Annotated in this window: 49 protein-coding genes (1 of these 49 running past the window's edge); 11 read left to right on the forward strand and 38 right to left on the reverse strand. The window is 71.6% G+C overall.

Features of this window, described 5'->3' with window-relative positions:
- The 20 genes from OXG55_10050 to OXG55_10145 form a co-directional block, all read right to left on the reverse strand.
- Positions 1 to 481, reverse strand: a 481-nt coding sequence (locus tag OXG55_10050; GenBank protein MCY4103584.1) for a dethiobiotin synthase, incomplete at its 3' end; no start/stop codon positions are given.
- Positions 478 to 1,626 (reverse strand): 8-amino-7-oxononanoate synthase, encoded by a 1,149-nt coding sequence (locus OXG55_10055; protein ID MCY4103585.1) that lies wholly within the window; start codon positions 1,624 to 1,626, stop codon positions 478 to 480. The genes OXG55_10050 and OXG55_10055, both read right to left, overlap by 4 nt.
- Positions 1,623 to 2,957, reverse strand: coding sequence for an adenosylmethionine--8-amino-7-oxononanoate transaminase (locus OXG55_10060; protein MCY4103586.1), 1,335 nt, complete (start codon positions 2,955 to 2,957; stop codon positions 1,623 to 1,625). The genes OXG55_10055 and OXG55_10060 overlap by 4 nt, the downstream gene beginning before the upstream one ends.
- Positions 2,957 to 3,169: a hypothetical protein gene (locus tag OXG55_10065; GenBank protein MCY4103587.1), complete on the reverse strand. Its 213-nt coding sequence runs from the start codon at positions 3,167 to 3,169 to the stop codon at positions 2,957 to 2,959. Before OXG55_10065 ends, OXG55_10060 begins: the two co-directional genes overlap by 1 nt.
- A 5-nt stretch (positions 3,170 to 3,174) precedes the next feature.
- Entirely contained in the window at positions 3,175 to 4,206 is a 1,032-nt protein-coding gene (gene bioB / locus OXG55_10070; GenBank protein MCY4103588.1) for a biotin synthase BioB, read from the reverse strand.
- The gene (locus OXG55_10075) at positions 4,203 to 5,171 is read right to left on the reverse strand and encodes a biotin-dependent carboxyltransferase family protein (protein ID MCY4103589.1); all 969 of its coding nucleotides are present in this window, start codon (positions 5,169 to 5,171) and stop codon (positions 4,203 to 4,205) included. Before OXG55_10075 ends, bioB begins: the two co-directional genes overlap by 4 nt.
- Positions 5,161 to 6,048, reverse strand: a complete 888-nt coding sequence (locus OXG55_10080; GenBank protein MCY4103590.1) for an allophanate hydrolase subunit 1 — start codon at positions 6,046 to 6,048, stop codon at positions 5,161 to 5,163. The genes OXG55_10075 and OXG55_10080 overlap by 11 nt, the downstream gene beginning before the upstream one ends.
- 67 nt (positions 6,049 to 6,115) lie before the next feature.
- Positions 6,116 to 6,376: an acetyl-CoA carboxylase gene (locus tag OXG55_10085; protein ID MCY4103591.1), complete on the reverse strand. Its 261-nt coding sequence runs from the start codon at positions 6,374 to 6,376 to the stop codon at positions 6,116 to 6,118.
- The gene (gene pxpA / locus OXG55_10090; protein MCY4103592.1) at positions 6,373 to 7,095 is read right to left on the reverse strand and encodes a 5-oxoprolinase subunit PxpA; all 723 of its coding nucleotides are present in this window, start codon (positions 7,093 to 7,095) and stop codon (positions 6,373 to 6,375) included. Before pxpA ends, OXG55_10085 begins: the two co-directional genes overlap by 4 nt.
- A gap of 58 nt (positions 7,096 to 7,153) precedes the next feature.
- Positions 7,154 to 7,957 carry a DUF1932 domain-containing protein gene (locus OXG55_10095; protein MCY4103593.1) on the reverse strand — a complete coding sequence of 268 codons (804 nt, stop codon included), beginning with the start codon at positions 7,955 to 7,957 and terminating at the stop codon, positions 7,154 to 7,156.
- A 16-nt stretch (positions 7,958 to 7,973) separates the two neighbouring features.
- A complete protein-coding gene (locus OXG55_10100) occupies positions 7,974 to 8,678 on the reverse strand; it encodes a 4-carboxy-4-hydroxy-2-oxoadipate aldolase/oxaloacetate decarboxylase (GenBank protein MCY4103594.1) in 705 nt (234 codons plus the stop codon).
- Positions 8,675 to 9,352: a dienelactone hydrolase family protein gene (locus OXG55_10105; GenBank protein MCY4103595.1), complete on the reverse strand. Its 678-nt coding sequence runs from the start codon at positions 9,350 to 9,352 to the stop codon at positions 8,675 to 8,677. Before OXG55_10105 ends, OXG55_10100 begins: the two co-directional genes overlap by 4 nt.
- Positions 9,353 to 9,410: 58 nt before the next feature.
- Positions 9,411 to 10,871, reverse strand: coding sequence for an adenosylhomocysteinase (ahcY, locus tag OXG55_10110; protein ID MCY4103596.1), 1,461 nt, complete (start codon positions 10,869 to 10,871; stop codon positions 9,411 to 9,413).
- Positions 10,868 to 11,932 carry a bifunctional phosphoglucose/phosphomannose isomerase gene (locus OXG55_10115; protein MCY4103597.1) on the reverse strand — a complete coding sequence of 355 codons (1,065 nt, stop codon included), beginning with the start codon at positions 11,930 to 11,932 and terminating at the stop codon, positions 10,868 to 10,870. The genes ahcY and OXG55_10115 overlap by 4 nt, the downstream gene beginning before the upstream one ends.
- On the reverse strand, positions 11,929 to 12,165 hold the full coding sequence (locus tag OXG55_10120; protein ID MCY4103598.1) for a Trm112 family protein: 237 nt from the start codon (positions 12,163 to 12,165) through the stop codon (positions 11,929 to 11,931). The genes OXG55_10115 and OXG55_10120 overlap by 4 nt, the downstream gene beginning before the upstream one ends.
- A 54-nt stretch (positions 12,166 to 12,219) precedes the next feature.
- Complete coding sequence (locus tag OXG55_10125; GenBank protein MCY4103599.1) at positions 12,220 to 14,538, reverse strand: N-6 DNA methylase; 2,319 nt, start codon at positions 14,536 to 14,538, stop codon at positions 12,220 to 12,222.
- Between the two features lie 43 nt (positions 14,539 to 14,581).
- A complete protein-coding gene (gene manB / locus OXG55_10130; protein MCY4103600.1) occupies positions 14,582 to 15,985 on the reverse strand; it encodes a phosphomannomutase/phosphoglucomutase in 1,404 nt (467 codons plus the stop codon).
- Complete coding sequence (locus OXG55_10135) at positions 15,978 to 16,718, reverse strand: glycosyltransferase family 2 protein (protein MCY4103601.1); 741 nt, start codon at positions 16,716 to 16,718, stop codon at positions 15,978 to 15,980. The genes manB and OXG55_10135 overlap by 8 nt, the downstream gene beginning before the upstream one ends.
- Positions 16,719 to 16,753: 35 nt before the next feature.
- Positions 16,754 to 19,543 (reverse strand): hypothetical protein, encoded by a 2,790-nt coding sequence (locus tag OXG55_10140; GenBank protein ID MCY4103602.1) that lies wholly within the window; start codon positions 19,541 to 19,543, stop codon positions 16,754 to 16,756.
- A gap of 3 nt (positions 19,544 to 19,546) precedes the next feature.
- Positions 19,547 to 20,311: a type II CAAX endopeptidase family protein gene (locus OXG55_10145; GenBank protein ID MCY4103603.1), complete on the reverse strand. Its 765-nt coding sequence runs from the start codon at positions 20,309 to 20,311 to the stop codon at positions 19,547 to 19,549.
- 159 nt (positions 20,312 to 20,470) lie between these two features.
- On the opposite strand from OXG55_10145, the gene ftsH reads away from it, so the two are divergent.
- The 3 genes from ftsH (at position 20,471) to OXG55_10160 (ending at position 24,283) form a co-directional block, all read left to right on the forward strand.
- On the forward strand, positions 20,471 to 22,408 hold the full coding sequence (gene ftsH / locus OXG55_10150) for an ATP-dependent zinc metalloprotease FtsH (protein MCY4103604.1): 1,938 nt from the start codon (positions 20,471 to 20,473) through the stop codon (positions 22,406 to 22,408).
- A 27-nt stretch (positions 22,409 to 22,435) separates the two neighbouring features.
- Positions 22,436 to 22,870: a hypothetical protein gene (locus OXG55_10155; GenBank protein MCY4103605.1), complete on the forward strand. Its 435-nt coding sequence runs from the start codon at positions 22,436 to 22,438 to the stop codon at positions 22,868 to 22,870.
- A 171-nt stretch (positions 22,871 to 23,041) separates the two neighbouring features.
- Positions 23,042 to 24,283 (forward strand): site-specific DNA-methyltransferase, encoded by a 1,242-nt coding sequence (locus tag OXG55_10160; protein MCY4103606.1) that lies wholly within the window; start codon positions 23,042 to 23,044, stop codon positions 24,281 to 24,283.
- Here OXG55_10160 and OXG55_10165 read toward each other — a convergent pair.
- The 5 genes from OXG55_10165 to OXG55_10185 form a co-directional block, all read right to left on the reverse strand.
- Positions 24,248 to 25,108 carry a hypothetical protein gene (locus OXG55_10165; GenBank protein ID MCY4103607.1) on the reverse strand — a complete coding sequence of 287 codons (861 nt, stop codon included), beginning with the start codon at positions 25,106 to 25,108 and terminating at the stop codon, positions 24,248 to 24,250. The genes OXG55_10160 and OXG55_10165 overlap by 36 nt on opposite strands.
- Positions 25,109 to 25,470: 362 nt before the next feature.
- Entirely contained in the window at positions 25,471 to 26,424 is a 954-nt protein-coding gene (locus OXG55_10170) for an AAA family ATPase (protein ID MCY4103608.1), read from the reverse strand.
- A 133-nt stretch (positions 26,425 to 26,557) separates the two neighbouring features.
- A complete protein-coding gene (locus tag OXG55_10175) occupies positions 26,558 to 28,582 on the reverse strand; it encodes an FAD-dependent oxidoreductase (protein ID MCY4103609.1) in 2,025 nt (674 codons plus the stop codon).
- Positions 28,583 to 28,707: 125 nt separating this feature from the next.
- Complete coding sequence (locus OXG55_10180; GenBank protein MCY4103610.1) at positions 28,708 to 30,258, reverse strand: DUF5719 family protein; 1,551 nt, start codon at positions 30,256 to 30,258, stop codon at positions 28,708 to 28,710.
- Between the two features lies 1 nt (position 30,259).
- On the reverse strand, positions 30,260 to 33,526 hold the full coding sequence (locus OXG55_10185) for a glycosyltransferase family 2 protein (GenBank protein MCY4103611.1): 3,267 nt from the start codon (positions 33,524 to 33,526) through the stop codon (positions 30,260 to 30,262).
- Positions 33,527 to 33,567: 41 nt separating this feature from the next.
- On the opposite strand from OXG55_10185, the gene cofD reads away from it, so the two are divergent.
- Positions 33,568 to 34,548 (forward strand): 2-phospho-L-lactate transferase, encoded by a 981-nt coding sequence (cofD, locus tag OXG55_10190; GenBank protein MCY4103612.1) that lies wholly within the window; start codon positions 33,568 to 33,570, stop codon positions 34,546 to 34,548.
- 8 nt (positions 34,549 to 34,556) lie between these two features.
- Positions 34,557 to 35,267, forward strand: coding sequence for a coenzyme F420-0:L-glutamate ligase (gene cofE, locus OXG55_10195; GenBank protein MCY4103613.1), 711 nt, complete (start codon positions 34,557 to 34,559; stop codon positions 35,265 to 35,267).
- A gap of 20 nt (positions 35,268 to 35,287) precedes the next feature.
- Here cofE and OXG55_10200 read toward each other — a convergent pair whose 3' ends face one another.
- A complete protein-coding gene (locus OXG55_10200; GenBank protein ID MCY4103614.1) occupies positions 35,288 to 36,322 on the reverse strand; it encodes an NDP-sugar synthase in 1,035 nt (344 codons plus the stop codon).
- 78 nt (positions 36,323 to 36,400) lie between these two features.
- Positions 36,401 to 37,132: a hypothetical protein gene (locus OXG55_10205; GenBank protein MCY4103615.1), complete on the reverse strand. Its 732-nt coding sequence runs from the start codon at positions 37,130 to 37,132 to the stop codon at positions 36,401 to 36,403.
- A 110-nt stretch (positions 37,133 to 37,242) separates the two neighbouring features.
- On the opposite strand from OXG55_10205, the gene OXG55_10210 reads away from it, so the two are divergent.
- Positions 37,243 to 38,073 (forward strand): aminotransferase class IV, encoded by an 831-nt coding sequence (locus OXG55_10210; GenBank protein ID MCY4103616.1) that lies wholly within the window; start codon positions 37,243 to 37,245, stop codon positions 38,071 to 38,073.
- 38 nt (positions 38,074 to 38,111) lie between these two features.
- Here OXG55_10210 and OXG55_10215 read toward each other — a convergent pair whose 3' ends face one another.
- From OXG55_10215 to OXG55_10225, 3 genes are read right to left on the reverse strand one after another with little or no spacing between them, the layout of a single operon-like run.
- On the reverse strand, positions 38,112 to 39,437 hold the full coding sequence (locus OXG55_10215) for a peptidoglycan DD-metalloendopeptidase family protein (protein MCY4103617.1): 1,326 nt from the start codon (positions 39,435 to 39,437) through the stop codon (positions 38,112 to 38,114).
- 1 nt (position 39,438) lies between these two features.
- The gene (locus OXG55_10220) at positions 39,439 to 40,452 is read right to left on the reverse strand and encodes a hemolysin family protein (protein ID MCY4103618.1); all 1,014 of its coding nucleotides are present in this window, start codon (positions 40,450 to 40,452) and stop codon (positions 39,439 to 39,441) included.
- Positions 40,449 to 41,834 (reverse strand): hemolysin family protein, encoded by a 1,386-nt coding sequence (locus tag OXG55_10225; GenBank protein MCY4103619.1) that lies wholly within the window; start codon positions 41,832 to 41,834, stop codon positions 40,449 to 40,451. The genes OXG55_10220 and OXG55_10225 overlap by 4 nt, the downstream gene beginning before the upstream one ends.
- On the opposite strand from OXG55_10225, the gene OXG55_10230 reads away from it, so the two are divergent.
- From OXG55_10230 to OXG55_10240, 3 genes are read left to right on the forward strand one after another with little or no spacing between them, the layout of a single operon-like run.
- The gene (locus tag OXG55_10230; protein ID MCY4103620.1) at positions 41,722 to 43,704 is read left to right on the forward strand and encodes an ABC transporter ATP-binding protein; all 1,983 of its coding nucleotides are present in this window, start codon (positions 41,722 to 41,724) and stop codon (positions 43,702 to 43,704) included. The two genes, OXG55_10225 and OXG55_10230, sit on opposite strands and share 113 nt — an antisense overlap.
- A gap of 5 nt (positions 43,705 to 43,709) precedes the next feature.
- The gene (locus OXG55_10235) at positions 43,710 to 45,674 is read left to right on the forward strand and encodes an ABC transporter ATP-binding protein (protein MCY4103621.1); all 1,965 of its coding nucleotides are present in this window, start codon (positions 43,710 to 43,712) and stop codon (positions 45,672 to 45,674) included.
- 56 nt (positions 45,675 to 45,730) lie between these two features.
- A complete protein-coding gene (locus OXG55_10240) occupies positions 45,731 to 46,528 on the forward strand; it encodes an ATP-binding cassette domain-containing protein (GenBank protein ID MCY4103622.1) in 798 nt (265 codons plus the stop codon).
- Between the two features lie 134 nt (positions 46,529 to 46,662).
- On the opposite strand, the gene OXG55_10245 is transcribed toward OXG55_10240, so the two are convergent.
- From OXG55_10245 to OXG55_10275, 7 genes are all read right to left on the reverse strand, one after another.
- A complete protein-coding gene (locus OXG55_10245) occupies positions 46,663 to 48,501 on the reverse strand; it encodes a hypothetical protein (protein MCY4103623.1) in 1,839 nt (612 codons plus the stop codon).
- A 343-nt stretch (positions 48,502 to 48,844) separates the two neighbouring features.
- Positions 48,845 to 50,029 carry a phosphotransferase gene (locus OXG55_10250; GenBank protein MCY4103624.1) on the reverse strand — a complete coding sequence of 395 codons (1,185 nt, stop codon included), beginning with the start codon at positions 50,027 to 50,029 and terminating at the stop codon, positions 48,845 to 48,847.
- A gap of 20 nt (positions 50,030 to 50,049) precedes the next feature.
- Positions 50,050 to 50,646, reverse strand: coding sequence for a YceI family protein (locus OXG55_10255; GenBank protein ID MCY4103625.1), 597 nt, complete (start codon positions 50,644 to 50,646; stop codon positions 50,050 to 50,052).
- Positions 50,647 to 50,709: 63 nt separating this feature from the next.
- On the reverse strand, positions 50,710 to 51,711 hold the full coding sequence (locus tag OXG55_10260; protein ID MCY4103626.1) for a Gfo/Idh/MocA family oxidoreductase: 1,002 nt from the start codon (positions 51,709 to 51,711) through the stop codon (positions 50,710 to 50,712).
- Positions 51,708 to 52,949, reverse strand: coding sequence for a Xaa-Pro peptidase family protein (locus OXG55_10265; GenBank protein MCY4103627.1), 1,242 nt, complete (start codon positions 52,947 to 52,949; stop codon positions 51,708 to 51,710). The genes OXG55_10260 and OXG55_10265 overlap by 4 nt, the downstream gene beginning before the upstream one ends.
- 54 nt (positions 52,950 to 53,003) lie before the next feature.
- The gene (locus OXG55_10270) at positions 53,004 to 53,882 is read right to left on the reverse strand and encodes a phytanoyl-CoA dioxygenase family protein (GenBank protein ID MCY4103628.1); all 879 of its coding nucleotides are present in this window, start codon (positions 53,880 to 53,882) and stop codon (positions 53,004 to 53,006) included.
- Positions 53,883 to 53,981: 99 nt separating this feature from the next.
- Complete coding sequence (locus OXG55_10275; protein MCY4103629.1) at positions 53,982 to 54,602, reverse strand: thiamine diphosphokinase; 621 nt, start codon at positions 54,600 to 54,602, stop codon at positions 53,982 to 53,984.
- Between the two features lie 144 nt (positions 54,603 to 54,746).
- On the opposite strand from OXG55_10275, the gene OXG55_10280 reads away from it, so the two are divergent.
- Positions 54,747 to 55,757, forward strand: a complete 1,011-nt coding sequence (locus OXG55_10280; GenBank protein MCY4103630.1) for an alcohol dehydrogenase catalytic domain-containing protein — start codon at positions 54,747 to 54,749, stop codon at positions 55,755 to 55,757.
- A gap of 36 nt (positions 55,758 to 55,793) precedes the next feature.
- Positions 55,794 to 56,576, forward strand: a complete 783-nt coding sequence (locus OXG55_10285) for an alpha/beta fold hydrolase (GenBank protein ID MCY4103631.1) — start codon at positions 55,794 to 55,796, stop codon at positions 56,574 to 56,576.
- Positions 56,577 to 56,589: 13 nt separating this feature from the next.
- Here the strand turns inward: OXG55_10285 and OXG55_10290 are convergent, their stop codons facing one another.
- Positions 56,590 to 57,671 carry the 3' portion of a putative DNA binding domain-containing protein gene (locus tag OXG55_10290; protein ID MCY4103632.1) on the reverse strand. Its footprint extends 661 nt past the window's final position, so only the last 1,082 of its 1,743 coding nucleotides appear in the window; its start codon lies beyond the right edge, outside the window; its stop codon occupies positions 56,590 to 56,592.

Raw genomic sequence — 57,671 nt, forward strand, 5'->3', positions numbered from 1 at the left:
CCAGCCGCACATCGTTGATGGCACCGAGCCCGGCGCCGGCAACGAGCAGGACGCCGTCGGGCTGCAGGGCGCGCAACAGGTCGCGGCAGTCGCCGTCGGTAGCGAGCGGCGACCGAACGCCGCCCACCGTTTCCACGAAGCCGAGGTCCGGCGCCGGCGACGGCCAGCGGAGCTCGACCAGCAGGTCGGCCAGCGTCGGCGGCGCCGCACCGGCGAGGGTCGCCGCCAGCGGTGGGGCCATCGGCACGGGATACCAGCGGTGCACCGGGCAGACCGCCTGCGGGGCCTCGCCGGCGGCGGCGGCCAGCACTTCGGCGTCGGTGGCGCCGAGTTCGTCGGCGTCGAAGGACTGCACGGGCTTGCGGGCGCTCACCGAGAGTCCCCGCCCGCGGAGCGTTTCGACGACCCCGGCGGTGACCCAGGTCTTGCCGATCTCGGTGGCCGTGCCCGCGACGGCGATGAGCGTGGCGGGTCGGGTCACGGTCCCAGTCCGAGCGCCGCCAGCGCCTCCAGAAGCCGCCCGACCATGTCGTCGGTGTGGGCGGCCGACACGGCCACCCGGAGCCGCGAGGTGCCCGGCGGCACGGTCGGCGGGCGGATGGCGGGAATGAGCAGGTTCCGCTGCATCAGGGCCTCGGCGGCTCGCAGCGCTTCCGCCTCGCCGCCCACGAGGATCGGCACGATCGGGGAGCCATGTCCGGGCCGCAGGCGGTCGACGTGGCCCCGCAGGCGCGCCACGAGCGCGTCCCCCTCGGGGCCACGGACGATGCGGATGGCCTCGAGCGCGGCGGCGGAGTCGGCCGGCGCCGGCCCGGTGGTGAAGATGAACGGGCGCGCCCGGTTGAGGAGCAGATCGATGAACGGACCCGGGCCGCACACCGCCCCGCCGACGGTGCCCAGCGCCTTGGACAGGGTGACGACCCGCAGCACCCGCAGACCGTCGAAGCCGGTGAGCGGGGCCAGTGACGGGCCGAGGACCGCGTGGGCCTCGTCGATCACCAGCAGCGCCCCGCGGCGGGCGCAGCACTCCCCCAGCGCGGCCACGTCGGCTTCGTCGCCGTCCATCGAGAAGACCGCGTCGACGACGACCATCCTCCTCGGCAACGAGGTCTCGCTCAGCAGGCGGTCGACGTGGTCGATGTCGTTGTGCCGGGCGACCGCGATCGGCGAGCGGCTGAGGCGGCAGCCGTCGATGATCGAGGCGTGGTTCAGCTCGTCGCTCACGATCAGGCAGTCCGGGGCTCCCAGGCTGGCGAGGACGCCCAGATTGGCGGCGTAGCCCGTCGGGAAGACCAGCGCCCGCTCGGTCTGCTTCCAGTCGCAGAGCTCGGCCTCGAGTTCTGCGTGCACGGGGCGCGAGCCGACGACGAGCCGGCTGGCTGTGGCGCCGGCTCCCCAGCGGTCGAGCGCGGCGTGGGCCGCGGCGATCACGGCGGGATGGAACGACAGCCCGAGGTAATCGTTGGAGGCGAAGGAGACCACATCCCGGTCTCCGAGGCGCCCCACCGGCCCGCGGGCGTCGAAGGTGCGGACCTCTCGCCAGCGGTCGGCGGCGCACAGCGCGGCGATCTGCTCGCTCGCCCAGGCGTCGAAGCCCCCGCTGCCGGGGGCATCCGGCCCGGTCACGGCAGTGCCTCGGCGGCGGCCACCATGGCGCCGGTGATGCGTCGCAGCTCCTCGTCGCTGCTGATGTAGGGCGGCATCGCGTAGAGCAGCCGCCCGAAGGGCCGCAGCCACACGCCCCGGTCCACCAGCAGTTCCTGGGTTGCGGCCACCGGCACCGGATCCGTGGTCTCGATCACCCCGATGGCCCCCAGAACCCGAACCTCGGCGACCCCGGCCAGGGCGGCGGCCGGTTCAAGTCCCGCCCGCAGCGACTGCTCGATCGCGGCGATCTCGGCCTCCCAGGGCCGCGACAGCAGCAGGCGGATCGAGGCCGTCGCGGTGGCCGCCGCCAGCGGGTTGCCCATGAAGGTGGGGCCGTGCGTCAGTGCACCGGACTCCGCCGCGCTGACCCCGGCGGCCACCTCTGCGGTGCAGAGTGTCGCCGCCATGGACAGGTAGCCCCCGGTGAGTGCCTTGCCGACACACATGATGTCGGGGCTGATGGCGGCGTGGTCGCAGCCGAACAGCCTGCCGGTCCGCCCGAAGCCGGTGGCGATCTCATCGGCGATGAGCAGGACGTGATGCTCGTCGCAGAGCCTGCGCACCTCCGCCAGGTAGTCAGGCGAGTAGAACCGCATCCCGCCGGCGCCCTGCACGACCGGCTCGAGAATGACCGCGGCGATCTCGGACCGGTGGCGGGCCAGCAGATCGGCGAACCCGGCGATGTGCTCGGGACGCAACGGTTCCCCGTAGCGGGGCCCCGGCGCCGGGGCGAAGAGCTGGTCGGGCAGGATGCCGGCGAACATGCTGTGCATGCCGGTCACCGGGTCGCAGACCGACATGGCCGCCAGGGTGTCGCCGTGGTAGCCCGAGGCGACGGTCAGCAGCCGGGTGCGCTCGGGCTCTCCGGTGCCGCGGGCGTACTGCAGCGCCATCTTGATAGCGACCTCTACCGACACCGAGCCGGAGTCGGCGAGGAAGACGTGCTCGAGCCCCGGCGGGACGATCTCGACGAGCAGCTCGGCCAGCTCCACCGCTGCGGGGTGCGTGATGCCGCCGAACATGACGTGTGCGACCGTCTCCAGTTGCGTGCGGACCGCCCGGTCCAGAACGGGATGGCCGTGGCCGTGGATCGCCGCCCACCACGACGACATGCCGTCGATCACCCGGCGCCCGTCGGCCAGCGTGAGGGTGGTCCCCGCAGCGGCCACCACGGGGACCGGCGGGATCGCCGCGGGCATCGGGGCGTAGGGATGCCAGAGGTGCCGGCGATCCCGCTCGACGAGGTCGCGGTAGTCCCACCTCTGGCCGCTGCGGCGCGCCCGCCCGGCACCCGGCCCGCCGCCGGCCATCAGCCCCCCTCGGGCAGCCGCACCGTCTCCCGGACCTCGGCGGAACCGGTGCCCCTCTGGCAGCGGCGGCAGCGGGCCTCCCAGCCGGTCGGATGCACGGTCAACCGGAAGCGTTGCCCGCACTGCGCGCAGTAGCGGGGCGCCTCGAACGGGGGCCGCCGGCAACCGCCGCAGTCGCGGGTGCCGCACCACGGGCAGTACGCCCCGCTCATGGCGCTCAGATCACGCCGGTGAGGGCGCCGATGGGCATCTGCAGGTCCTCCAGCATCCGGAGGTCCTCGTCGGGGTGCCGCCCCAGCGTGGTGAGGTAGTTGCCCACGATCAGGGCGTTGATGCCGGCGGTCATGCCCATGGCCTGGAACTCCCGCAGCGTGATCTCCCGGCCGCCGGCGTAGCGGAGGATCACGCCCGGCAGCGCCAGGCGGAACAGCGCGATCCAGCGCAGCGCCGCCAGCGGCCGCAGCGGCCGGCGGATCTGCAGCGGCGTGCCGGGCCGGGGGTTCAGGAAGTTCAGCGGCACCTCGGTCGGGTCCAGCGACTGGAGCTGGCCCAGCAGTTCCACCCGGTGATCGAGGGTCTCCCCCATGCCCAGCAGCGCCCCGCAGCACAGCTCCATGCCGTGGCGTCGCACCAGCTGGCACGTCTCGTAGCGCTCGTCCCAGGTGTGGGTCGTGGCGATGTTGGGGAAGAAGCTGCGGGAGGTCTCCAGGTTGTGGTTGTAGCGGTGCACGCCGCCTTCCGCCAGGCGCCGGGCCTGGTCCTCGCTGAGGATCCCGGCGCTCACGGCCACGTTGAGCCCGGTCTCGGCTTCGATGAGCGGCACCAGGGAGATGAGCCGCTGCAGCGTGCGCTCGTCGGGTCCGCGGATCGCCAGCACCATGCAGAACTCGCTGGCGCCGGTGCGGGCGGTCTCCCGGGCCGCCGCCAGCACCTCGTCGACGTCCAGGAACGGCGTCGCCGGCAAGGTCTCGGAGAAGCGGGTCGACTGCGAGCAGAAGTGGCAGTCCTCGGGACAGCCTCCCGTCTTGACCGACAGGATGCCCTCGATCTCCACGGTCGGGCCGCACCACGCCAGGCGCACCGCATGCGCCAAGGCGGTGAGCGCCGGGACCTGCTCGTCGTCCAGGGTGGCCAGTGCCCGCAGCTCCCCCGGCTCCAGCAGCCGGCGCTCGTCGATGAGCGCCACCTCGGCGGAGCGCAGCAACGAGCGGGCGCCGCCGGCGGCACCGGCCGTCCCCGCAGCCGTCATGCCAGCGCCTCGCGGAGCGCCTCGAACCGGTCCGCCCGCCGGCGACGGGCCTCCAGGGCACCGTCGAGGTCGACCTCGACGAAGCGGGTGGTGTTGTTCGGCGCCGACTGGGCGACGTCGTCCATGTCGGCGCTGATGACGGTGGCCACCATCACGTAGCCGCCGCCGGACACGGCGTCGCGGTGCAGCACGATCGGCTCGACACCGCCGGGGATCTGGATCGATCCGATGGGGTACGGGGCATCAACGATGTTGGAAGGATCGCTGCCGGCGCCGAAGGGCGCAACCCGCTCGCGGAACTCCAGGGTTGCCCCGCGGTAGCGGAACCCGGTCCGGTCGGCGAGCGTGGTGAGCCGCCAAGTGGCCCCGGCGAACGTCCGGCGGCCCTCGTCGGTGAGGCGGTGGTCGTAGAGGCCCATCATCACCCTGATCTCACGGTGGCGGGGATGGGTGCTGCGCAGGGCCTCGGGCACGCACCGTCCGGGGCCGACACCCTCGGCGTCACCGATCGGCAACTCGTCGCCGGCCGCGAGGGCGCGCCCCTCCAGCCCGCCGAGGGATCCGAGGGCGTACGTGGAGCGGCTGCCGAGCACCGCGGGGACGTCGAAACCGCCGCTCACGGCGACATAGGCGCGGGCCCCCGATCGGAGGTAGTCGAACGACAGGACCTCGCCCGCTGCCACGGCGAAGCTCTCCCAGGCCGGGCGCGGCTCGCCGCCGAGGAGGGGCGGCAGGTCGGCGCCCGTGACCGCCACCGTCGCCGGGCGGTCGAAGCGCAGTTCGGGCCCCATGTAGGTGCACTCCAGAACGGCCGCCTCCTCGCCGTTGCCGACCAGCAGGTTCGCCGCCAGTGACGAGTACTGGTCCAGCGATCCCGACGGCGGGATGCCCACGTTGTAGTAGCCGGGCCGGCCCGTGTCCTGGATGGTGGTGGCGAGGCCGGGCTGCAGGACGCTAACGACCATCGAGAGCCTCGGTGAGCCCGCGGTTGTAGCCGTCGGGATCGGCCAGGAAGCGCCCCAGCGAGAACTCCACGGGCGCCTGGCGGAGGCGGAACCGCCGGGTCTCCACCTGCGCCGTCAACTCGTCGTAGGTCTCCCGATCGATGGGCGCGTACTTGACGATGAACCCCGGCTCGAAGAACACCAGGGAGTCCGCGAAGTCGGGATGGGTCTGCGTCGGATCGTAGATCGGCGCCGGCGTGATGCCCAGCATCTGGTACCCGCCCGCGCCCCGCACCGAGTAGATGCTCCCGAAGCAGCCGCCGTGGCCGATCGTCTGGCGGGGGGTGTCGGTGCGCGGCGAGAGGTACTTGGGGACCTCCAGCTGGCGCGCACGCGGGACCATCTGGAACAGGAACGGCAGCCCGGCCACGAATCCCACCATCGAGGCGATCCACGGAGAGGTCGAGTGGGCGGCGACGAAACCCTCCGTGGAGTCGAAGCCGTTGACCCGGGCGGCGTACTCCAGGTCGGTGGCGTCGGGATCCTGGCGGTTGGCCCGGAACCGCGAAGCGGTCTCCCGGGTCCACGGGTCGCCATAGAGGATCGGCACCTCGACGATGCGGGTCCGCAGATCGAAGCCCGTGCCGTCGCCGACGGCGGTCTCGATCGATTCCAGCTCGGCCACGAGGTCCTGCGGCGCCAGGCGGTCGGGATCGAAGCGGACCTGGTAGGAGACGTTGGCCGGGCAGATGTCGATCACGCCGTCGATCCGCCGCTCGGCCAGGGTCGCGGTGACCGCCATGGCCCGGAAGTTGGCGGCGAGGTTCATCTCCTCGTCGAACTCGACGAAGATGTGGTCGTCCCCGCCGAAGCTGCGCCGCACGGCGCGGCCGCTCACTTGCACCTGCTCCCGCGTTCCGGGCTGCACTCGCCGGTCCGCCGGCGCCGGCCGAACGCTGCCCGGCTCATGGCAGGACGGTGAAGAGCACCTGGCCGGCATCCACCATCTCGGCGTCGGCGACCGCCACGGCTGCGATCGTCCCCGTCGTGCCCGCCTTCACCTCGAAGAACTGCTTCATCACCTCGACGAGGGCGACGGTCGTGTCGGGCTCGACGGGGCTGCCGACCTCGACGAAGGGGTCGAAGTCCGGCGACGGCCGGCGGTAGAAGACGCCGGGCAGCGGGGACCGTATGTCCGCGGTCAGAGCTCGCTCGGCGCCGCTCACGAGAGGTACGGGGCGAGGGCGGACCGCACCGCGGCGGCCACCTCGACCGCGCCCGGGGTGTCGGAGTGGACGCAGACGATGTCGGCCCGCATCGGGATCTCGCTGCCGTCGACGGCGATGGCCACGTTCTCGGTGACGGCCCGCACGGCGCCGGCGGCGGCCCCCGCGGGGTCGACGGCGGCGTGGTGCCGGGTGATGATGAGGCTGCCGTCGGGTCCGTACTCCAGATCGGAGTAGTACTCGGCGAAGAAGCCCTGGGGCCGGTCGCCCCAGACCTCCTCATGTGTCGTGTTGGCCATGCCCAGCAGGGCGGTGTCCAGGGCGTCGGCGGCGGCGGCGATCGCCGCGGCCACGTCACGGTCGCCCGCGGCCTGGCCGTAGAGGGCGCCGTGGGCTTTGATGTAGCCCAGTCGCATGCCCTCGGCGGTCAGGAACCCGCTGAGCGCCCCGGCCTGGTAGATGATCGAGGCGGTGATCTCCTCGGGGTCCATGGCCATCGCCCGGCGGCCGAAGCCCTGGCGGTCCGGGTACGAGGGATGCGCCCCCACCTGCACGCCGTGGCGCTTGGCCAGCCGCACGGTCTGCTGCATGACGCTGGGGTCCGAGGCGTGGAACCCGCAGGCCACGTTGGCCATGTCGACGTAGGGCATGATGGCCTCGTCGTCGCCGCAGCGGTAGATGCCGTAGCCCTCACCCATGTCGCAGTTGATGGCAACCATGCCCTCCCTCGACCTTTCCCTGCTCGCCCGCGTGTCCCACGCTAGACGGCGCAGCCGATCAGGGCCCGGGCAGCTCGGGCAGTCCTTCGGCGGGCATCCGGCGATGGCGCTCGGTGGTGGCTCGGGTCATGACGGGGTCCACGCCGAGCGATTCCAGCAGTTCGATCGCCGCCTCCATCTCGGCGGTGCGACGGGCACTGTGCGTGGCCGTGCCCTCCAGGAGCGTGCGGATGAACCGCTCGTCGGCGGAGCCGATCTGATCGATGAGGTTGTCCCAGGTCTCCGGCGCCAGGCCGGCCGCCTCGGCGGCGCGCAGCGACTCGATCATCAGGGCCGGCACGCCCTTCATCACCACGCTGCGCAGCAGCTTGCGCGTCGCCGCGGTGCCCGGCTCCTCGCCGACCCACTCCACCGGCACGCCGATGGGGGCGAGCAGCTCCACGTAGCGCGCCGCGCCCGGACCGGAGGCCAGCGAAGCCCCGAACAGGCCGTTGCCGGGCACCATGGCCATCAGGGCCACGTCGACGAACCGCAGCGATCGGCCCACCGCCACCTCGGCCAGGTCCCGCTTCCGCTGCGCCGAGGCGGTCGCCAGGTCGGCGTAGACGGCGCCGGCGGGGATGGCGTCGAGCGCCTGGGTGAGCGCCGTCAGGGAGTCCGCCGCCGCGGTCACCGCCAGGACCAACTCCGCACCGGTAACCGCCGCCCGCGGCTCGGCGACGCGCAGCACCCCCGCCGGCGTGTCCTGCGGGGCGGGGTCGTAGCCGGTGACGGCGGCGCCGGCAGAGGCCAGATCGGCGGAAATCAGCGAACCGGCTTCGCCGAGGCCGAAGACTCCGACGGTCAGATCCAGCGCAGCCACGGGCCGATCCGGCGGATCAGCCGCCGCTGAGGTCCTCGAGGCTCTCGACGTGGACAACCCCGAGTTCGGCCAGCTTGGCGCCGAGGCCGGCGACGTCCAGGGAGAGCTCCCCGGCGGCGAATCGCTCGCGGACGACCTCCTCGGCGGCCATCCGCTTGCGGGCGCCCTCCAGCACCTCGGCGGCCTGCAGCCGCGGCACCACCACCACACCGGTATCGTCGGCACAGACCACGTCGCCGGGATGGACGGCCTGCTCGCCGAGGGTGATCGGCACGTTCACCCAGCCGGGCGTGGTCTTCATGGGGCCCTGGCAGCCGATGTGCTGCGACCACACGGGGAATCCCATGTCGCGGATGGCGTCGACGTCGCGCACCGCCCCGTCGGTGATCAGCCCCACCCCGCCACGGGCGACCGTCGAGGTGGCCATGAGCTCCCCGTACAGAGCGTTGGTGGAGGGCGCGGTGCTGGCCACCACCAGCACGTCGCCCGGCTCGAGGAGTGCGATGGCGGCGTGGATCATGATGTTGTCGCCGGGATGGACCAGCACGGTGATGGCCGAGCCAGCTATCCGGGCGCCCTGCTGGACGGGGCGGATATGGGCCCCTGCGAAGCCGAACCGGCCCATGGCCTCATGCACGGTGGAGGTATCGACCTCCAGGAATCCCTCGAGCAAGTCGCGGGGAGCCCGCTCGACGTTGCGGACGACGACGGTGGGGTTCATGGCCGATCCTCCGAGGGGCGCACACCGGCGTCGGCGAGGAAGGCCAGGGTGCGCTCCAGGGCCTGCGCCGCGGCCTCGGGGTGGTAGGAGTCGCGGGCGTCGCAGTTGAAGCCGTGGTCGGCGCCCGGGTAGACGTGCACCGGCACGGCGGGGTGGGCCCGCATGATCTCCTCCACGTCGCTCAGGGGGATCATGTAGTCCACCTCGCCGAAGTGCAGCAGCACCGGGGCCTGCGGGGCGCGGTCGGTGAACTGGATGATCTGCCCGCCGTAGTAGCCCACGGCGGCGGCCACCGGCAGGGCGTTCGCCGCCAGCCAGGCCAGGCTGCCGCCGTAGCAGTAGCCCACCACGCCGACGGGCCCGTTGGATGCGAGGCAATCGACCGCTGCGCCCACGTCGCGCACCGTGTCGTCCCAGTCGATGGCGCCGCGCATCGCCCGGCCCTGGGCGACGGTCTCCTCCGTGTAGCCCAACTCCACCCCCCGCTCGAGGCGGTCGAACAGGGCGGGGGCCACGGCCCGGTAGCCCAGCGCCGCGTAGCGGTCCACCACGTCGCGGATGTGGGCGTTCACCCCGAAGATCTCCTGGACGACCACGATGCCGGCCGCAGCGTCGGCGGGTCCGGCCTCGTAGGCGTCGAGTTCGTGGCCGTCGTCGGCGGTGAGTCTGATCATGGCTGCTGCCTCCTGGGCTCGTCGGGACGGCGGTCCGGCTCTGCGGTCCGGCCCGCGGTCAGTACTTGTAGTGGTCGGGCTTGTAGGGGCCTTCCGGCGACACGTCGAGGTAGTCGGCCTGCTCGTCGGTGAGGCGGCTGAGCCGGATGCCCAGGGCGTCGAGGTGCAGCCGGGCCACCTCCTCGTCGAGGTGCTTCGGCAACCTCACCACCTGCGGGCGCCCGGCGGCGTCCCGGTAGGCCTCCGCGTTGGCGTGCAGTTCCATCTGCGCCAGAACCTGGTTGGTGAAGCTGAAGGACATCACGAAGCTGGGGTGCCCGGTGGCGTTGCCCAGGTTCAGCAGGCGCCCCTCCGACAGCAGGATCACCGAGTGCCCGTCGGGGAAGACGTACTCGTCCACCTGGTCCTTGACGCGCACCCGCTGCACGTCCGACAGCCGCTCGAGGCCCGCCACGTCCACCTCGTTGTCGAAGTGGCCGATGTTGCCGACGATGGCCTGGTGCTTCATCCGCCCCATGTGCTCGGCACCGATCACGTCGCGGCAGCCGGTTGCGGTGACGAAGATGTCGCCCGTGCTCATGACGTCCTCGAGGCGGGCGACCTGGTAGCCCTCCATGGCGGCCTGCAGGGCGCAGATGGGGTCGACCTCGGTCACGACGACACGTGCCCCCTGGCCGGCCAGAGCCGCGGCGCAGCCCTTGCCCACGTCGCCGTAGCCGCAGACGACCGCCAGCTTGCCGCCGAGCATCACGTCGGTGGCCCGCTTGAGGCCGTCGATGAGCGAGTGGCGGCACCCGTAGAGGTTGTCGAACTTGGACTTGGTGACCGAGTCGTTGACGTTTATGGCGGGGAACAGCAGCGTGCCCTCCCGCTGCATGCGGTACAGCCGGTGCACACCGGTGGTCGTCTCCTCGCTGACGCCGCGCACCGCGGCCGCGGCCGTCCCCCAGGCGCCGGGATCCTCCTCGAGGATCCGGCGCAACGTGGCGAGGACCACCGAGCGGTCCTCGCTGTCGTCGGGATCCGGCCGGGGCACGGCGCCGGCCCGCTCGCACGCCAGGCCCTCGTGAAGCAGCAGCGTGGCATCCCCGCCGTCGTCCAGGATCAGCGTCGGCCCGCCGCCGTCGGGCCAGCGCAGCACCCGCTCGGTGCAGCGCCAGTACTCCTCCAGCGTCTCGCCCTTCCAGGCGAACACCGGCACGCCGCGGGGATCGGCGACGGTGCCGGTGGGCCCCACCGCGACCGCGGCGGCGGCGTGATCCTGGGTGGAGAAGATGTTGCACGACGCCCAACGCACCTCGGCGCCGAGTTCGCAGAGCGTCTCGATGAGCACCGCCGTCTGCACCGTCATGTGCAGCGAGCCGGCGATGCGGGCGCCCGCCAGCGGCTTGGCGTCGCTGTGGCGGGCCCGCAGGGCCATGAGCCCCGGCATCTCGTGGGTGGCGAGCTGGATCTCCTTGCGCCCGAACGACGCCAGCGACAGGTCGGCGACCGCGAAGTCGCCGCCGGCGGGCGTCACGCCCCCACTCCCCCCGTTCCGCTGAGTGCCGCCTTCAGCTCGGCGATGGCGGGTATCGGGCCGGGATCCATGCCCCGCAGCGCGGCGAGGTGCAGCGACACGTAGTCGCCGAACAGCATCAGGTCCATGATCTGGGCGATCGGCCCGTCGCCGCCGGCGCGCACCTCGTAGACCTCGCGCACGGCGTCGGTCAGATGATCGTCGAGGAAGTCGAACGTGGTCGCCACCTGGGGGGGCTCGAAGTCGTGACGGAGCTGGACGGCACTGAAGGCGGGCGCCGTGAGCTCGTCGAAGGCGCCCCAGCCGGCGATCTCGTTGTGGGTCATCTCGGGCAGGGCGGCACTGAACGCCGGCGTCTTGGCGTTCTCGTTGAACTGCGCCTTCCAGCGCCGGGCCGCCACCTCGCCGATCCCGCCGGGTCCGTAGACCACGGGGATGGTACCTTCGATCTCGCGCGCCAGCCGCAGCGCCGGGTTGGAGTCCTCGCCGAGTTGGCTGCGGCGCCGGCGCAGTTGCTCGGCCGCCCGCGCCAGCCACTCGCTGGCGCCCGGGAAGAAGCCCAGGTCCTCCAGCAGCGCCAGCACCGGCGCAGCCATGGCGGCGAAACCCGCACGCGGCATGGGGATCGACGGATCGACCGCCAGCACCGGGGCTCCCCACGACTCGGCCAGGGCGCGTAGGCGGCCTCCGGTGCAGACGGCCACCATCTGCCCGCCCCGCTCGGCGGCGATGCCGGCGGCCGACAGTGTCTCCTCGGTCTCGCCGGAGAACGACACCGCCAGCACGAGGGTGCGGCGGTCGACGTAGCTGGGCGGCACGTAGTTCTTGACGACCACCACCGGCAGGGACATGAACGGGCCCGCCGTCACGGCCAGGAAGTCCCCGACCAGGCCGCTGCCTCCCATGCCCAGAACCAGCACGCTGGTGATGGCGTCGGGGTCGGCGATCCCGGTTGCCAACCCGGTGTCGGCGACGGCCTCCACCCCGGCGGCGATCTGCTCGGGCATTGACGCCGTGGCGGCGAACATGCCGAGGGTGTCAGCAGGAGTGCGCTCGCTCACGGCGTGAAGTTCTCCGTGATGCCGGCCTCGGCGGCCCGCTCCATGACGAGCGCATGCTCGCTCTCGTCCAGCGTGGTCGCCTCGTCGATCAGCATGATCGGGATGCCGTCTTCGACCTCGTAGCGCCGCCGCAGGCGGGAGTTGTAGAAGAAGCCGTCCGCCTCGAAGTACAGCAGGGGGCCCTTGTCCTCGGGACAGGCCAGGATTTCCACAAGTCGGGGATCGAGCACCATCGCTCCAGTGGGTTGGCTCTCTGCGCCGGGCGACCCCGGCCGCAACGTCGCAGCCTACGTCGTGTGGTGCGGCAGCAGTTCTCTCACGAGTTCGTCGATGCGTCGGGTCAGCTCGATCCGGCCCAGTTCGGCGCGGATCTCCGCGCACACCTTGACCTGGCCGGCCCCATGGAGCGGTAGTCCGTCGCGTACGGTGCCGGCCGCTTCCTCAACGCGCTGTCCCAGCCTCGCCAGCTTGCGGTGCAGTCCGACCTGATCCTCGTAGCGGGGAATGGGAATCTCGTGCCAGAAGTGCGTGTGGAAGTCCCTGTCGGAGCGGCGCGTTGCCTGGTAGGCCGGCTGCAGCGCCTCGGCGTTCAGAACCGCCACGAGGTAGGCGGCCTCCGCCGCCGTCGACACGCTCATCCAATAGCAGGCGTCGTTCACGATGAGCGGGCCTCGCTGACGCGCCGCGCGCAGGTACGAACCGGACTTGTTGTAGACGACGGTCCATGCGGCAGTGTCCGCCTCGGTCAGCTGCGCCGTCAGCCGCCCCTGGTAGTCCAGCATTCCGGTCAGCCTTGTGGGGGTTGTGCTGCCGCGTCCGGCGAAGTCCGAGTAGCGAGCCTGCGCCTCCTCCCAGAACGCTCCGCCGGGGTCGGGGTCGAATTCGCCCGTCTCGGCTATCGGGACGACGCACTGCGCGCGATCCCGCGTGAGGCAGCCGACCAGGACATTCTGGGAGAAGACGGCGTCGTGGCGCCATTGTTCAGGCACGTCTCCGCTCAGGGTGCCCGCGTTCCGCCACGGCTTCTGCTTGGACGCCCGCGTGGTGATCCGCACACGCCCCGCCCGCGCAAGCTCTGCCTCCCCAATGACTACCAGGCAGTGCGGACGCAGGTTGGCCCCCGCCCGTGCTTTTGCAACGCCCGCCTCATCCACGTACCCCGATGGCTCCGCTGCGCCGGTGGACTCAGCGGCGACCTCGTGCAGTCTCGTCCGAACATCATCCCAGCGGTCGGACGCGCTCACCGGAAGCTCCGGTCTCGTGGCGAGGACCGCCTGGGTGCCGTCCCCTGCGTCACCGGTGAACCAGACGGCCGCGTGCGCCCCGGAGAACGGCGCCGCCCTCACTGGCGATAGGTCGACGGTCGCGGCATCGGCCCGACGTTCGCGGAATCGAATCCAGTTGTCGGCGGTGAGCGAGGCCCGGTTCAGCACCCAACCTGCGGCCCGGCCGACCGAACCCTCGCCGTTTCCGTCGGCAAGGTACAACTCCTCGCAGCGGGTCACGAACAGGGCGGCGACATCAAATCCACCGCTGACCGCCACCGGTGAGCGCGAGGCGCCGCCCGCGTAGAGCCCCGCCTCGCGAATCAACCCATCGAGGGCCGCCCTCCGCTCCGCCACTTGTATCTCCGACATCCTGACCCACGGAGGATTGGCCACGATCCTGTCCACTTTGTTATCCACAAGCAGTGTCGTGGCCATGTGGTTCCCCATGAACCTTCCGCCGGCGTCCTCGGGCGCCGGGGTGGCCAAGCCGTCGCCCTGATGGACGCGCAGACCGTCGACGCCCTCCGAAGGCGTTGCCGGCAGGGCTCGCAGGAGCGTGGCCCGGGCGATCTCGACAGCGACGGGATGGACGTCGATGCCGTACACGAGCCGCGCTGCTATGTCGGCCTGTCGCTGCGGGGTCCAGGCGCTCGCCGCCTCGCAGATCCGCCGGGCCGCATGGAACAGGAACGTGCCCGACCCGCAGGCGGGATCCAGCACGCCGACCCCGCTGAGCGAGTCCTCGGCTCGGCGCGCCCGGGCGACCGCGGCCTCACACCAGTCGGCGTCGCAGACTCGCTCGGTGACCATCTCGGCCAGCCAGTCCGGCGTGTAGTACTCGCCGAAGGACTTGCGATGGCTGGCCTCTATCACCGACTCGTACATCTGGCGCAACACGTCGCGTGGCTGCGCCCGCCAATCGAAGCCGTCGGCGGCACCGAAGAGATCCTCGGCCCACCGCTGGCCCCGGTCGGTCAGGGTCGCCCACGACACGAACCCATCGCCGAGGACCTCGCGGACGTCGGTTCGACGGGCCTCGCCTGGCCTGACCGGAGTCCGGGCGCCGTCGAGGGTGAGAACCACCGCTCGGGCCACCGCCACGAGGAAGGTGTGACGGACGAAGAGCTCCGCCGCCTCGGCCTCGGCGGGAACCATGCCGGAGCCCTCGAGCATGTCGTACCAGAGCGACCGCTGGGTCTGCCGTGCCCGCACCGCGGCGGCGCCGGCCTCACCGGCACCCATCTCGGCGATCAGCCGGAGCCGGATGAGGTACGGCTCGAACACCGTCCTGTAGGGGTCGGTCGGCACGGGCGGCTTGGCCCCGAAGTGGTCGGTCATGCTCGTGCCCGAATGTTGACCGGGCCTGAGACACCGCCGGGGATCAACCGAGCGACCGCACCGCGGCGCGCACCTCGGCTAGACGGCGGGTGCAATCGCCGACACTGCTGGCCTCCAGGTTGAGGCGCAGCAGCGGCTCGGTGTTGGAGGGGCGCAGGTTGAACCACCAGTCGCCGCAGTCGACGGTGAGGCCGTCGAGGCGGTCCTGAGGGCGGTCCCGGTAGCGGTGCGCCAGGGCCTCGGTGACCGCCCGGGGATCGTCGACCGTGAAGTTCACCTCACCGGAGGCGGCGTAGCGGTCGAACGGGCGGCGCAGCTCGCTGAGGGGCACGCCGGCGCGGGACAACTCCTCCAGCAGCGCCACGGCCGCCAGCACCCCCGAGTCCGAGCAGTGGTTCTCGGCGAAGTAGTAGTGACCGGAGTGCTCGCCGGCGAACGCCGCCCCCGTCTCGGCCATGCGTTCCTTGATGAGCGAATGCCCGACGCGGGTGCGCAGGGCGCGACCGCCGGCCTCGGCGATCGCCTCGGGCACCATCCGGGAGCAGGCGGCGTTGTAGAGCACCAGCGCGCCGGGATGGCGGCGCAGCACCGCCCTCGCCAGCAGCGCCGCGGTCACCGAACCCGACAGCGGCTGCGCCCGGTCGTCCACGAAGAACACCCGGTCGGCGTCACCGTCGAACGCCAACCCGACGTCGGCCCCGGTCTCGATGACACGGCGGCACACGTCGGTCAGGTTGGCCTCCTGCAGGGGGTCGGGAGGATGGTTGGGGAAGTTGCCGTCCAACTCCCCGTAGAGCAGTTCCAGGACCGGCGGCAGCCCCTCGAAGACCGCCGGCACGACCAGCGCACCCATGCCGTTGGCGACGTCGGCCACCACCCGCAGGGGCTGCAGGCGCTCGACATCGGTGAACGATTGCACATGGGTCGCGAAGCGCTCCAGCAGGTCCACCCGCCGACGCTCCCCCTGCCGCCCGGCCGGCGCCGGCAGCGCCCCCAGCGCCAACCGGCGCACCCGGGCCAGACCACCTTCGGCGCTGAGCGGGCGCCCGCCCGCACGGCAGGCCTTGATGCCGTTGTAGTCGGCGGGGTTGTGCGAGGCGGTGAACACCACGCCGGGAGCGTCGAAGTGCGCCGCGGCGAAGTAGAGCATGTCGGTGGAGGCCAGGCCCAGATCCACGACATCCAGCCCGGCCGCCTGCAGGCCGGCGCAGAACCCCTCGGACAGCCGGGGGCCCGACAGCCGCATGTCCCGCCCGACGACGACCTCGGCGGTGCGCGGGTCGTCCTCGCCGAAGAACCCGGCGAAGGCGACGCCGAGGCGGCGCGCCAGCGCCGCGTCGAGCTGGTCCGGGACCCGGCCCCTGATGTCGTTGGCCCGGACGATGGCGTGGAGGCGTGCCGGGACGGAGCCCTCCCCGCCGGACGGCGCGCCCGCGGGCTCAGCCATCGCTTCCGGAGGCGCCGCCGTAGGCACCCCGGCGCAGCCATCGACGGATCCGCAGCAGGTCCCGCAGGATCGCTGCGCCGTCGCGCAGCACCCGCACGCTCGAGCGGCGCGGCGCGGCGGTGGCGGCCACGCTCTCGACGGCCACCGGCACGCCGAGCAACGCCAGCAGCAGCAGCACCTCCACGTCGAAGCCGAACCGGTCCACCCGGCAGCGGCCGAACACCTCCTGCGCCACCGGGCGGCGGAAGGCCTTCAACCCGCACTGCGTGTCAGCGCCCAGATGCTTGGCGGCGCCCGCCGGGTTCAGCACCAGGATCCTGGCGAGGTGCGAGACGGTGTAGGTCCCCAGCCGGCGCAGCGGCGCCGCCCCGGACCGCTCTCGCCTGGCGATCACCGCCCCTGTGTCTCCCTCCAGGCGAGCCAGCACCGCCACGATCCGATCCGGCGGGTACTGCAGGTCGGCGTCTGTGAACACCACCACCTCGCCGGCAGCCGCCAGCATCCCGGTACGCACCGCAGCTCCCTTGCCGCGGTTCCCACCGAGCGCGATGACCTGGTCGGCCCCGGCGGCACGGGCGCGTTCGGCCGTCGCGTCGTCGGACCCGTCGTCCACCACGATCAGCTCCAGGACGTCCCCCGGCGCCACCCCGGACAGACCGTCCCGCAGCGCCGCCAGGGTGTCGCCGATGACGCCGGCCTCCCGGAAGGCGGGCAGCACGACCGACAGGCGCACACCGCCCTGCGCCCCGCCACTAGGACGCCCACCGGTCACTCCCACGGGGCGCGCCGGTCGGCCTCGGCGGTCCAGATGTGTGGGTTGCGCCACAGCACCAGGGCGGCGATCACACCGACGGCGGTGATCACCCACGCCAGCACGTCAACCGGCGTCCAGCCGTAGCTGAGGGTGACCCGGGTCTCGTCGGGGACGACGACCATGAAGTTGGGCGCCGCCCGGTAGGGGCCGCCGGCGCCGTCGACCTGCCAGTTGGGGAAGTACGAGGCCTTCACCAGGACCGGGATGCCGGTGCGGTCGACCCTGAAGCTGATGGAGTTCTGCGTGGTGGAGACACCGTGGATCTCCACCTCCTCCAGGCTGCGCACCGGCCGCGCGTCCCCCGGCGAGACCTCGGCCCATCCGTCCGGCCCGCCGGCGGCCGGGAACACCGCCGCGGTCGGCAGGAACCCCGCCTCGGGCTCGGTGCCGCCGGAGCCCGGATAGGCGCCGTAGAAGTCCAAGGCGACGTTCAGCCAGCGCGCCGGATCCTCCGCGGCGCCGCGGACGATCACGGGCTCGGCGGCCAGCGGCGACACGAGGGGCGCGTCGGCCAGTTCGAACATCACCCACGGGGGCTCGGCGGCCACCTCCGTGAGATCCTCGTGGGCGCGGGCCTCAGCGATCAGGGACTCCGAGAACGCCATGTAGTAGCGAACGCCGAAGAGCTGCATGTGCGCAACCCCGTCGGCCACGTCGACACCGCCGTAGGGCACGGCGCGCACCGGCCGTGACGGCTCGGTCGAGAGTTCGTCCTGGTTGATGAAGTGGAACGGCACGGTCTGGGTGGACTCGAAGAAGAGCCCCTCCATGGAGGCCAGGCAGCCGTCGGTCCAGTGCGGCAGCAGCATCAGAGACATCGGCGAGCCGTAACTGTCCAGGCGCTTCAGGCCGTATTCCCACATGACCCGGCCGCAACCCCGCTCGCCGGCGACCGCCGCCATCGTGGTGACGACCCGGTAGTACTCGTCGTAGCCCCCGATGCCCTCGCGAGGCTCCTTGGACTCGTAGCCGGAGAAGTTCCAGTACACCCAGAAGGGCAGGAAGCTCTCGGCGGTCGTGCCCGCCAGCACGACGTTCGGGGCGACCCGAAGGCCGTAGCGACCGTCGGCGACTTCCCGGCCGGCGGGTCCCAGCGCCCGCAGCGGGTAGGCCACGGCCGCCACGACGGCCAAGGTGAGCGCCACGGTGGCCAGCAGCAGCACCACGCCGGAGCGAGAGGAGGGCCGGGTCGCGGCCCCCAGCGGCCGGATCACCCCGGTCGGGGGCGTCGGGTCCGCGCCGGCGGGGCGCAGCGCTCCGGCGGCGGCAGTGGCCGCGGGGCGGCCGAGCACCACGGTGCCGCCGGCTCTGGGCCGGAGGCCCTGCGCCCGCACGGATCGGAGAATCTCGGTGACGGCCACGACGGCGGCGGCGATGAGCACCAGCAGGGCCAGGTGCGCCACATCCGCCGCCCTGGCGGGCGCCGTGGCCGGATCAACCCCCGGCAGCACTTCCAAGAGCGCCCGCAGGGTCGCCCTGCCCGCAACCAGGTCGTCGATCGCCACCGCCACCGCTCCCACCGGCACGATCGCCGCCAGCGCGATCCGCAGAGGCAGCGAGTCCTCGGGAAGCCAACGCCGCCGCTTTCGCTCCTCGCCGAGCCCGAGGCCGCCGCCCGCGCCGGTCGGCGGTTCCCGCAGCGAGCCTCCGGCCACCAGCGTGGACAGCATGGTCGAGACACCGATCCCCGCCAGCAGCAGCATCGCCAGGTAGTAGAAGGGCAGCAGCCGGGCGTTCCACAGCACCCCCTGTGGGAGCCAGCGGTACCCGGCCGCCGCCAGCACCGCCAGCGCCGCCACGTACAGCACCAAGCGCCGGCGGCGGAGGATGCCGACCAGCAGGGCTGCCCAGGCCCCCACCAGCACCCAGTTCCAATCCTCGCGCACCAGGTTCGGCCAGTACTCGGTGAGGTTCACCCAGTCGATGTTGTGGTAGTAGTCCCGCCGCCACCAGAACGGCAGCAACCAGAACGCCGCCAGCGCCGCCGCCAGCGCGCCCGTCGCCGTCACCCAGCGCATGCCTCGCCGGCCCGGCTGCATTGCCAGCGCAACCCCGGTCGCGGCCACCGCGAAGATCGCCGGTATGAGGTGCGTGAGGCCCACCAGCGCCAGCAGCGCACCGGCCAGCACCCGGTGCCGGCCCGTGCGCAGCCCTCGCAACAGCACGCCCAGGTAGACCAGCATCAGCGACAGGCTGATGGAGAACGCGAACTCCCCCGCCAGCGTGGAGGCAACGTTGCCGCCGTAGATGCTGAACGAGGTGTCGAACAGGAACGGCAGCGTGAACAGCGCCGCGATCGTCGGTGTCGGGAACCGCAGACCCGCCAGGCGCACGAACGTCGCCGCCGCCAACGGCAGTGCCACCAGCCCGGCGACCGCCACGAGCTTGAACGCCACCCCGTAGGGGATCACGAACGAAGCCAGCGCGATGACCAGCGACGGCAGCACCATGTAGAAGTGGTAGGCGGGGAAGCCCGCATACCAGTCCGGAGCCCAGCCGCTCAGACGCCCCAGCGGCAGGAGGTGGTCGCGCAGGTACGCCGGTCCCCAGACGTGGGCGGCCATGTCCCCCCCGGCGGGCGTGGTCGCCGAGAACAGCAGGTCGGGTCGCATCTGCCAGAACACGAACAGGCACACCCCGATGACGCAGGCGATTCCTGTGCGGCGCTGCAGGACCGTCACGTCACGGCGCGGCCGGCGAGTGACCTCCATCTGCCGGGACGGTTCTTCGACGGGCGGTTTCATCGGTCAGCGGAGCAGCTGCACGACCGTGACGCCGTTGAAGGCGGCGTGCGCCCACATCGCGGGGGCGAGGCGTCTCGTGGCCACGACCAGCGTGCCGGCCACGAGCCCGAAGACCACCAGCGCCGGCAGTTGGAGGATCTGCGCGTGCGCCAGCCCGAACAGCACTGCCGAGAGCGCCACGGTGAGAACGCGCCCCATCCGCCCCCACAGGGCCCGGAGCAACAAGCCGCGGAAGTACAGCTCCTCCACGAACGGCGCGACCAGGACGACGGCGACCACCACGACCGTGGCAGCCGTGGCGTCGTCCGCGATGGCCATGATGCGGCGGGCCGGCTCCTCGATCTCCTGGCGGTCGATGTGCGGCGTCAGCGGCAGGTACACCAGCGGGATGATCAGGAACTGCGCCGCCAGTCCGCAGACCAGTCCGACGGGCACGTCGTACCAGCGCTGCTCGAGGCCCACAGCGCTGCGCAGCCCGACGCCGTGGCGGCGGACGATCGCCCAGGTGACCGCCGCCAGCGTCAGCCACAGGGGCAACTGTCGCAGCGTGAACTGCCAGTAGCTGAGATTGAGATGGTCCGGCTCGGCTCCGCCGGCGACCTGCGCGCCGGCTCGGGCTGCAGCGGCACCGACACCGGTCGGCACCGCCCAGAACGACTCCAGCACCAGCTGCACCACGATGGTGACGGCGGCAGCCGCGATCCATCCCAGAATCGCCGCCGACACGGACCAGCGGGGCGGCGGCCGCAGGCGGCCCCTCTGCGACATCAGCGGCCCGCGGTCGCACACGCACAACAACGGACCACGACCAGCGATCCTACCCGTGGGCATCCGGGACCTCGGTGACGCGCCCCGACGGGGCCCCGGTATCGAGACGCCTCGGGAGATGGCCCGCAGAATCACCCGGCTGCCTCCTAGCATGAACCTATGGCGCAGTCGCCTCCGCCCCCGCAGCCGCCACAAGAGCCCGGCGGTCCGGGGGACGCGCCCCGCGCCAGTGGCCCGCACTGGACCCGCTGGCTGGCCTGGGTGGCACTGCTGGTCATCCTCGGAACGCTCATCCTGCCGGGGCTGTTCAGCGACGACACCGGCGAAGCCATCACCTACGCCGAGTTCCTGGATCAGGTGGCCGCCGGCGCGGTCGTCACCGTGGAGATCAACAACAACAACGGCGACATCAGCGGGGAGCTCGTCGACGGCGGCACCTTCCGCACCACCGGCCCCACCGAGCTGCCGCCCGAGGACTACGCCCTGCTGCGGGACCGGCTGGGGGCCGGCGTGGAGTTCACGAGACCCACCTCGAGCATCTGGGGCACGCTGCTGCCCCTGCTGCTGCCGGTGGGGCTGCTGATCCTGTTCTTCTGGTGGATGCAGCGGCGCGCCCAGGGGCAGATGGGCGGGATCATGTCCATCGGCCGCTCCCGGGCCAAGACGTACTCCACCGAGCGGCCGGCGACGACCTTCGACGACGTGGCCGGCTACGAAGGCGTCAAGCGGGAGATCACCGAGGTGGTGGACTTCCTGCGGGAGCCCGAGAAGTTCGCCCGCATCGGCGCCCGCATCCCCAAGGGCATCCTGCTGGTCGGACCGCCGGGAACCGGCAAGACGCTCATCGCCCGGGCCGTCGCCGGCGAGGCGGGGGTGCCGTTCCTATCGGTCACCGGCTCGGACTTCATGGAGATGTTCGTGGGCGTCGGCGCCAGCCGCGTGCGCGACCTGTTCAACTCCGCCCGCAAGATGGGGAGCGCCATCATCTTCATCGACGAGATCGACTCCATCGGCCGCAAGCGCGGCGCCGGCCTCGGCGGCGGCCACGACGAGCGCGAGCAGACCCTCAACCAGATGCTCTCGGAGATGGACGGCTTCGAGGCCACCGAGGGCATCGTGATGATGGCCGCCACGAACCGCCCCGACATCCTGGATCCGGCGCTGCTGCGCCCGGGCCGCTTCGACCGCCAGGTGGTGGTGCCGCTGCCCGAGCTCGACGACCGGGTGAAGATCCTCGAGGTGCACGTCAAGGGCAAGCGGATGGCCGAGGACCTGGACCTGGCGCTCGTGGCCCGCGGCACGCCCGGCATGAGCGGCGCCGACCTCTCCAACGTCGTCAACGAGGCCGCCCTCGCGGCGGTCCGGGCCGGCGAGGAGACCATCGCGATGGCCCACTTCGAGCACGCCCGCGACCGGGTGCTGATCGGCCAGAAGCGGGAGTCGCTGGCGCTCTCGGAGGACGAGAGGACGGCGGTGGCCTATCACGAGGCCGGCCACGCCGTCTGCGCCGCCACGCTGCCCAGCGCCGACCCGCTGCACAAGGTGACCGTCATCCCCAGCGGCATGGCCCTCGGCGTGACGATGCAGCTCCCGGAGCAAGAGCGCCACATCTACCGCCAGAACTACATCGAGGACTCCCTGGTGGTGCGGATGGGCGGGCGCATCGCCGAGGAGCTGGTCTTCGGGGTGATCTCCACCGGCGCCAACGACGACCTCGTGGGCGCCACGCAACTGGCCCGCAAGATGGTCCGCGAGTGGGGCATGAGCGATCGGCTCGGACCGATGGCCTGGGGTTCGCAGGGGGAGGTCTTCCTGGGCGAGGAGATCGTCAGCGCGCGCGAGTACAGCGACGAGACGGCGCGCCTGATCGACGAGGAGGTGGAACGGATCCTGCGGGTGCAGGAGCAGCGATGCCGGGCGCTGCTGACCGAGCACCGTGATGCTCTCGACCTGGTGGCGCGAGCGCTGCTGGAGCACGAGACCATCCCCGGCAGCGAGGTGCAGCGGCTCGTGGACGTCGCCGGCACGAACGGCTCGGCGGTGACCGGGAGCGCCGCGGTGGCGGCCGCGACGGGACTCGACGAGCCGGCGGTCTGAAGCCGCCGGCGCCAACTCCCCACGCCGGTGCGCACTGCCCCTCTGGCGCTGATCCTGGGGGCCGTGGCCTGCCTGGTGGCTCTCGTGGCTTCCCGCAGGCGCGGTCGCTGGCGCGGCGTGCTGGCCTCGCCGGACGTCCCTTCGTCGCTGGATCGAGCCGCATTCGATCACCTGGGCACGGGAGCGCACCGGAAGCTCTGGCTCGTCGCCGTCCTCACCGACAGCGCCTGCGGTACGTGCCCCTCGACGCTGGAACGGCTCGAGCCCCTGGCCGGTCCCGAGGTGGAGGTGGTCGAGGTGGACGCCGGCAGGCACCGGCAGCTGCACGACTCCTACGGGATGGACGCCGTCCCGTTCACGCTGGTGGCCGACGGTGACGGGGCCGTGCAGGCCTGGATTCTCGGACCGCCGACAGCCGGCGACATCGCCGCGGTCCAGCGCGTCGTGGCCGAGCAGGATTGACCGGAGCGGCGCCCAAGCAGCAGTGGCCGACGCCACAAAGACGGCACGGGCACCCGACTCGGACGGGAACGGGTTCACCGCCGCCGGCGGGCGGGCGCCAGAGATCACCCAGGCCTGTCACACCCTTCCGTAGGATGCAGGTACAGCCCCCGCCCGAAGGGAACTCCCGCGATGATCACCGGCGCCAACGGCAGCAACCCGCCGGACATCAAGCCACGCACACCCGTGGCGGCACTGCGACCCGAGCGCTATGGCACACTCCGGAGCCGTTATCCCCTGGACTCGGTGGCGAAGGCCGTGGGCATGTCGCCGACCTTCGTCCGCAAGGTCGTCGGGAAGCGGACCGATCTAGCCGCTGACGACGTACTCACCCTCCTCGACCAGGACTCGTTCAACGAAACCTTCGCACCACGATCCCGGGTCATCGACCATCTCGAGAGTCACACTGCGGTGACCGACGAGCGGGATTTCACTGCGAATCCTCCCGACTGCGAGTTGCGTCGGGGCAGTGCGCTCGACCTGCTGGAGTCGGTCCCGAGTTCGAGCGTCCAGTGCGTCGTCACCTCCACGCCGTATTGGGGTATGCGTCTCTACGAATGCTCCCACGACGTGACTTGGGCCGATGGCGAGCACTGTGCGTTCGGTCACGAACAAACGCCGGAGGGCTTCGTTCGGCACACTGTTCAGGTGCTCGACGCACTCTCCCGGGTCCTGACCGACGACGGCTCCATATGGTGGAACGTCATGGACAGCTTCAACACCCGCACCCAAGTGCGCGGCTCCGCGCTCGAAGCCCTCCGGGCGATGGAAGGCAAGGACGGCAGAAAATGGCGCGAGCACGACGTGCGCCGCTACTCCGCCGGTCACTCGTATCTGAAGGACGGCGAGCAGTGCCTGATCCCGGCCCTGATCGCCCAGCGGGCCAGCGCCATCGGACTCTACGTCAAGACGGTCATCACATGGGCCAAGCGGGGTTCGCTGCCCGAGCCGCAGCATTCGCGAGTCAGTCGGAATCTGGAGTACATCATCCACATCACGAAGAACCGGACGCCGAAGTTCTCCCGCGACCCCTACCACGTCTGTGACCCGGTGTTCGGGGGCCGCAACCCCGAATGCGAATCGGAGAAGTTGTCCGACGTGTGGGTTCTTGCCACATCGGGCGGCGGGAACGGGCACGGGGCGCAATTCCCCGTCGCACTGCCCGGCCGCTGCATCGCGCTCAGCACCGAGCCGGGGGACCTGGTGCTGGATCCGTTCGTGGGAACCGGCAACTCGGGGATCGCGGCCAGGCACCACCGGTGCGCATTCCTCGGATTTGACGTGTCGGAGAATTACCTGTCGGTTGCCGAGGAACGGCTAGGCCAGCAGGGCCCGAAGTCAGCTCTCTCCGGGAGGTACCGGCTCGTCGGCTAAGAACCTCCTCACCAGAGCCGGCACCGCCGATGCATGGGTCGAACCGAGAACGATCTTCATGGACCGCCACGCCTCCAATCCGAAGCTCGTCGCCGGAACCACCTCCTCCGGGCCGACGACGAATCCCCAGACCTGCTGTGCGAGCCCATTGAGCGTGTCAAGAACGTAGCTCGATACTTGGTGATAGCCGTCACGGCCAACGTAGGTTGCGTCCGCGCTCCATTTGCACTCGAGAAGAAGCGCGCGCTCGCCGGGACGGATCAGAAGAATGTCGGACCCAATGGCTCCACCGGTATCCGGGACGCCGGCCAGAGCCGACGCATACGTGGACGGGCCAAGCTCGTAGTGCGAGCGGGCGCCCGCCGACTCGAACCACAGATCCCACGATCGGCCATCCGGTTCGACTGCACTCAACTGGGGGCCGGTTCGCAGGCCGCGCACTGGCATATTCCAACGCATGTTGCACTGCGCCGATCGAAGACCTGCGACGGCGAATCCGAATGCGCTGACGTGAAACAGCCTCCACCGCAGTTCGGCGTCGGGTTCAAGCAGGCCGAAAGCCAGGAACCCCGGATCCTGGGCGGCTCGAACCGTCAGACGGGCGGCCTGCGCGACGGCGCGCCAAGGAGGACCGGAGGCCTCCAACGAGCGCAGTTCAACGTGACTCGGTCGAACCGGCTCAACGTCGTGGGCGAATCGCTCGGTCACTGTGCGCAGAAGACGAGCTGGCGGGGCGATGCGATCGATCAGCAGCGGCGCATCGCGAGGATCGAGCCGATCGAGCGCGTCGCTGAGTTCCGCGGAGAGCCACGCCAGCGTCCTCATCGCCACCCCGCCGACGACCCGGTGTCGCGCCCGCACGACATACCGGCGCGGCGGCCAGCCGTGCTCCCGGACCGACGCGATCCAGTCGATCCTGCTCTGGAGCGTGGACAGCACCATTCGCTCGGTCGCCGTGGCCGTCGGCAGACATTGCTCCCAGTGCCGCAGCGACGCAGGCCACTGCGCGACACACGGTTCGAGTAGGCCGAGGAGGACGCGGCGAGCTCGATTCCGAACCTCGTCCGGCGTCCAGGCACCCAACGCGTCAGGCTCGGTGACCGCGGACACCAATTCGATCACCTTCCCGTCACCGGTCCAGACGGAAGTGATCTCCTTCAGCCCCTCTCGGGGGATACTAAGCGTGTTCAACTAAGCATATGGCGTTGCGATAGAATCCACTGCCACTGGACCTCGGTATAGACCTCTTCATCGTCCAGTATCCGATGGCCCAGCATCTGCAATGTCTCATCACTGTAGGTGGCGAGGTATTTTCCGACGTTCAAGACGTAACCCTCTGCCAACTGTTCAGCCAGTGAGTTCGATTCAGCGCTGGGTTCGAGGTATCGCGCGATCCGCAAGAAGACCGCTGGGCCAAGGGAAGTCTCCGGTTCTGAGCAATGGGCTGAGTAGAGCCCGAGAATCGCCACAAGCACAGGATCCTCAATCCCGGGATGGTGTGTTCGCATCAGTTCTTCGAACTGGCCTGGAGTTATCGTCGGCACCGGGACGACAACGAAGCGACGAGACAGGGCGAGACCGAATCTGAAGACCCTCATGGCGTCCTGGGGGTTGTAAGTGCCGATCATCCGCCAGTCTTGTCCAGCAAGAAAGCGCATCGACCCTCCAGCGTCGTCCGACTCCGCCATGCTCGACGCCGACTGGCTCCAGCCCAGGAGTACCGGGACACCCGTGTGCGGATCCGTGCGTCCGATCTGAACCTCCTCGTCCGCGAGCCACGTCAGGAGAGGACCCATGATTCTGTCCAAGTCCGCCCTGTTGGCTTCGTCGAGGACGAGCCAGCGATTCTGACGCAGCGCATCGAGGATGAACCCATTCGACCATCGGAGCGTGCCATCAGCAGCGGGAGCGAGACCACCGATCAACTCGAACGCACTCCAAGTGTCATCCGGTGTCACCCACACCGGATCGGGGCGGAAGCCCGCTTCGAATCCGAGCGCTGTCGGGTCATCGGCCACCTGATCCGCTATCCATCGAACCAGCCGTCCCTTGCCGGTGCCCGGAGGCCCGACGAGCATGACGAATGAGTAGCTCGTCACCGCGCGACGCAGCATGCGCTCGACGCGCCGATCGAGGATCACCGGTTCCAACTCGTCCGTGGGAGTCGTCGCCGCTGTCTGCCGGGCGACAGTAGCGCTGCGAGCCTCTGCCGGAAGTGCGAGAGGAGACCGGCCAAAGGCCGGTTCGCTCCGCGGCGGCGAGCGGCCTGGCGGCTCAGAGTTTGCGGGCTTGGCGGTGGCCTTCGTAGACGGCTTCGTAGGTGGTGCGCGGGGCGATGGCGTCGCCGATCATCTCGGTGCTGACCCCGCGGCTCCGCACCGCGTGGTAGAGGCCGTTGTCTGACTGGCGGCCCGTGGCCATCACGATCCAGTCGGCAGGCAGGGTTGTGGTCAGGTCGTTCACATAGACGTTCAGGAACTCCACCGCGTCGCCCTTGATCTCCTTCACGAACAGATCCGGCAACACCTCGACGCCCGACTCGTAGAGGTGCTGGCGCACCCACAGGTAGTACACCTCGGGGATCGTCTCCATGCCGATCATCGGCCAGCGGGTCACAAGCTTCGTGTCGCAGCCGGCGTTGGCCAGCTTGACCGCCGTGAGCGGAGCCATGGCGTCCTGCAGGTCGTCGATGACGATCACCGAGCCCGACGGCTCCACGGTGCCGGTCGCCACGTCCACCCACGTCACGCAGTTCCCCGTCTCCCAACCGGGTAGCGGCGAGGCCGTCTGGCCCTGCCACCCGTCCCGCCGGTAGTGCGAGCCGGTGGCGATGACCACATGGTCGGGCGCCTCGGCCGCCAGCAGCGCGTCGAGGTTGTCCTCGTCCACGTTCTCGCCGGTGCGGATGACGGCGCCGTTGCCCGCGGCCTGGGCGGCCAGCCACACGGCGATCTGCCCGTACTCGGACCGCTTGGGCAGTTGGGCGTGCCAGCGCACATGCCCGCCGGTCTCGATCTCCCGCTCCACGACGACCACGTCGTGGCCGCGAGCGGCGGCGATCCGGGCGTACTCCAGGCCGGCCGGGCCCCCGCCGATGACGAGGGCCTTCTTGCCGGCGGGGACGGCGGTGAGGCTGCCCTCGCCCCACTGGCGCTCGCGGCCCACGACGGGGTTGTAGACGCACTGCACGCGCCCGCCGGTGATGACGCTGCGCCAGCAGTAGTTGGCGGCCACGCAGCGGCGGATGTCGTCCTCGCGGCCCTCGCGGACCTTCTGCACCCAGTGCTCGTCGGCGAAGAGCTGGCGGGCCAGCAGGATGGCGTCGGCCTCGTCCGCCTCCAGGATCTCCTCGGCGATCCCGGGGTTCGTGATACGCCCCACGAGCAGGACCGGCGTGTCGGTGACCTCCTTGACGGCCTTGGTGTAACCGCGTTCCCAACCGGGCTCGTAGGTCATCGGGGTGTGGATGAACGAGTGGTGGACGCCCGCGGAGATGTTGATGTAGTCGATGTCGGCGCGCTCGTCGAGGTCCACCACGATCCGCTTGACGTCGTCCATCTCCAGGTCGCCGGGCCAGAACGAAGCCGAATTGATGCGGTAGCCCACGATCTTCTCGTCACCGGCCGCGGCGCGGATGCTGGCGAGGGCCTCCAGCGAGAAGCGCAGGCGGTTCTCGTAGGAGCCGCCCCAGTCGTCGCTGCGGTGGTTGTACAGCGGCGAGAGGAACTGCCACGGCAGGTAGCCGTGCGCCATGTGGAACTCCACGCCGTCCAGCCCGGCCTCGAACGCCCGCCGCGCCGCGCTGCCGTAGGCCTCGATTATCTCGTGGATCTCGTGGGGCTCGATCTCCTTGGGCATGGGGGCGTTGGGATACTCCCCCGGCGGCACCTGACTGGGCGCCACGTGCCACCACTCGGCATCGAGGTCGGCGGCGGGGTCCTTGTTGAGGACGTTCATGGCCCGCAGCCCGGGGTGCAGCAGCTGGGTCACGAGCCGGGTGCCGTGGCGTTGCACGGCTTCGGCCACCCGGGCGAGACTCTCGATCTGGTCGTCGGTCCACAGGCCCGGGAAGTTCAGCTCCGAGTACAGCGCCTCGGGGTGGATGATCGTGCCGCCGATGATGATCATGCCGAGTCCCGAGCGGGCGCGCTCCTCGTAGTAGGCCACCGCCTGGTCGGTGAAGATGCCCTCGAGCGGGTCGGCCACCCACGTCGGGCAGGTGGGCGCGAAGACGACACGGTTGGGGACCGTCGTGTGCCGGACCTGCCATTCGCTGAAGAGTTTGGGATACGCGGTCATTGGCCTGCCTTCCGGTCCGATCGAGCGCGACGGGGCGACCCTGGGCCGGGGACAAGGGGCACCCGACTGCGAAAACTAGTCACCGAGACCGAGCCGGGCGAACCGGGCCGCCGGAGCCGGGCGATCTAGAAGAGAAGCTGCTCGAGTTCGGAAATGGACTCCGATTCGGGCACTGCCCCGAGTGCGCCGGAACCTCCGGGGCGAGCGTGGGATGCCACGAGCGGCTCGGTGGCGCTGAAGCGCAGCGCGGAGGCTCCCGGCGGCAGGCTGATCGAGAGATCCAGCAGCAGCCTCTGGCGGGGCCGGATCTCCACGTCGTTGAATCCTCCGAGCGCCACCCAGCCGCTGCCGGTGAGCGCCTCCAGGGACAGCCGGCTGATCGTCTCGAGGGAGGGGTTCACGATGGACACCGCATGCCGGCCACTCCCAGCACCTCCAAGCATGAAGGTGCCGCGCCGTGCGCCCACGGCCCGCCCGGGGAGGAGCGAGACCTCGCCCTGCAAGCCCGCCTCGACGGTGCGCAGCCGCTCAGCCACCACGGCCACACCGTTGAAGGAGCGAACGCTCACCCAGTACCTCTCGCTGGGCGGGACGCGACTCGTGGCCGCCACCACGTCAACACCGGAGACGGGATGCGCCCCGCCGGTCAGCGGCGGGAAGAAGGTGACCTCGACACGCTGTCCCGGTGGGACGGTGAGCTCGAACGGCGGCACACCCCGAGCCTGCAGCGCGGCGTCCAGCTCGACCGCCACGTCGACCCTCGCCTCGGCCACATCGGGGTTGTACACCACGAACGAATTGGCCGCCCCGGCTCCGGCCCCCGCCACCCCCAGCGGGAACAGCCACTGCTCCTGAGGGCGCGGCGAACCCGCACGCAGGGACACTCCGGAGAGGCCCAAGTCGCCGTTGAACGTCTGCAGCGCGGACGCCAGCAGGTTGCCACTGCGGGCCACCACCGAGAACGCGACCTGCGGCCGCCGGGTCACCTCGCTGCCGAGGTCGAGGATCAGCAGCGTGCCGGCAGGCACCACGACACCCTGATAGGCCACCGGCTCGCGGCGGCCCTCGTCGGTTGCGAAGCCGATATCGGCGACTGCGTCATCGGAGAACGGGTTCAACAGCGACAACCGCACCTGGGCGTCTCGCCTCGTACTGGCCGCGGCGAAGTGCCACTCCGGCGACGCGGCGGTCAGGCACGCCCCGGCATCGCCGGCTCCCGCCACCGTGGCCTCGTGCATCACGACGCCGCCGGCGCCGTCCAGACGCACCTCGGCGGCCACGAACAACTCTGCGAAACTCGCCAGTTCGGGCGACAGTTGCATGACCGTTGCCGCCGGGTCGATGTCGAGTTGGGCGTACGGCGCCACGACGAGTTCGAATCGAGCCGCGGGCCACGGCTGGGACCGGCCGCCCAACGGGACCGCCGGGAACAGGCGCACCATTCCCCGGAGTTCGCTCCCGGAAGTGTTCAGGATGCTCACCTGCTGGCGGGATCCGCCGGCACCGCCCACGCCGCCGACGCAGAACCAGGTCTCGCCGCCGGCAGCGGAGTAGCCCGAGTAGGCGCCCGCCGCCTCAGCCGGGGGCGGGTCGTCGGCGGCGGCCCGCGCCGCCCAATCGGCCACCGCCAGAGCCGCCACGGCTGCCATCAGGGCGAGGATCGCCGGCCGGCGCACGTCAGGACTCCCGGCGTGCCCGGGCCAGCAGCGCCGAGACCACGTTGTCGGGTACCCGGCGGTCCCCGACGAGTTCGGGCGCCACGCCGCTCCGGAACCTCAGCGACCTGCGGCGCAGGAGCGCCAGCGGAACCAGGACCACCGCAAGTGTCCAGAGGACGAGGCGCGTCACGTTGGCAGCACCCGGCTCGTGGCGGAGCGTCGCTTCGCCGCCCCCGCCGGTCGGGAAGCTCTGCGCCCAGCCGAGCGCCGGTCGGGGATCGACCCTCGTCCCCCCGACGTGGAGCACCCAACCGTCCGAAGCGTCCGCGAGATAGAGGGTGCTGTCGGGCGGTAGGACTCCGCGGGCCTCCGCCGGCGGGTCGAAGGCCGGCAGCGCCAGGTTCGGCGGGGCCGCGAACGCCTCGCGGGTCACCTCGCCCGTGCCCGCCAGGAGCGTCCGTGACGGGCGCCAGGCGATGTTGCGGTACACCGCCACGCCGGCGCGGGACTCCTGGCGCTCGAGGTCGAACTGCGCGCCGAGACGCGCCTGCACCAACGGGGGCGCCGGTTCGGCGAGGTCTCCGAACGGTTCCGGGGCGATCCGCTCCATGACGACCAGGTAGCGGACTCCCAGGGGGGCCAATAGCTCCCCCATGCGGTCGGTCTCCCCGGACATCACGTCCCGCCAGGCATCTCGCAGCCGGTCGGCCTCGGGAGGTCGCGAGCCGGGCCACTGCAGGCCGACGTCGGGCGGCACCGCGGCGGAGGTGGCGAACACAAGGCGATCGTCGAGTTCCCAGCCGCCGAGGGGAAGCACGTCGGGATGGCCGACCCAGAGAATCCGGAAGGCGCCCAGACGGGACTCTTCCTCCACTGTCGCCAGCGGCGTCGTGAAATCCCCCCGGGGCGTGCCCCAACGACCGTCGAGGGTCAGCGTCAGCGCGGGGATGCCGCCGACGATCAGGGCTGCCAGGCCGACCCCGGCCGGCACCCACCGCCCCCGGCGGCGGGCGACAGCGCCGCCGGCTGTCTCCGCTGCCCCGAAAGCGGCGGCCAGTGCCAGCCCGAACCCCGCGGGCGCCAGCAGAACCTCCGGGCGCGGCAGGTCCCAGGGGCTCCAGCGGTGCTCGGCGGCCAGAGCCGCCAGCACGGAGACGACGACCAGGCACCACGCCCGAACCACCCACACGAACCTGCTCTCCCGCGCCACCGCCAGCGCCAGTGCCGCCACGACCAGCAACCCCCAGACCAGTGAACTCTCAACCGCCGAGCCGGTTGCGAAGCGCAGCAACTCCGCCAGGGTGAGGTCGCCGGCGGAATCCGGCCGCGCTCCCGCGGCGCTGAAGGCATCCCGGAACGAGGTGGGCCCTGCCGGGAAGTTGAGCAACCAACCCGCCACCAGCCCGCCCACGGCGCAGCCGAGCAGGTGCGGCAATCGCTGGGCCGATCCGGCCAGGAGCCCCCCTACTGCCAGCGCCGCCACGAGCATCACCAGCATCAGGGGCGTGGCGGGGACGAACGCCCAGATCAGCGCCACGAGAACTCCTACCAGCACCGTCGCCAGCCAGAAACCCGTCACCGGGGGCGCCGGCGAGGCGCTCGGCGGATCCATGGCCCGTGCCAGCCAGAGACAGATCCACGGCAGGGTTCCGTAGATCGCCAGTGCGCTCCAGACCCCGTTGGCCATGGCGTTGTACGGCAGCGGCACGGCGAAGAAGGTCAGCAGGCCGACGATCTGAGCCCGGCGGCTTCCCGTCCTGGCCAGCAGGCGCCAGAGTCCGACGGCACCGAACGGGACGAGTCCCAGCAGGAGCACGGTGCGCGTCAGGCCCATCGCCCCTCCCAGCACCGAACCGGCCACGCCGAGGATCCCGTAGGCGGTCGGGGCGGGCCCCTCCGAGCCCAATCCCGCCTCCCGCCAGTTGCTGAAGAAGGCACTGAACAACTCGCCGGGCGAGTCTCCGAGCCAGGCGATCTCGCCGAAGATCGGTATCCCCCGTGTCAGCAGGTGCCGGCTCCCGAAGATGAAGAGCACTCCGACGGCGGTCCAGCCGGCAGCCGCGGCCTGGCTCGATGTGTCGCGCGCGACGTCCCGGAGACGGTGGCGGCGCCCCCAGAGCACGCCGGCGCCCTCGACCCCGGCGTCGCCCCGCGCCAGACCGGCGGCGAACCGCGCCAGCGAGACGTACCCGCGGTGCGTCAGGTGCCCGAGGCGGTCGTCGTCGGACGCGGTGGCGATCAGGCGCCGCCTGTTGAGGATCTCCGTCACCCCCAGCAGGTTCCACAGCCAGGCTCCCACCAGCCCCCCGGCACGCCGCATGTGTCCCGTCAGCACGGCGAGAGCCGCCTCGGTCGCCGACAGCACCAGCATCGGCACCAACTCGGCCGCCAGGCGAGAGGCGCGGCTGCACATCAGCACCGATCGGAGTTGGTGCCGGTAGGAGAGCCACTCGTGGTCGCGACGCTGCCGGCGCGCCGGCAGGCGTCCCAGATGGCGAGCGCTCGCCCCGGGCACAACCAGAACCGTCCCGCCGTCCAGACCTGCCCGGCGGCACAGGTCCAGATCCTCGCCGTAGAAGGTCATGGCACCGTCGAACCCGCCGAGCCGGTCGAACACCTCGGCCCGGACGAGCATGCACGCACTGGGCACGGCAAGCACCTCGGCGACCGCATCGTGCTGCCCCTGGTCGTACTCGCCGGCAGTGACCAGCGGCACCGGAACCCCCATCCGATCCGACGAGAGACCCACACACTGCAGGAACCCGGGGTTGTCCCAATCCACGAGCTTCGGGCCCACCACGGCGGCCTCCCGGCGCACCGCTTCGTCCACCAGACGCGTGACCGCATCCGGAGCCGGCGCCACGTCGTCGTGACAGATCAGCAGGAATGTGGTGTCGCCCGTCTCGGCGGCCTCGCCGACGACGCCCGGCACGGACCCCTCCGCCGAGTCCGGCTCGTCGATCCGGTCCTTGCCGGCGAGCATGCGAGCGGCCGCATTGACAGCCGGACCGAACCCGGGGTTCCCCGGCACGACCATGACGGTGGCATCGGGCATCACCGCCGCCACCCTGGCGGCCACGTCCGGGACAGCACCGGCGGTGATCTCCTCCTCGCCCGAGACGTCCACCACCGTGACCGACAGAGCGGCGTAGTCCTGGTCCCGAAGCGACTGCAGGGTCTCGTCGAACCAGTCCCCGGGATCGTGAGCGACCACGATGGCGCGAACCGGTGGGCCGATCCTGCCGAGGCGCTCGGTCGGCACAGCGGTGGCGTCCGGGGATTCCACTAGGGTGCGAGAGTATCCCCGGCGCGTCGGACAGGAGGGCCATGCCGCCACCAGAGAGGCCGGCCCCGCGGGTAACAGTCCTGGCCGGCGGATTCGGGGCGGCACGCCTGCTGGACGGTCTCGTACGGATCTGCGAACCGCGTGCGGTGACGGCGGTCGTGAACTGCGGCGACGACTTCCGGTTGCACGGCCTGGACATCAGCCCCGACCTCGACACCATCACGTATTGCCTGGCCGGCGAGTTGAATCCCGAGACGGGCTGGGGCCTGAAGGACGATTCCTGGCGGGCGCTGGAGATGCTGCGGAACCTCGGCGGCCAGAGCTGGTTCGGGCTCGGCGACCGTGACCTGGGAACGCACCTGTACCGCACGCAGCGCCTCTCCGAGGGTGCCCCGCTGTCGGCCGTCACCGCCGAACTGGCGAGCCGCTGGGGTGTCGAGGTACGGCTGCTGCCGGTGACCGACGACCGGTTGCGGACGCGCCTGGTGGTCGATGACGGCGCCGGCACCGAGATCGGGTTCCAGGAGTACTTCGTGCGTCTACGTCACGCGGTGGCGGTCCGATCGGTGTGGTTCGTCGGCGCCGAGCAGGCGCGGCCGGCGCCGGGCGTCCTCGACGCCATCGCCGACGCCGCTGCCGTGATCATCGCTCCGTCCAACCCGATCGTGTCCATCGGGCCGGTTCTGGCGCTGGCGCGGGTGCGCCGCGCCGTGGCGGAGCGGCGCGAGGCAACGGTGGCGATCTCGCCGATCGTGGCGGGCGCGGCGCTGCGGGGACCGGCCGGCCGGCTCATGGCCGAACTCGGCCACGAGTCATCGGTCGTCGGGGTGGCGCGCCTGTACGCCCCGGTGGCGGGGACCCTCGTGATCGACGAGGCCGACGCCTCCCTGGCGCCGGCAGTGGAGAGCGAGGGGGTGCGCTGCGTCGTGGCGCCGTCGATCATGCATACGCCGGCGGAGGCCGCGGCATTGGCCCGGACGGCGCTGTCGGCGGTCGAGCAGGCGGCTGTGCCCAGCCGTTGAGACCGACCGTGCACGCCGGCCCGAACACGCTGTCGATCTCGGGGATCACCGGCGTCGGGGAGGTTCGGCCCGGCGACGACTTGGGCGCCCTGATCTCCGGCGCCGCCGACCTGCAGGAGCGCGACATCGTGGTGGTGACCCAGAAGGTCGTCTCCAAGGCCGAAGGGCGCCTGGTGGAGGTGGACCACGGCGACACCGGTGCCCGCCGGCGCGTGGTCGAGCGCGAGGCGGTCCGCGTGCTGCGCCGCCGGGGGGAGCTCATCATCGCCGAGACCCCGCACGGGTTCGTGTGCGCCAACGCCGGCGTGGACTTCTCCAACGTGCCCGAGGGGCAGGCGGCGCTGCTGCCCCGTGACCCCGACCGGTCGGCGCAGCGGATCCGCGACGGCATCGCCGCCGCCGGTGGGCCGCCGGTGGGCGTTGTCGTGTCGGACACCTTCGGACGCCCCTGGCGACGCGGTCTGACCGACGTCGCCATCGGCTGTGCCGGGGTCCTGGCGGTGCTGGACCTGCGCGGCACCGCCGATGCCGGCGGCCGCCGGCTCCAGGTCACCGAGGTGGCCATCGCCGATGAACTCGCCGCCGCCGCCGAACTGGTGATGGGCAAGGACCGCGGCATCCCCGCCGCAGTCGTCCGCGGCGCCCCGCGCGCCTGGTTCGGGGACGGCCGGGCGCTGCGGGACCTGCCGCGTGCGGCCGGCGAGGACCTGTTCCGCTGAGCCCGGCGCCCCGGGTCGCCCTAGCGGCGACCGCCGAGCAGAGACTCCCCGGCCGCCACGGTCTCACCGTCGCCCAGCAGCGTGAAGCCGGCCAGGCGCGCCCCCGGACCCACCACTGCGTCGTGGCCGACCACGGAGTCGGCAACGACGGCGCCGGCGCCGATCCTCCCCCCGGGCAGCACGACCGAGCCCCGCAGGCACGCGCCGGCCTCGACGACGGCCCGCTCCATGACGACGCTGCCGGCGACGTCGGCGCCGGGTGAGACCACTGCTTCGGAGCTCACCGCGTCGAGGGTGACCTCCCGGCATCCCGAGACGAGATCGATGTTGGCCTGCAGGTACGAAGCGGGTGTGCCCGCGTCGATCCAGTAGGCGTCGGAGCGCAGCGTGTACAACGCGCCGTCGGCGGCCACGGCCGCGAACGTCTCGCGCTCCATGGAGACCGGGCGGCCGGGAGGGATCCTCGCCAGCACGGACGGCTCGAGAACGTAGACGCCGGCGTTGATCCAGCCGCTCGCCGCCCCGCCGGTCGCCGGTTTCTCGACGAATCGTGAGACACGACCCGAGTCGTCCGATTCGACCAGCCCGTAGCGCGAGGCGTCGGCCATCGGGATCGTCAGGATGGTGGCTTCGGCGCCCCGCGCCCGGTGCAGCGCCAGCAACTCGCTGAGCGGCGCATCGGTCAGCACGTCGCCGTTGAGCGCCCAGAACGTCTCGCAGAACGGATCGCCGTCGACGGCCATGCCGTTGTCCGCAGCCGTCCGGCGGGCCGCGAACAACAACGCGCCGGCGGTCCCGAGCGGCTCGGGTTCGGTGGCGTAGCGGAGCCCGGCGCCCCCGCAGCGCCCCGACGGGTAGGCCACGCCGAAGGCATCCGGTCGGTAGCCGAGCGACAACACCACGTCGTCGGTGCCCTCGGCGGCCAACTTGGCCACCACGTGCTCGATCATCGGACGATCCACGATCGGCAGCATCTGCTTGGGGCGCATCTCGGTCAGCGGCCGCAGCCGAGTCCCCAAGCCGCCGGCGAGCACGATGGCGGAGCGGGGGCTCATCGGGACTCTCGCGGGCCGGGTCGGTGTGCGGTCAGCGCTGTGCCCGCATCGTCGGGGGGATTCTCCGGCGCCGGCCGCTCACTCGTCCGCCGGCTCGGTGACCAGGGGCGTGGACTCCTCGCCGGCGCGCAGGGCGAACGGATCGATCTGTCCCAGCCAGGCGATGCTCGGCGGCGGCGGCAGTTCGGCACCCTCGGGGGCCCGTGCGATGGTCCAGGCCTCGCCGTTGTTGAGGAAACGGATGTCCCCCATGTTCTCGGTGAAGACCTCCGGCGCCTCGTCGACAGAGCCGGCGAACTCCCAGCGGTGCACCTGGATGATCGCCGGCTCCCCGCCGCAGGTGACGTCCTCGGCCAGCACCCTGCCGTCGTCGAGGGTGATGGCGTCGTCGGAGATCTCCGCCCGCATGGCGGTCATGAAGTCCTCCAGCGTGGCGTTCTCGCCCGAGGCGGCCTCGAAGTACGGGTGGATGTGGATGATGGCGTCGTCGTGGGAGTGGATGCCGAGCCCGTCGTCGGTGCTCGTGAAGTGCGGCAGGAAGTCTCCTTCGGTGCCCTCGGCGCAGTCCCACAGCACGTACGGCGAGTGCCAGTGGTCCTCGTTCTGCACGGGTCGGGCCTGCACGTCGCGGGTGGTGTAGGCGAACGCCACGAGCGCGGTGCCCGCCACGATGATGAGCACCACCAGCGCGGGGAAGCTCGGCCGCAGGATGCGGCTCCACCTGCTGCCACCGCCGCCGGTGCGCGCCGCCCGCTCGATGTTGCGGACGGCATCGGCGAGGGAGGTACGGCTCCGGGAGTCTCGCGCCATAGCGACAGGCACACTACCGCCGGTTCAGGGTGATGACGCCCGTCGCCGGCCGCTGCAGCGACCCGCCGAGCCGCCCCGGGGTCCCCGCCCCCACGGCTAGCCTGCGGCGCGTGGAGGGGCCTGTCGTCTGGCTGAACGGTGCGATCGTTCCGGAGTCGGCGGCATGCATCTCCCACCGGGATCACGGCCTGCTGGTGGGCGACGGCGTCTTCGAGAGCGTCCGGATCACCGCCGGGCAGGCCTTCGCCGTTGGGCGCCACCTGGCGCGCCTGGCGCGCTCCGCGGGGGCTCTGGGGCTGGAACTGCCGCCGGCGGGCGAATTGCGCCAGGCGGTCGGCGCCGTTCTGGCCGCCACGGGCGTGGTCGAGGGTCGCCTGCGGATCACGGCCACCAGCGGTCCCGGCGGGTTCTCCTCGGCTCGGCCGCCCGCGGGGACGACCGTGGTCGTGGCGGCCGAGGAGGCCCCGCCCTGGTCACCGCACGTGGCGGTGATCACCGTGCCGTGGCCCCGCAACGAGCGGGGCGCCACGGCCGGCATCAAGACGATCTCCTACGCCGAGAACGTCCTGGCTCTCCGGCGGGCGCACGCCGCGGGAGCCGGCGAGGCCGTCTTCGCCAACACCCGGGGGGAACTGTGCGAGGGCACGGGCACCAACGTGTTCCTGGTGTTCGGCGGGCGGCTGCTGACGCCCCCGCTGTCGGTGGGCTGCCTGGCCGGCGTCACCCGCGACCTGGCATTGGAGATCACCGATGCGACAACCGAGCCCGTGCCGCTGGGCGCCCTCGCTGAGGCGTCGGAGGCTTTCCTGACCTCCACGACGCGCAACGTGCACCCCGTCTCGGCCGTCGACGGCGTGTCGCTGCCCGCCTGTCCCGGGCCCGCGACCGTCGCCGCCCAGCAGGCTTTCGCCGCCCTCATGGCCGAGACCCTGGACCCCTAGCCCCCGGAGGCCGCCGCCGCACCGGGACCTCCGGGCTCTCAGAAGCAGGCCTCGTGAACGATGGGGTACGGGTTGATGTGGTTGCCCCGCCCCCCGAGGTGGTACTCGAAGTGCAGGTGCGGGAGCCCGGCGGCGTTGCCCGAGTCGCCCACGTAGCCGATCACGGCGCCCGCAGGCACCCAGCCCACGCCGACGTTCTCGTACGCCGACAGGTGCGTGTTGTAGTAGTAGTTGCCCGAGTCGGCGAAGAGGTAGGCCGAGTTCCCGCCGATGCGGTTGGCCCGGTGCTCCACGCGCCCGCTCTCGACGGCCAGCACCGGTGTCCCGGTCGGTGCGATGAGATCGTTGCCCTTGTGCCAGCCGCCGTAGTGGCGGGGATCCCCGAAGTCGTCGAAGTGGCTGAACGGTCCGGCCAGCGGGCACACCCAACCGCTCGCAGCCGCCAGCACCGGCAGGCCGGCGACCGGCGCCGCCGCGTCGCCCGGCTCGCCCGGCCTGACCGGCGGGATCGCACCGGCGCCCGGCTCCGCCTGCGGGGCGTCCGGCGCCGCCGCGGCTGCCCGGGCGACCTCCTCCCCGGCGACCCGGGCGGCCTCCTGCCTCGCGACCTCCGCGGCGGCCGCCGCGGCCGCCGCGGCGCGTGCCGCCTCCAGGCGGCGCGCCTCCTCGGCCTGCCTGCGGCGCAACTCCTCCGCCAGGCGCCGGCGCTCCTCCCCCTCGAGCGCATCCAGCAACCTGTCCTGCTCATAGAGGCGCGGCGCTATTTCCAGGTACACCGACCCGATGGCGTTCAACTCCGCCTGCACCTCGGCGGCGGCGGCGGCGGCCTGGCTGATCAACTCCTGCTGGTGCCGGGCGCGCTCGGCGAGCAGCGCCTGCGCCTGATCCAGGTCGTCGCGGGCCCTGCGGTAGTCGTCGATGATGTCGAGGGACCCTTCGCTCACGAAGCGGGCCAGGGCATCCACCGCGGCCTGGCGGTTGATGTCGTCGCCGGCCAGGATCGACGGGGGCGTCGTGGAGTCGATGTAGCGCTGCACGGCGATCTCGATCATCTGCTGGCGCAGCGCGGCCACTTCGGCGTCGATCCCGGCGACGCGCTGGGACAGCTCCACGATCTCGACGTTCAGCTCGTACAGGGCCAGATCGGCCTCCCAGTAGCGGGCGCCGGCTGCGTCGGCGCGCGCCTGGGTGGCGATCATCTGATCGAGGTACTCGTCGATCTCGTCCTGCAGCGCGGACACGGTGGCGCGCACCTGGTCCAATTCGCTCTGCGCGCCGGACGCCGAACTCATCACCAGCACCAGAACGACCGGCAGCGCCCACAGCACCTTCCGGCGCACGACGTTCAGCCGGGAGGCGCTCAACCTAGAGAACGTCGCTCTCATCCCTGATGTCACCCACGAGGGACTCCAGCACGTCCTCAAGGGTCACGAGACCCACCGTAACGGTCCCCTCGCGAACCAGGGCCACGTGCACCCGGTGCCGCCGCATCAATCGCAGGAGATCCTCCAGCGGCAGGTCGCGGCGCACCATGAGAGCCCGCCGGACGCAAACGGCGGGAACCGCCTGGGACCAGCGCTCGGGCGGGACCGTCAGCAGGTCCTTGGCATGCACGAACCCCTCGGGACGGTCGGGATCGCCCAGCAGCAGCCGGGAGTGCCCGCTGGCCACCACCGTCGCCTCCGCCTCGGCCACGCTGGCGGCCCGCGGGATGGCACAGATCCGCTCCCGGGGCACCATGATCGACGCCACCGGGCGCTCGCCCAGCTCCAGCGCAGAGGCCAGCAGCGTGTGCTCGAACTCTGTGAGCAGGCCGCCGGTGCGCGACTCGGCCAGCAGCTCGGACAGCTCAGCGGGCGTGCGGGCGCTGGACGTGCGATCCACCGGGACCACGCCGCACAGGCGCGAGAGCACCGCCACGAGCCACTCGAGAGCCCGGATCACCGGCCGGAACGCCCCGACGAACAGCCGGTGCACCGGCGCCAGCCACATGGCCAGGCCATCGGGATTGCACAGGGCGGCGTTCTTGGGGACCATCTCACCGATCAGCACGTGGGCGAAGACCACGATGGCGATCGCCACCGCCACGCTGACGCCGTGGCCGAATCCCCCGAGGACACCGTCGAGCAGGCGCGCCACGGCCGGTTCGACCACGTAGCCGAGCCCCAGGGCGGTCATCGTCAGCCCGAGCTGCGCGCCGGCGAGCTGCATGCCCAGATCCCCCATTGCCCGCACCGCCACCCGGGCGCGCCGGTTGCCGGACTCGGCCAACACCTCCAGGCGGCTGCGTGACGCCGCCACGAGCGCGAACTCCACGGCGGTGAAGAAGGCGTTGCCCGCCAGCAGCACGACCGCCACCAGCAGCGCCAGGACGGTCACGGCCGTCGCCGCCCGGTCTCGGCGACCCGCACGGTCACGATCCGCCGCCGCACCATCTCGGCGACCTCGAAGCGCCAACCCTCCCAGGAGAACGAGTCGCCGACCACCGGGATCCGCCCGAGCCGGTACAGCACGAACCCGGCGAGGGTCTCGTAGGGGCCATCGGGCGTGCGCAGGCCGCAGGCCTCCTCGATGCCGTCGGCGCGCAGGTCGCCGGCCAGCAGCCATTCGCCCGGCGGAGCCGGCGGGGTGAGCTCCGCGACCGGGTCGTGCTCGTCGTCGATCTCCCCGACGATCTCCTCGGTGATGTCCTCGGCGGTGATGATCCCCGCGGTGCCGCCGTGCTCGTCCACGACGACCGCCAGGGACTGGCGCCTGCGACTCATCTCGCTCAGCAGGCTCCGCAGGTCGGCGCTCTCGGGCACCGCCCACACGTCGACCATCATCTCCTCCACCGTGATCGTGTGACGCTCGGCGGGCGGGACGCGGTGGACCGCCTTCACGTGCACCACGCCCCGCACGTCGTCCAGGTCGGCGTCGGCGACCGGGAAGCGCGAGTGACCGCTGGTGACCGTGGCGTCCACCAGATCGGCCATCGTGTCGGTGGCGCCGACGGTGATCACCTCCACACGCGGCACCAGGGCGTCGGCGGCGGTCTTGGCGCCGAAGCGGATCGAGCGCGTCAGCAGCGTCACATCCTCCGGGTCCAACTCGCCGCTGCTCCCCGCCGAGCGGATGACGTGCTCGAGCTCCCGCAGGGTCCGCACCGACCGGAGTTCGCCGATGGGTTCGAGTCCGGCGAGGCGCACGATCCGGTCGGCGGTGCCGTTGAACAGCGTCACGAACGGCCACGTGAGGTAGCCGTACAGGCGCAGCGGCCTGGCACACAGCAATCCCACCGGCAGAGGCCGCGAGATGGCCAGCATCTTGGGCAACTGCTCCCCCGCCACGAGGTGCACCACCGTCGCCAGCGCCAGGGCCACGGCCACGGCCACGGCGTGAGCCGAGGACTCGCTCAGCACCGCTCCGAAGGCCCCCAGCAACAGCTCCGCGATCAGCGGTTCGGCAACCCAGCCCAGCAGCAGGGACATGACCGTGATCCCCAACTGCGCAGCCGAGAGATGGAACGTGAGTCGCTCGGTCACCCGCAGCAGGCTCTGGGCCGACCGGCGCCGGGCGCGCCGGGCGCCGCGCGCCGCCTCGGTGAGCGGACCGCGCGACACGGAAACAGCAGAAAACTCCGCCGCGACGAAGAAGGCGTTGGCGCCGATCAGCGCGACGACCGCAAGAAGTCCGAGTGCGACTCTGATCGCCCGGCAGTCTATCGGCGGGGGGCCATCGGCCCGGGGAGCAGGAGGGTCGGCGGTAGCATCCGGTGCCATCACCGCTGCCGTCGACATCGACCCGGACACCAGCAAGGGTTGGCTGCGGCGCCTGTGGCCGATCGTCTCCGCACACCGCTCGCTCCTGGCGTTCGGCGCCGCTTGCGGAATCGTCGCCCTCGTCACGCAGGTGGCCGTCCCCGCGGTGGCCCGCGAGGCCATCGACGCCGCCGGCGACGGTTTCGGCGACCGGCTGCGGACCCTCTGCATCCTGCTGGGCGCCCTGGCGGTCGCCCGCGGGCTCACCGGCGGCGCCTACCGCTACCTGCTGTTCAAGCTGTCGCTGCGGATCGACAGCGAGCTGCGGATGATCATCCAGCGCCACCTCGGCCGGCTGTCCTTCTCGTTCTACGACCGCAGCAGCTCCGGCGACATCATCTCCCGCGCCAACACCGACATCCGGTCCATCCAGATCCTGTTCGCCTTCGCCCCGATGCTGGGCATGGCGGTGCTGACGTTCTTCCTGGCCTTCGGCCTCATGCTCTGGATCCACGTGCCGCTCACGTTCGTGGCGCTCGCCACGCTGCCGGTGGCCACGCTGGTGGGGAACCGGTTCCGGAACAGGTTCCTGCCGCTGTCGTGGATCATCCAGGGTCGCAGCGCCGAGGTTGCGGCGGTGGTGGACGAGAACGTAAACGGCACCCGGGTCGTGAAGTCCTTCGCCGCCGAGCGGGCCGAGATCGCCAAACTGGCCCGGGCCGCCCGGCGGCTGCAGTGGGCCTCGGCCACGAGCGTGGACATCCGGGCCCGCTACAACCCGGTGCTGGAGGCGCTGCCGCGGATCGCCATGGGGCTGGTGCTGCTGTACGGCGGCTGGCTGGCGATCGACGGCCGGGTCTCGATCGGCACGCTGTTCGCCTTCGGCGCCTACATCATCATGCTGCAGTTGCCGTTCCGGATGTTCGGCTTCATCGTCATGCAGAGCCAGCGGGCGGCGGCCTCGGCGGAGCGGATCTTCCAGGTGCTGGACACCCCGCCGGAGATCATCTCGGCGCCCGGCGCGCGGGCCCTCGAGCGCGCCGAGGGCCGCCTGGAATTCGACGACGTGACCTTCGCCTACGGGCGGGGGGAGGGCCGCTCGGCGGTGCCGGTGCTGGACGGCTTCAGCGTGCGGATCCACCCGGGCGAGACGGTGGCGCTGGTCGGCCCGACCGGCGGCGGCAAGTCGACGGTGGCGCGCCTCGCCGCCCGCTTCTACGACGCCGGCGGCGGGACGGTGCGCCTCGACGGCCACGACGTGCGCGACCTGGACCTGGAGTCGCTGCGCCGCAACGTGGTGGTGGCTTTCGACGAGCCGTTCCTGTTCTCGGTCAGCCTGCGGGACAACATCGCCTTCGGCCGCCCCGACGCCCCGCTCGACGAGGTGATCAGCGCCGCACAGGTCGCGCAGATCCACGACACCGTGGCGAGCCTGCCGGAGGGCTACGACACGATCGTCGGCGAGCGGGGCTACACCCTGTCGGGTGGGCAGCGCCAGCGGATCGCCCTCGCCCGGGCGCTGCTGCTGGAGCCCGGCGTGCTGATCCTCGACGACGCGCTGAGCGCCGTGGACATGGGGGTGGAGGCGGCCATCGGGGCCGCGCTGGCTCACCGGCGCGCCGGCGGCGCCACGCTGCTGATCGCCCACCGGCTGTCGACGATCAGCCTGGCCGACCGGGTCGTGTTCACCGAGGGCGGACGGGTCGTCGCCACCGGAACGCACGCCGAGTTGATGGCCACGCAGACGAGCTACGTGCAGGTCCTGGCGGACGCCGAGGCCCGCGAGGCCGAGAGCCGTGAGGCTGAGACCCACGCAGCCGGGAGCCGGCGCCGCGGGGACATGGACTTGGCCGCCGGCGGTCTGAGCATCATCGAGGGGCCGGCGCCGTGAGCTTCATGGGAGGCTCGTATGTGGCCGGGCCGCAGGGCCCGTCCTCGTCGCAGGCCAACGCCGCCGCCGGCCTGCCGTTCGCGGGTATCCCCGACGAGATGATCGACCGGGCGGCGGACATCCTGGACGCCGAACCCACCCATCCCGAGCCGGACGTGGACTTCGCGCACCGCCCGCCGGCGGCCGCGCCGCTGTCGCTGCGCGCGCTGCTGCGTCCCCACTGGCGGCGCGTGCTGCTGGTGGTGGCTCTCGTGGTCGTGGAGGCCGCCGCCACCCAGGCGGGGCCGCTGCTGACCCAGATCGGCATCGACGACGGCGTGGCGCCGCGCCGCTTCGGCGTCCTGGGAATCGTGGTGGCGGTCTACTTCGCCACGGTGGCGGTCCACGTGGTCGCGGGCCGCTTCCGCACCGCCCTCGGGGGGCGTCTCGGCGAGCGCCTCATGTACGGCCTGCGGGTGCGCGTGTTCAGCCATTTCCAGCGGATGTCGCTGAGCTTCTACACCTCCGAGAAGGCGGGCGTGCTGATGTCCCGCATGACCAGCGACATCGAGATGCTCACGATGCTGCTGCAGGAAGGGCTCGTGATGATGGTCGTGCAGGGGTTGACCCTGGCGGTCATCACCGGCGTCCTGTTCTACCTGCACGTCCCCCTGGCGGCGCTGACGGTGGGCGTCGTGGTGCCGGTCACGCTGCTGCTGTCGCTGTGGTTCCGGCGCGCCTCGGAGTCGGGCTACAACCGGGTGCGGGACCGGATCGCCATCGTCCTGGCCGACCTTTCGGAGAACCTGGCCGGCATCCGCACCATCACCGCCTACAACCGCCGGCGCCGCAACATCGCCCAGCACCAGGTCGTGGTGACCGACCACGAGGACGCCAACGTCTACACGTCCAAGGTGTCGTCGCTGTACGGCTCCGCGGCCGAGGGCGTCGGCATCATCGGCCAGGCGGTCGTGCTGGGCGTGGGCGGCTGGCTGGTGGTCGACGGCCGGCTCACGCTGGGCGCCCTCACCGCCTTCGCCCTCTACCTGACGGCGTTCTTCGCCCCCATCGGCCAGCTGGTGGTGCTCTACAACGCCTACCAGCAGGGCCAGTCCGCCACCGCCAAGCTGCGGGAGCTGCTCGCCCGCGAGCCCGACGTGACCGAGGCGCCCGACGCCGTACCGCTGGGCCCGATCGAGGGCCGGATCACCTTCGAGGGGGTGTCGTTCTCCTACGGCGGCGGCGAGTCGGTGCTGCGGGACGTCGACCTCGACATCCCCGCGGGCGGGAGCCTCTCCATCGTCGGGGCCACCGGGGCCGGCAAGTCCACGATCGCCAAGCTGGCGGTGCGGTTCTACGACCCCGACGAGGGCACGGTGCGCATCGACGGCGCCGACCTGCGCACCGTGCAGCTCGAATCGCTGCGCCGGCAGTTCGGCGTGGTGCCCCAGGAGCCGTTCCTGTTCAACGGCACCATCGGGGACAACATCCGCTTCGCCCGCTCCGACGCCGGCGACACCGAGGTGGCCGAGGCCTGCCGGGTGGTGGGCCTGGAGGCGTTCGTGGCGTCGCTCCCCGACGGCCTGGACACGCCCTGCCACGAGCGCGGCGCCTCCCTGTCGGCGGGCGAGCGCCAGCTGCTGGCCCTGGCCCGCGCCTTCCTGGCGCGACCGCGCGTGCTCATCCTCGACGAGGCCACCTCCAACCTGGACCTGCGCTCGGAAGCCCAGGTGGAGCGGGCACTGGACGCCCTGCTGGAGGGGCGCACCGCCGTGATCGTGGCGCACCGCCTGGCCACGGCCATGCGCGCCGACCGGATCGCCGTGGTGGACAATGGGCGGATCGCCGAGATCGGAAGCCACGACGAGCTCGTCGCCGCCGGCGGCCTGTACGCTGCCATGTACGCCGCCTGGGAGGCCCACGCCGCCGGCAACGGAGCGGCGCCGACAGCCCCGGGAAGCGGCGCCGCGCCGCGAGGCGACCCCCGATGAGTGCAGGGCGAACGAGCACCGGCCCGGCGCGTGCCGGCCCGGCGGGTACAGGTCCGGTGGGTTCCGACCCGAGCCCGGCCCTGCGACTCAGCGGCGTCGGTGTGGTGCGCGACCGCCGGCAACTGCTCGCCGGCGTGAACTGGACGGTGCAGCAGGGCGAGCGCTGGGTGATGCTGGGCCCCAACGGGGCGGGCAAGTCCACGCTGCTGCGGGTGGCGGCCCTGTACCTGCATCCCACCGAGGGCACCGTGGAGGTCCTGGGCCGGCGCCTGGGCCGTGTCGACGTGCGCCGCATGCGCCACCGGGTGGGCTACGCCTCGGCGATGCTCTCGGATCGCATCCGCCCCACCCTCAGCGCCCTGGACGCGGTGATGACCGCCCGCCACGGCGCCCTCGAGCCGTGGTGGCACAGCTACAGCGACGCCGACCGGCAGCGGGCCGCCGACCTGCTGGAGCGGCTGGGCTGCGGCCACCTCGGCGCCCAGCAGTTCGGCCTGCTGTCCTCCGGTGAGCGTCAGCGGGTGCAGATCGCCCGGACGCTCATGACCGAGCCCGGCCTGGTACTGCTCGACGAGCCCACGGCCGCGCTGGACCTCGCCGGCCGGGAGGAACTGGTGCGCTCCCTGGACGCCCTCAGCGCCGACCCGACGACGCCGCCGACTGTCCTCGTGACCCACCACGTCGAGGAGATCCCCGCCGGCTTCGACCACGCACTGCTGCTGCGCGAGGGCCGAGTGGTCGCCGCGGGCCCCATCAACGAGGTCCTCACCGCGGAGCGCCTCAGCGCGTGCTTCGCCATGGACCTGGAACTGGAGCACAACCGCGGCCGCTGGTGGGCCCACGCAGCCGGCTAGCGCCGCGATCGGGCCGAGCGCGTCCACGGGCAGGCACCGCGAGAGGCCCGGGATCGCTCGGGGCCGCCGCTGTTCGACTTGCAGGGGGTCCGTGTGTCACGCGGGAGGCCGAGACGGGTGGTGACCGGTGCGGGTCAGTTCCGGACTGCGACCTTGAAGGTCTGCATGGCTACACCGCCGGCGTTCGTGGCAGAGACCGAGACGGACGTCGCGCCGGGCGTGAGACCGGTCAGCGATAGGTTCGATCCGGAGACCGCCACGGTCACCAGCCGGGGGTCGTCGGACAGCGCTCGGTACGTCGCCCCGACAGCGCGGCCGAACAGCGGCGCAAGGTCGAGCACTGTGGGCGGGTCGCCGACTGTCACGGCGCGGTCGCCCAGCAGCGTCACAATTGTCGGCGCGGCCCGCTCGATGGCCGTGACGCTCAACGACTCGACCGGCGGGCTCCCGCTGCTGGCCGGGGTGACCGTGACGCGGAACGACAGGAGTGCCGAGCCTTTGGTGTTGCCGGCGGTGACCGACACCGTGGTCACCCCCGGTGCCACCGGGATCAACGTCATCCCCGATCCCGACACCACGACGGTGACGACACGAGGGTCGGCGGCGAGCGCCCGATAGCTGTCGGTGGACGCGCCGAGGACGGTGGCCAGGTCGAGTTCGACGGGCGGCCCCCCGATCTGCAGCACCGCATCGTTCACGAGCGCCCTGATCCGAGGCGCGATCGTCACTCGAGTCGCTGTGAGGCCGCCGCCGCCGATACTCGAACCGCTGTCCGGGCCGCCGCTGCCGGGGCCGCCGCTGCCGGGGCCGCCGCTGTCCGGGCCGCCGCTGTCCGGGCCGCCGCTGCCGGGGCCGGCACCGACAATGCGGCTGTTCTGGGTGTCGGGAGGTGCGCCGGGCTCCTCGTTGTCGACAATGGTTCCGTAGCCTCCGGGCCCCCCGAAATCGCGGTAGGCGTTCGTGACCGAGAGCAGTTCCAGCGTGAATACCTCGGCGACGTGCTCGAGTTCACCGTCGTTCCGGGTCGGCACCGAGACCGTCCGCTCGGTGACTCCCGGCGGGAATCTCAGCGTGCCGCTCTTGGCGCTGTAGTCACTGCCCGCAATGGCACTGCCGTCGAATGTCGCATACCTGGCGGTGACCTCCCGGCCGCTGGGCTCGTCCAGTCTGACCGTGAACGTGAAGGTCTTGCCCTCCTCCCCCTCGACATCGGAGACCGACAGGCCCGGCGTCGAGTTCTGGTCCCGGATGAGGCCGGTGGCGGCGTCACGCGGCGCCGAGGCGTTCGATGCACTGCTCAGCCTGAGCCCGAAGGTCTCATAGTCCTCCTCGTCGATGTCGTCGGGGAGGAGCCTCACGTCCACATACTGCGTCCCGGCGCTCCCGTTGAGGAACTCCAGCGTCCCCGACGCCGGCTCGTAGTCGCCCGGCGCACCGGATCTGCTCGCCACGGCCGTACCGTTCACCGTCTGGTAGTTCACGGTGACCGTGCTGCCCCGGTCCGTGAGCAGCGTCACAGCGAAGGTGGCGTACGCACCCTCGTCAGCCTCGACGTTCTCGACCAGCAGATCGGTCACAGGATCGGTGTCGTCAGTGATGGTGCCGGTTGCCTCGAGGGTGCCGACGCCCCCCGCCAGTGTGGCGCCGGCCGGGTTGTGCACCTGCAGCGTGAACGTCTCGGTGTCCTCGTCGAGGGTGTCCTCCAGCACCCGCACGGCGATCCGAGCGGTTCGCTGGCCGGCGGGGATCGCCTGGCCGGGGTACTCCCACGTCCCCGCTTCGAGGAAGTCCAAATTGACAGTCGCCGTGCCCGAGTGGGTCGAGGCGTGGAAATGGACGTCCTCGGCGCTCGTCTTGTCCAGGCTGACCGTGAACACCATGGTCGTGTCGCCCTCGGTCACGGTGACGTTCGGGGTGACGCTCAGTACCGGCAGGCTCGGCTCCTGTGCGACAGCGGCGGTCGTGCCCAACATCGCGCCGAGCAGCAGCGAGACCCCGACGAGCGCGGCGGCGCGCCGGGGAGCCGTCAGCGAGCCCAGGGGACCGGAGCGGCAGGCTGAACGAGAGGGTTCCGCCCCACCGCTATGAGATTGAAGCATTGAATTGCGCATATTCCGCCCACCCCCGTGAAGACGTGCCGACACGATAGTCAGGCAGTCCGGCAGCGCCGAATCGGCTCCCAGGACACAGAAACGGACCCGTCGAGTCCTTCCGGAGTCGCCGAGGCGAGCGACCGAGAGGAGGCCGGCGACCCGGATTCCCAGGGCCGCGGGGTCACCTGCGCGCTCGACGAGGAGGCCGACTGAATCGCCCTGTTCAAGTCCTCCGCAGGCGCTCGGAGGTCTTGTAGCCGCAGCGGGAGGCCGTCGAGAAGGCCCACGACGGGCCGAAGAGCTGGCGGCGGGCGGGCAGGAACTCCTCGGACTCCAGGTCCTCCAGGGCCGCCAGCGTGCGGTCCAGGCCGAGCCCCAGGAGGCGGACGCTGCGCTCGTTGGAGATGTCGAGGCCCCCGGCGCTGACGACGATGACGAGCATCCGCCCGAGCATGTTCTGGCGGTAGAGCCGCCAGCAGTCCTCGGGGCCGATCCCCTCGACGCCCTCCTGGCGGAGGGTCTCGTGGTACTCGCCGACGGCGTCCCGCTCGATGCTGCGCCGCAGTTCGACCGGCAGGCTGCCACCCAGGAAGTAGGCCACGTCGCCGAGGGGGTTGTTGCCGCCGCAGACCTGCCAGTCGATCACGGCCAGGTCGTCGGCGCCGGGACCGAAGAACATGTTGTCCAACCGGTAGTCGCCGTGCCCGAAGGCCCGGGGGCCCCTCGCCAGGTCGCCCATGTAGTCCGCCGCCCTCCAGCCGAGGGTCTCGGTGATGCGCCGCATGTCGCCGGAGAAATGGTCCCTGAACACCTCGAACGTGCGCCGTAACGACGCCAGGTAGATGAGTTGCACCGGCGGCCGCCACTTCGGGTTGAGCGAATCGAAGATGTCGATGTACGGCGAGGTGTGGGTCTTGCCCCACGAGTAGGCGTGGAACCTGGCGATCGCCCGCACCACGCTGCGCGCCTGCTTTGCGTCGGCCCCTTCGATCTCGTCGACCCGGTCCATCCCGCCGAGGTCCTCCAGCACGAGCACGAGCCTGTTGCTGCGGCGGTCGTAGTCGCCGTAGTAGAGGATCGGCGACCTGATCGGGGCGTGGTGCGACAGGAGCCGGTAGAAGGCGCACTCCCGCCTGTACAACCGCACCCGCCGGGCCAGCTTGTCGGTCTCGGGATGCGAGGAGTGCAGTTTGACGACGACGGTCGCCGGGGCGCCGGGGGCGGCACCGGCATATCTCAGGCGGCAGCGCAGCGACTCCCCCACGTGGCCGATCCCCACACCCACCTTCTCCACCTCGACATCCTCCACGGCGGGGACATCGGCATGCCCGCCCGCGGCGAATGCCTGCCGCACCCAGCCCGGCGTGACCTCGGCACTACCTGCGGGAATGGCGGGTACGGGATCCACGCCGACACCTCCGCCCGGGATCACTCCTGCTCGGGGAGAGGGAGATCGGCTTCCACGTCGAGACGGATCTCCACCTCCCGGCCGACCAGCACCACATCGGGCAGGCCCGGGGCGTGCACGTCCATGTAGCCCGCCACACCGAAGTCGTCACGCCGGAGACAGGCTGTGGCCTCGAAGGACATCTTCGCCAACCGCAGATGCGGGTGGCGCACCGCGCCCAGGAACCGGGTCGACAGCACCAGAGGCAGTGTCATGTCCCGCACCGTCAGCTCGCCGGGCAACTCCCAGCGGTCGGCGCCGGTGGGTCGCGCCCCGCTGCCGCTGAACGTGAGCACGGGATAGCGCTCGACGTCCAGGAAGAGTGGGCCGCGGAGATGCTCGTCGGCCTGCGGATGCGCCGTGTCGATGCTCGCCGCGGCGATGCGCACCTCGGCCCGCGATTTCTCCGGCTCCTCGGCGACCGTGACCGTCCCGGAGACCTCCCGGAAGCGCCCGCGCATGGCGGTCAGCAGGTGGCGGGCGGCAAAGGCCACCGAGGAATGCGGCCCGTCGATCACCCACTCCCCGGCAACCGGCACGACGCGACCGTCGACGACCCGCGTGTACTGCGCCTCCACTGCCGGCGATGCTAGTGACTGGGGTGGTTCCGCTGCCGGGCTGGGTGCGGGCAGGGCCGTCCGCTAGTTGCCGGCGAACTCGGCCACGGCGACCGCTTCGCCGCGTTCGACCGAGGCCATGGCGGCCTCCAGCACCGCGATGACGGCCAGGCCCACCGCGCCGTCGGTCTCGACGGGGCCCTGTCCCCTGATGGCGCCGGCGAACTCCGCGAGTTGCTCGGCGAGGGGATCGGTCTCCTCCAGCGGCACCTCGTCGCGCTGCATCTCGCCCCGCTGCTGGGTGAACAGCCGCGTCCCCTCGTCCTGGCTGGAGGCCGACGCCGACGAGCCGAAGATGCAGAACTCCTCGGTGAACGGGTTGTAGTGGGAGGTGACCAGATTCCCGACGGCGCCCGAGGCGAACTCGAACAGCAGCCCCGTGGCGTGGTCGAGGGGCTCGCCATCCAGGACGCCGTTGCTGAACGCACTCACCCGCTGGATCGGGCCCACGAGGTAGTGGAACGTGTCGATCATGTGGACGCCCAATCCGGTCATGCCGCCCAGAGGGCTCTCGTTCCGGGAGGAACGCCAGGTGGCTGGGAAACCGCGGTGCACGACGAAGACCGACGTGGCCAGCAGCGGCGTTCCGAGGGCCCCCTCGTCGAGAAGCGCCCGGATGCGACGCACCGCGGCGAGGCGCCGCCGCTGGTGGCCCACCATCAGCACCGTGCCGGCATCCCGCGCCGCGGTCACGGCGCGCCGGCCGTCGGCAACCGTCAGCGTGAACGGCTTGTCGACCAGCACACCCTTGCCGGCAGCCGCCACCTCGCCGACCTGGTCGCCATGGGTGGTGTGCGGCGTGGCCAGGACGACGCCCTCCACGTCGTCGGCGCTGATCAGGTCGTTGAACGACGTCGCCGCCCGGCAGCCGCGCTCATCGGCGAAGGCCAGCCGAGCCGACTCGGTGCGCGCATAGCACGCCACCACCTCGGCTGCGCCGCTGCGGGTGGCGGCGTCGGCCAGTTCGCCGCCCCACCAGCCGAGCCCCACGACTCCCAGACGCACCGGCTCGTTCGCGCTCGTCATAGCAGCAGCCTTTCCTCGTACTCCACACGGGACAGGACGACCGGCTCGTCGGCGGTCACCAGCACCATGTCCTCGATCCGCACCCCGCCGCCGCCCGGTACGTCCGGCACCCACACCAGGGGCTCCACCGCGAACACCATGCCCGGGCGGAACTCGGTGTCGGTGGCGCCGGGCATGTTCTCCCCGATGTAGGGCGGCTCGTTGGCCCCGACGCCGATGCCGTGGCCGATGAACAGGCTGAACAGGTTCTCCGCCAAACCGAACTCGCCGATCACTTCCACGATGGCGTCGGTGGCGTCGGCGGTGGTGCAGCCAGGCCGCATCCTGTCGATCCCGGCCATCAGCCCCCGGTGGACGGCGGTGTAGATCTCCTGCTGGCGGCGGTTGGGGCGGCCGATGATCGTGGTGCGGCCGATGTCGGCGAAGTAGCCGTTCCACATGGCACCGATGTCGATGAAGCAGAGGTCGCTGTTGCGCATCAGCTTGTCGGTGGCGAGGCGGTGCGGGGGCGACATGTGCTCGCCGGAGGCCACGAACGGCGTGATGACGTGCGCCATCTCGCCGCCGAGGTGGAAGAGCGTCTGCATGGCGTCGCCGGCGACCTCCAGCTCGCGCCGGCCCGCCCTCGTCTCGTCGAGCGCTCGCTGCGTGACGGCGTCGCCGACGGCGCAGGCCTCGGCGATGATGGCGATCTCGACGTCGGTCTTGATGAGCCGCGCCCGTTGCATCACGGTGTCGCCGTCGACGAGTTCCAGGTCGGGCAGGTGGCGGCGCATGGCGTCGATGAACGACACGTTGCCGGCGTCCACCCCCAGGCGCCCGCTGCCGAGGCCCCGCTCGGCCAGGATCGGGCGCAGGATGCTCGCCACGAACCCGTCCACGAGCTCGGCCTGCTCCATGATGGGGATGGCGTGCGCCTCGGCGATCCACGGCATGTTTGCGCGGGCCTTGTCGATCTCCCCGCCCGAGCACAGCAGCACCGGTTCGCCCGCCGGCGTCAGCAGGGCGCCGTTCAGCGCCATCGTCTTGCCGGCGATGAGTTGCGCCCGCAGCGACGTGAGGTAGCGGACGTTCTCGTCCTTCCACACCATCAGGGCGTCGACACCCGCCGCGACGACTTCACGTTGCGCGGCGGCGACCCGCTCCCGCCGCAGCCGCGGCATGTCGTAGCGCTCCTCCCAGTCCACCGCGAAGGGGCCCTTGGCGTGGCCGGAGGCGGGACCGGGGGACTGGGACATCGGACCGGGCGGATCGGTCGGGCCCACCGGGAGACTCACTGGCGGGCTCTGCCCCTACGAGGCCGCCTCGGCGAAGTGCGACTCCTCCATCATGGCCTGCAGCTTGAACAGCCCGAAGGCCGGCGGATCGGGCAGCGGAATCGCCACGGGACACTGCTCCAGGCGGGCGTGGGTGGTCGGGCTGCCGCGCAGGATCTGGGCGTCCCACTCGGGCCAGTCCGACGGCTGGCTGCGGGCCATGATCGGCCAGGCGTCGGCCGCGGTGTAGCCGTGCAGCAGGAGTCGCCGCTGCTGGTCGGTGTGGTTCTGGGCCGAGCCGTGCAGCAGCCGGACGTGGTGCAGCGAGATGTCGCCGGGCTGCAACTCCACCGGCACCACGTCGGCGGGGTCGAACTCGCCGGGCCGCACGCCACCCACGAAGCGCCCGTTCTGGCTGTGGTCGTAGGCGCGGCCTGCGTGAGTGCCGGGCACCACCAGCATGCAGCCGCTGGCCTCGGTGCACGGATCGATGGCGATGCCGACCTCGAGGACCGAGTCGTTGGTGTGCGGGTAGTAGCCCCAGTCGGTGTGCCACTCGCCGATCCCGCCGCCACCGGGCTGCTTGGCGTTGAGCTTGGAGTGCATCCAGCGGATGTCACCGCCGATGAGGTCCTCGGTGACGTCCAGGATCCCGGGATGCGCCAGCATCTTGGCGAACGTCTCGTGGTTGGTGTGCGGGCTCTTGATCCGGCGGATCAGCGGCGGCCCGTCCGCCAGGTGCGGGGCGTCGTCGAGTTCGATGACGTCGGAGTCCTCGGTCAGCTCGAGGGCCTGACGGGCGAAGAAATCGCAGGTGTCGCGCAACTCCGCCAACTCCGCGGCTGTGAGCGCGTCGCGCACGATCAGGTAGCCGTCGCGCTCGTAGGCATCGATCTGGGTTGCGGTCAGAGCCATGGTGCCTCCCGGTGGTGTCGTCTCCACGATAGGCCGGCGGCCACGGCTGCGGCCACGTCCCGGGTCTCCCGCGGGCAACTCCGCCCGCCGCCGGAGCCGTCAGGGCCGGATCGCCAGGACCACCCCCGTCTCGAGCGTCACAGTGGCCTCGGGAGCCGTGAAGACGTTGCTGACGCCGCGGGTGGAGCCCGCCTCCAGGGTCTCGCCTTCCAGGGCCCATGCCAGGCCCGTGGTGCGCACCCCGGTTGCGGGACCCCCGCAGGCCAGGAGGGTGACGACCCGGCCCACCTTCCCGCTGACGGTCTGCCGCCCCCGCACGACCCACAGCCGGGCCGGCCCCATGAGGGCGTCCACCCGCACCGGGGCCAGATCATCGCACGTCAGCGCCGCCACGTTGGCCAGGAAGTGATCGAGGCGCCCGCCGGAACCGCCCACGACGGTGATGCTCCCCGCACCCCTGTGATGGGCCTCGGCAAGGGCCAGAGCCAGGTCGGTGGCATCCTTGTCGACCGGGAAGCGGCACTGCTCGGCGACCGCGGCAGCCGCTGCCGGCGTGACCGAGTCGAAGTCGCCCACGATCACGTCGGGGAGCACCCCGAGGCCCCGGGCCACATCGGCACCCGAGTCGGCCGCCACGACCAACTGCGGGGGCGCCAACTCGCCGAGCAGGTCGGGATCGGGTGGCTCACCCCCGGTGACGATCCAGGCGTGCAGGCTCACGGCGGCGAGGCCGGTTCGGGGGAGCAGGCCGGCGGGCGCGCCGCGGTGGTTACGGCGCACCGACGGCGCTGGCACATGAGGCGGCTCCGGGGCACACTGTTACTGTCCACTGCGCAGGCGCTCTGAGCCAAATCGGGGGAGGGAATGAAGGCCGTACAGGTGACCGCCCCGGGCCGGTTGGCCTACACCGAGGTCGCCGAACCTGCCGACGGCGCAGCCGGTTCCGAGGCGCTGGTCCGCGTCGAGACAGTCGGCATCTGCGGCACCGACGTGAAGATACTCTCGGGCGGCATCCCGGTCAGCTACCCGCGGGTCATGGGCCACGAGATGGTCGGCGAGGTCGTCGACGGCGGCGCAACGGGGGTGCCCACCGGCCAGCGGGTCATGATCGATCCGGCCATCTCCTGCGGCTCGTGCGCGCTCTGCCGGGCGGGCCGGACGAATCTGTGCCTGCACGGCGGGCTGCTGGGACGCGACGCCGACGGGGTCTGGGCCGAACTCGCGACGGCGCCGGCGAACCGGCTGCTCCCGGTGCCAGCACACCTGGGAGCCGAGGCGGCGGCGATGGTGCAGGTGGCCGGCACGTGCGTGCACGCCCAGCGGGCCGCACCGGTCTTCCCCGGCGACACCGCCCTCGTCATCGGGCTGGGCGTGAGCGGCCTCATCTTCACCCAGTTGCTGCGGGCGGCGGGGGCAGAGGTGATCGGTGTGACCCGCTCAGCGTTCAAGCGAGAGTTGGCGACGGCGTTCGGGGCGGTGGCGACGGCCGCGCCCGGCGAGGCCGCCGCGGTGATCGCGGAGGTCACCGACGGCCAGGGCGTGGACTTGGCGGTCGAGGCCGTCGGGACCGAGGGCACGGTCACTCTCGCCATCGAGTCGGCCCGCATCGGCGGCGAGATCCTGGTGTTCGGCACGGTGACCGGCGGCGGCACCGCCGGCCTGCCCTACTACCAGCTCTACTTCAAGGAGCTGACTGTCCGGAACCCCCGCGCGGCCATCGCCGACGACTACGCCCGCGCCATCGAGCTCGCCGCCTCCGGGGTGCTCGACCTCGAGCCGATCGTCAGCGACCGGGTCGGTCTGTCCGACGTCTCCCACGCCTTCGAGCGGGTGCAGAGCCCTGACTCGCTGAAGGTGTTGATGCCCGTCGGCTGACGCCGGCGGGTGCAAGATCGGACGGAAATCCTCGACGTGTCACGCATCCGGATCGACCGGGAGGGAACCGGACCGCCACTCGTGCTGGTCCACTCGTTGCTGACCGATGCCCGCGCCTTCGACCCTGTCGCGCCGCGACTGGGCGGCCGGTTCGAACTCCACCGGGTCTGGCTACCGGGCTTCGGCGCCTCCGAGCCGCTCGCCGATCCCTCACCGACGCTGTTCGACATCTCCGAGTCCCTCGCCGAGGCTCTGGAGGCTGCCGGCCTCACCGGTCCCGAGGTGGCGGTGCTGGGCAACGGCTTCGGGAGCTTCGTGTGCGTGGCGCTCGCCGCTGCCCACGGTGACCTCTTCGGACCGCTGATCGTGGCGAACGGCGGCGCCGCCTTCTCCGAGCCGCGCCGCGCCGCCTTCACGACCATGAGCGACCTGGTCAGCGACTCGGGCATGGAGGCCGTCGTGGAGACGGCGGTGCGGCGCATCTTCACCGCCGAGTACCTCCAGGCGCATCCCGAGGCCGTGGCGGAACGGCGCGGCGTGCTCCTGGAGATCGATCCGGGCTCGTTCGCCGCCTCCTGCCGGGCGCTGCGCGACATGGACCTGCGCCCGCGGCTCGGCGCCATCGGCAACCCGACCCTGGTGATCGCAGGCGCCGCTGACGCCACCACCCCGCCGGAAATGGGCGCCGAACTGGCCGCCGGCCTGCGCGACGCCGAGTTCGTCGTACTGGAGAACTGCGGGCACTGCCCCCCGCTGGAGAGCCCCACGGCGTTCTGCGAGGCGCTGGAGGACTTCCTGGCGCGGAGGAGTGCGTCCTGATGACGGGGATGGCTCAGACAGGCCGGTATTCGATGAGCGACGAGCGGCCGGAGATCGCTGCCACCCGCACCTGGGACTCGGCTCCAGCGGCGTCCATCAGATGCATCTCCTCGTCGCCCGGGCGAAAGGGAACGGGCTGCTGCCGACCACCGTCTATGGCAATGTTGGACGCGTAGAGGTACGTCCGGTCGCTCGTGTCGAGAATCGGATTGAGGCGGCCGGCAAGGCCGGGGATGTGTCCCGTCCCCTCGGCGAAGACGATCGAGCCGCCGCCGGGCAACGGGGCCAGTTCAATGGCGAGCCCCCGCTCCGCCGGGATCCAGTGGCGCTCCACACTCGCGGCACACCCCTCGGCGGCGGCGAACACCGTCATCGGCAGGTGAACCGAGTGCAGGTCGAGGCACGCTTCGCCGGCGTCGTCGGTGCCGGCGCGCCGCCACGTATTGTTCGGGAACAGCGCCAGCACATCGGCGCCCGCGAGCGGAGCGCCGTCCCGGCGGACCGTGATGACGACGCTCGCCGGATCGGAGTCGGGCTCGGCCGCCGGCACCGTGAGGCACAGTTCCGAGCTGTCGATGAGCCGGAACTCGGGTTCCCGACCGGTGAGTTCGCGAGTGCAGCGGCGGATGAGCGGCACGCCATCACCGCGCCGCTCCATGAAGTACCGCCTGCCTTCCGATCCCTCGACGGCCCGCGCCTCCATTCGGCCGAGCACCGAGGCGAGGACCTCGTTCCGGGTCGACTGCCGCTCGCCCATGCTCTCGATCGTGAGGTTGTTCGGCAGCGAGCCAGGCGAGCAGAGCTCCAGCCGGTCCGAGAACATCGACAGCCGGATGCGGCTGCCGCGGATCGAGTAGTCGCGGTGCACCACCGCGTTCACGAGCGCCTCGAACAACGCCTGCGCGCTGTACTCGGGCAGGTCCTCGCGGGCGGGCGACTTGCGAGCGCCGACACGCATATTGCGCACGGCGAAGGCAAGCGCCCCGGTGATCTGGCGGTCTATCGGCCCAGTAATCTCCTGCGCGTCGAGCGGCCGCGAGGCTCGATCCTCACCCCGGTAACGGACGGCGGTGACGACGGCGTTGGGGAGGTATT

Source organism: bacterium (assembly GCA_026708055.1).
Taxonomy (GTDB): Bacteria; Actinomycetota; Acidimicrobiia; order Acidimicrobiales; family CATQHL01; genus VXNF01.

Excerpts from the sequence above, each read along its gene's own strand:
- OXG55_10245 (MCY4103623.1), bottom strand. The coding sequence starts at position 48,501 with ATGTTGGGCACGACCGCCGCTGTCGCACAGGAGCCGAGCCTGCCGGTA.
- OXG55_10120 (MCY4103598.1), bottom strand. The coding sequence starts at position 12,165 with ATGGTGCTCGATCCCCGACTTGTGGAAATCCTGGCCTGTCCCGAGGAC.
- manB (MCY4103600.1), bottom strand. The coding sequence starts at position 15,985 with ATGGCTGAGCCCGCGGGCGCGCCGTCCGGCGGGGAGGGCTCCGTCCCG.
- OXG55_10280 (MCY4103630.1), top strand. The coding sequence starts at position 54,747 with ATGAAGGCCGTACAGGTGACCGCCCCGGGCCGGTTGGCCTACACCGAG.
- OXG55_10125 (MCY4103599.1), bottom strand. The coding sequence starts at position 14,538 with ATGACCGACCACTTCGGGGCCAAGCCGCCCGTGCCGACCGACCCCTAC.
- OXG55_10075 (MCY4103589.1), bottom strand. The coding sequence starts at position 5,171 with ATGGTCGTTAGCGTCCTGCAGCCCGGCCTCGCCACCACCATCCAGGAC.
- cofD (MCY4103612.1), top strand. The coding sequence starts at position 33,568 with ATGCCGCCACCAGAGAGGCCGGCCCCGCGGGTAACAGTCCTGGCCGGC.
- OXG55_10100 (MCY4103594.1), bottom strand. The coding sequence starts at position 8,678 with ATGAACCCCACCGTCGTCGTCCGCAACGTCGAGCGGGCTCCCCGCGAC.
- OXG55_10140 (MCY4103602.1), bottom strand. The coding sequence starts at position 19,543 with ATGAAACCGCCCGTCGAAGAACCGTCCCGGCAGATGGAGGTCACTCGC.
- pxpA (MCY4103592.1), bottom strand. The coding sequence starts at position 7,095 with ATGGTTGCCATCAACTGCGACATGGGTGAGGGCTACGGCATCTACCGC.
- OXG55_10225 (MCY4103619.1), bottom strand. The coding sequence starts at position 41,834 with ATGGCACCGGATGCTACCGCCGACCCTCCTGCTCCCCGGGCCGATGGC.
- bioB (MCY4103588.1), bottom strand. The coding sequence starts at position 4,206 with ATGACGGCTGCGGGGACGGCCGGTGCCGCCGGCGGCGCCCGCTCGTTG.
- OXG55_10175 (MCY4103609.1), bottom strand. The coding sequence starts at position 28,582 with ATGACCGCGTATCCCAAACTCTTCAGCGAATGGCAGGTCCGGCACACG.
- OXG55_10145 (MCY4103603.1), bottom strand. The coding sequence starts at position 20,311 with ATGTCGCAGAGGGGCCGCCTGCGGCCGCCGCCCCGCTGGTCCGTGTCG.
- OXG55_10165 (MCY4103607.1), bottom strand. The coding sequence starts at position 25,108 with ATGAGGACGCTGGCGTGGCTCTCCGCGGAACTCAGCGACGCGCTCGAT.
- OXG55_10260 (MCY4103626.1), bottom strand. The coding sequence starts at position 51,711 with ATGACGAGCGCGAACGAGCCGGTGCGTCTGGGAGTCGTGGGGCTCGGC.
- OXG55_10160 (MCY4103606.1), top strand. The coding sequence starts at position 23,042 with ATGATCACCGGCGCCAACGGCAGCAACCCGCCGGACATCAAGCCACGC.
- OXG55_10205 (MCY4103615.1), bottom strand. The coding sequence starts at position 37,132 with ATGGCGCGAGACTCCCGGAGCCGTACCTCCCTCGCCGATGCCGTCCGC.
- ftsH (MCY4103604.1), top strand. The coding sequence starts at position 20,471 with ATGGCGCAGTCGCCTCCGCCCCCGCAGCCGCCACAAGAGCCCGGCGGT.
- OXG55_10105 (MCY4103595.1), bottom strand. The coding sequence starts at position 9,352 with ATGATCAGACTCACCGCCGACGACGGCCACGAACTCGACGCCTACGAG.
- OXG55_10200 (MCY4103614.1), bottom strand. The coding sequence starts at position 36,322 with ATGAGCCCCCGCTCCGCCATCGTGCTCGCCGGCGGCTTGGGGACTCGG.
- OXG55_10265 (MCY4103627.1), bottom strand. The coding sequence starts at position 52,949 with ATGTCCCAGTCCCCCGGTCCCGCCTCCGGCCACGCCAAGGGCCCCTTC.
- OXG55_10060 (MCY4103586.1), bottom strand. The coding sequence starts at position 2,957 with ATGGCCGGCGGCGGGCCGGGTGCCGGGCGGGCGCGCCGCAGCGGCCAG.
- OXG55_10065 (MCY4103587.1), bottom strand. The coding sequence starts at position 3,169 with ATGAGCGGGGCGTACTGCCCGTGGTGCGGCACCCGCGACTGCGGCGGT.
- OXG55_10270 (MCY4103628.1), bottom strand. The coding sequence starts at position 53,882 with ATGGCTCTGACCGCAACCCAGATCGATGCCTACGAGCGCGACGGCTAC.
- OXG55_10235 (MCY4103621.1), top strand. The coding sequence starts at position 43,710 with ATGGGAGGCTCGTATGTGGCCGGGCCGCAGGGCCCGTCCTCGTCGCAG.